This window comes from Brevibacterium sp. HMSC07C04 (assembly GCF_001815905.1).
Classification (GTDB): Bacteria; Actinomycetota; Actinomycetes; order Actinomycetales; family Brevibacteriaceae; genus Brevibacterium.
Window position 1 is genome coordinate 1 of record NZ_KV823255.1, and the last position, 57,671, is coordinate 57,671.

Consider the following 57,671-nt stretch of genomic DNA (forward strand, 5'->3'; position numbering starts at 1 on the left):
CAGCCTGTACAGGCTGGTGCCCTCCACTGTCGCTCACGCCGTGTCAGCGGCCGCAAGGCGACGGGCCGCTGTGACAACAGCCGCGCGTCGCCTGCAATGCTCCTCCTCGGTGGGCGGACCACACAGCATCCGGGCCACCTGAGGCACCGTGGACCACCAGCCCGCGATCGAGAGCACGAACAGAATCAGATGGGCGGCATCAATGTCGCGGGTGATCGTGCCCGCCTCCTGCCCCCCCACGACAGCAGCCGACTTGTAGCCGTAATACTCCCTCCGCTGGGCCTCGTCGGGCACTTCGTCGTCGAATGCCAGAGCCTCCCAACGCAACAGGCGGATCAGCTCGGGCCGCTCACGGTGATAGTCGTAGACCCGCCCGGCGTAGTCCCCGACGTCCTCCCTGGCGAACGAGGCCACGGGCACCGACTGAGCGACCTGCGCCAACTCGTCACGCAACACCGCAGCGAAGAGCTCCTTCTTGCCTCCGAAGTAGTTGTACACCCGCTCCTTGTTGACACCTGCCTTCTTCGCGATCTGCTCGATCGTCGTGCCATCCGGCCCGCGGTCGGCGAACTCCACCGTGGCCGCGTCCTTGATCTTGCGCTTGGTTCCCTCTGTGTCCCAGGCCACAGTCTGCGTCACACTCCTAAATTGCATCTCCAACGTTGAGGTTGCACCCCACGCCCGAGCATACTAGGGTAAATTCCAACGATTGCGTTGGAAGGAGACGTGCATGCCCTCGAACCTCCCACATCCCGAAACGACGGCTCCGGAGAGGTCGCCCTCACGTGACATCGCCAGCCCGGACTTCCCGGCTGGCGGGGTCGCCGTCGTCATCCTGGTAGTGACGGCCCTGTTCGTCCTGACACAGCTCTACGCGGCGATCCCGCTCTTGAGTCCAGTGGCTGCCGACCTCGGGGCTGATGCGACCTTCGCCCTGTCGACGAGCTTCAGCCTCACCTACGCCGTGGGCTTCCTCATCTGGGGGCCGATCTCCGACCGGTACGGTCGAAAGCGGGTCATGGCCGTCGCCATCGGGGTGCTCGCGGTTGCCACGCTTGTGTGCGCGACGGCTTCCTCCGTGCCGGTGATGGCGGCGCTGCGTGCTCTCCAGGGCCTCTCGGCAGCCGGGTTCGCCCCCGTTGCGCTGGCCTATCTGACCGAGGCTGTCGCACCCAACAGACGGGCTGGAGCGATCGGAGCGATGTCGACCGCGTTCCTGGTCGCGGGCATCTTCGGCCAGGTCGTAGCCTCCACGGTGGCGCTGCAAGCGGGCTGGTCGTGGTTCTTCGTGCTCTGCGGTGTCGTTCTCGCGATCACCTTCGTGCTGATCCTCACGCTCGTGACCGAGGCGCCCAAGCATGCCCCGTCGATGTCGCTCCTCAAACAGTTCGGCAACCTTGCGCGACTGCTGGTCATGCCAGCGATCGTGCTGCTCAGCATCGCGCACGTGACGCTTCTGCTGTCCTTTGTCGCCCTCTACACCGGCATCGGACAGCACCTGGAAAGCCTCGACGTGCCTGCCTCCGACATCATTCTCATCCGATTGGCCGCCCTGCCAGCGATGTTCGTCAGCCTCGGCGTTGGGGCTCTCGCGAAGCGTTTCGGCATCGTCCGGGTCGCCCAGACCGGCTTCACGCTCGCGGCTGTGGGCATGCTCGGAGAATTCTTCCTCTCCGGCACCTTGCCCGGCCTGATCGCCGCGAGCATCGTCTATGTCGCGGGCGTCGCCCTGGCTGTACCGTCCATGATCAACCTGTACGGAGAGACAGCCGCCCCGAATCGGGGCAGCGGGATGGCCATCAACGGATTCATCCTCTTCATCGGAGCCAGCATCGGCCCGATCGTAGGTGGTGCGATCACCAACCTCAGCACTCTGGCTATCGTTCTGGTCGCGCTTCTGGTCATTGCCGCAGTGTCCATCCTCTGTGTCTCCATGCTCAACCGAAAGGCGACCCGGTCATGACTGATGTCCTACTCCTGGGGGCTACTGGCCGCACCGGCAGTTTCCTGCTGAACCATCGCCCCGCGGGTATACTTCTGCATGCGGGAGTTCGACCCGGAGACGCCACGCGACCACTGCCGGTACCTGAGCACGCCGACGATGCGCGGGCCATCGACATCGATGACCCCACCCGTATGCGAGAAGCACTCACAGGCATCGACATCGTCGTCAACACCATCCGGCTGCGAGAGGAGATCGCGGCGACAGCACTGATCGATCTCCATGACCGGATCGTCGACGCTCAAGACGAGTCTAAGACTCCGTTGATTGTCCACGTTGGCGGAGCCGGGGCGCTCCATATGGGCAACGGCCGACGTTTCTGGCAAGACCCCGCCTTTCCCACCGTGACTCTCCCGCGCGGAGTCGCCCATGCCGCACTCCGAGACCACCTCGAATCCGAGACGGCGCCACACCGATGGGCTTACCTCATCCCGCCACCCAGCTACCAACCCGAGGGGCAGTTCACCGGCTCTTTCCGGAGACGGCCGCCCGCCGCCGACGAACGCACGTTTCTTCAGTCCAGCATTAGCTACGAGGACTTCGCCCTCGCCCTCGCCGACGCGATCCGCGACGCCTGGACTGGAACACATCTGATCTCAGCCTGACCGCACCAGCTGTTGGCGCATCGCCGAGCAACGATGGTCGACGCCAAATAGCAGCGCCCGCTGCAGGCCGGTGCGGAGCACGAATCCAGTCGCGTCTGTGCAGTCGGCAGGCTCTTGCGCAATACGTGACGCTACACCCAAGGTGGCACATCCCAACATGCCTGGCCGTTCAGGGAGACCCCTCGACCCCAGCTTCACCCCAGCACTTCGACAAGCCGCGGCCGAGATCCTCGCCGAGGGCAGCAAGCTCACGGTGCACGCCCTCTCGGAGCGCACAGGGGTGGGCAAACCGGCGATCTATCGCCGCTTTCCGAACACCGCTGCGCTCGCTCTCTCCGTCGTCGCCGATCGTCTCACCGGGGGACAGGGGCCAGACACAGGCAGTCTTCGTGGTGACCTCACCGCGACCCTCCGGCGACTACGCGACAGTCTCGCCGACCCCGCGATATCCGCTGGCCTGGCCCTAGTCGTCGCAGAACGGCGTCTGCCCGGGGTCGACTTCGGTCGAACCCTCATCGACCCCTGGTCGGACTCCATCGCGCTGATGATACGGCGCGCGGTCGAGCGCGACGAGATTCCTCCGGGAGTCGATACCGAGGCCGTGTTCCTTCTCCTGCTCGGGCCCCTTCTGCTACACGTGATGCTGCCCGAGCGTCCCGCGCTCGACGACGACTATCTCGAGTGGTTCGCCCAAGCCGTACTGTCCGGCCTGGGGCATCTCCCCGAACTCGCGCATCCCCGATGTGCCAGCCAGCGCATCCTTGATGCCGCAGGAGCCGAGTACGCTGCTCATGGCTTCTACGCGACCACTTTGGATCAGATCAGCGAGCGAGCAGAGGTCGGCCCCCGCGAGATTCGCGCCCGATTCGGCGATACGAAGCAGCTCGCTCGGGTGCTCCTGGACTACGAGCGCACCGCATGGGCGGCATGGGAGAAGACCATCCGCGGCCGATCACTGACTGGCGTCGCCGCCGTTCGCGAACTCCTCCTGCTGGCCGCCAACCATTACGCCACCGATCAACGCCTCCAAGGCGCAGCCAGGCTCGCCGTCGAGTCTCATCACATCGATCCACGCCGTCCTCACCCCTACAAGCGCCAGCTCCAGGTACTGCGCAGAGCGGTAGGCCGGGACCTATCGGGCCTACCCGACGGGACAACCGCAGACGGATTCACCGCCACTGTCCTGGCCACCTTCGCCGGCCTGACCACTGCGGTGAACGGCCAATGGGCCGACCTTCCTGAACGGATCGGACAGTTCTGGGATCTGCTCAAAACCACCATTTAGGTGAGGCATCTCGCCGGCTCCTTCCGCGCGTCCCCGATGCCAAAAACCGCTTCGCTTGGAGCGAACTTGCGTGCCTGCTCCGCCCAGTCCTCGTCTCTGGCGAAGGAGGTCTCGTACGGAGAGTCGGGCGGCAGCGACAAGCCCTCCTGGCCACGAAAAACACATCGCGGCCAGGAGGGCAGGGCGTTCGAGGAGATGCTGCAACGGCTGCTAGGCCGCGTTGGCGTCCGCATCCCCGCCGGAGGCGGTGGTGGCCGGGCGGTCGCTCTCCCCGTGGAGCTGTTCGAGGATGGTGTCCGAGAGGAGGTCTTCGGTGCCCTTGAGGGCGTCGGCGACTTCCTGGTCGGTGGGGAAGACCATCTCCGCGGCGACGTTGTCCTGCACGATGCGGGCGAGGTTGTCGAGGGCGACGAAGACGTAGTCCTCGGGGATCTCGGCGGCGGGCAGGTCGATCAGGTGCGTGTCGACGCGGGCGGGGTCCATGAGCTCGCGGATGATGATGGAGTTCTGGTTGAGTACCGAGGTCGTCCAGATCGAGATCACCACGACGTAGAGGTCCTTCCACTGCTGGTGGCCGATCTTCTTCTTCCACCGCTTCATGATCTTCTGGACCCCGGTGATCTGGGCATCGGAGGCGTACCACATGTTGGTGCGGATGCTGTCGTAGACGCTGCCGGAGAACGCCTCGAACGACCGGATGGAGAAGTAGCCGAGCTCGATCGACTTCTCGATGAACCGGATGCCGGAGTCGAGGATGTGCCGGCACGAGCGCTCCAGCTCGCCCGGCAGGTCCGCGTCCCGCAGCTGTTGGCGGGCGGCGCCGAGGGTGTCGGCGAACGCGGAGAGCGGGGCGACCCAGTCGCTGGTCTCGGACCCCTTGAGGTAGGGCGCGATGATCGAGAAGATCCCCAGCGGGACGTGCGCGATCGACTTGGCCAGCTCGAAGGTCTCCGGGATCGGGTGGAGGGTCTCGGTCTTCCCGTTGTGCACGAGCGTGTACTCCCCGCCCTGCGGATCGTTGTTCACGATGATCACCGGGGACAGGTGCTCGATGAGCTCGGCCTTGAGGGCGGCGTAGTTGCGCTGCATGTCGGTGTCGATCTGGAAGATCGCGTTCCGGGCGCGCACCGTCGGGCTGGACCAGTACGCGGTCATGTCCAGGTCGTGCGGGTCGATGTCCTCGGCGCGACGGTGCGGCGAGCGTGACGGACCCTGTGGGCGCGGCTGCTGGTGGTGGCTGGGGTTTCCGCCGTGGTCGTGGCGGACCGGGCATCCCTGGTTCTCGTAACCCATGGGTCTCTTCCTCCTTGAAGATGCAGTGTGATGTGACCTCTGGTGCCCGGCCCCCCGGGGTCGGGGGTCGGGCACCAGAGCCGTGGCGAGTTCGGGTTACCGTCTCGCCGGGTTCGGGGTGTTACCGGAGGTTGCCGGGGTCGGCAACGACGACGCCGTAGAGGTCGGCGATCGTGGCCAGCGCGCTGTTGTGCAGCTGGGTCGAGGGCACCTCGGCCACGGCGGTCTGCAGCGGGCGGGTCGCGCAGGCGCTGGCGACCACGGTGGGCTTCTTCCCGTGCAGGAAGGTGCCCTCGGCGGTGAAGGTGACGCACATGTTGGTCATGAAGCCGGCGATGATGACGTCGTCATGGCCGGCGGCGGCGACGAGCTCGCCGAGGTTGGTGCCCACGTAGGCGTTCGGCGCGGTCTTGGCGACCACGGCCTCGCCCTCGATTGGTGCGACCCTCGGGTGGATCTGGCCGATCTCGTCGTGGATGTCGTACGGGGTGCCGTCGCCACCGTCGTTGACGATGTGGATGACCGTCGCCCCGGCCTGGCGTGCGCGCGCCAGGAGATCGGCGCCCGCGTCCAGGGCCGGTTCCCAGCCCTCGAGTTCCATCACGCCGCGGGTGTAGGTGTTCTGGAAGTCGACCATGACCAGGGTCGAGTCGGCCAGGGTGGCCGGGGTGTCGTCGAAGCCGTTGAGCTGGCGGAGTGTCGTGCGTGCCATCGTTCTCCTCGTCCTAAGAGTTCCGGGTTCCTCCCGTGTCCGGGAGGGGGTACTTCGACGCTATGATCCGACCCAGCGCGTCGGCAATGTCATGTAACCTGCAAATACCGACATGTCGAGGAGTGGGTTCAGCTGAGAAGGGGTGAAGGGCGTGGTTGAACGTCTCGTGGTGGTGGTGCTGTTCGAGCGGGTCGATCTGCTCGACGTGACCGGCCCGCCGGAGGTGTTCGCGCTCCTGCAGCGCGAGATGGATGAGCCGACCGGCTACGAGGTCCTTCTGGTCGCACCGTCGATGGAGCCGGTGACGACATCGGCGGGTGTGCGTGTCCTGCCGGATGCGACCTTCACCGATCTCGAGGGCCGGTCCATCGACACCTTGGTCGTGCCCGGGGCGGTCGATGTCGATGAGGACCGGCGGGTCACCGCGCTGGTCGATCCCGAGATCGCCGCGCATGTCGCGGACCTGGCGCCGCGCACCCGCCGGGTCACCTCGGTGTGCGTCGGCGCACACGTGCTCGCCGCGACGGGATTGCTCGACGGCAAGCGGGCGACGACGCACTGGTCGACGGCCCAGCAACTCGCCGCCGAGCATCCCGCGATCACCGTGGACGCCGACCCGATCTTCATCCGTGACGGGGACGTGTGGACCGGTGCCGGTATCAGCTCTTGTCTCGATCTTGCCCTGGCCCTGGTCGCTGATGACTTCGGTGAAGCGCTCGCGCAGAAGGTCGCCCGCCAGTTGGTCGTCTACCTCAAGCGTCCCAGCGGGCAGAGCCAGTTCAGCGTGCCCTTGGAACCGGCCTCGACGACGCGGCGGGTGGACGAGCTGCGCCACTACATCCGGGAGCACCTGGCCGAACCGCTCACGGTCGCCGAGCTCGCCGAACGGCTCCACGTCAGCGACCGGCAGCTCACCCGGATCTTCAAGACCGAGCTGGGCATGACCCCGGCCGCCTACCTCGAATCGGCCCGCCTGGAAGTCGCGCGGAACCGGTTGGAGACCAGCGACGACACCCTCACCCGCATCGCAGCTGCCTGCGGATTCGGCACCGTCGACACCCTCACCCGCGCCTTCCGCCGCGCTCTCAACGTCACCCCGGCCGAATACCGCGCCCGCTTCCGCATCCACTGACCAACCCGACCCGGTCCCTTGCCGGTCCTCGCGTCGTCCGGCGCCTAGAGAGCTGCCGTCCCTACTACAGCCCCGCGCACCCCACACACTGTTGGCACCAGGGGTGCCCGGGGTGCGCTGACGCGCACCTAACCCCCGAGGCGGCCCCTCTCCGAGGCCTTCTCGGGGAGGGGGTACGTGATGGTGATGACGATCCGCGTGATGTCGTCTGGATCGGGCTACGAGTACCTCCTGAAGTCTGTCGCCACTGCCGACGTGCCCCGCGAGGCCGGTTCATCCCTGACTCGCTACTACACCGAGACGGGCTGCCCGCCCGGCACCTGGGCCGGCCGCGGACTCGACAGCCTCGACACCGGACAGGGCCCAGCGCTCGCGATCGGTGACACGGTGACCGAGGAGCATCTCGAGAAGCTCCTCGGCCGCGGCGTGCACCCCCTGACCGGTGCGAAACTGGGCCTGCCGTATCCGAAGATGCGTTCGGCGCAGGAACGCATCGCTGACCGCATTGCGCGCCTGTCCGACGAGCTGCCGGCCCAGGCGCGCGAGCGGGCGATCGAGGAGATCCGCAACGAGGAGATTGCACGCAAGCAGCCCAAGGCCGTTGCGGGATTCGATCTCACGTTCTCGCCGCCGAAGTCGGTGAGCGTGCTGTGGGGCGTTGCCGATGCCGCCACGCAATCCCGCATCGCCGAGGCCCACCATGCCGCCGTGCGCGACGTGCTGGCCCTGCTCGAGGAACGGGTCGCGGCAACCCGCGTCGGGCACGGTGGCGTGGCACGTATGCCCGTGACTGGCGTGATCGCTGCGGGTTTCGATCACTTCGACTCGCGGGCCGGGGATCCGCAGCTGCACACGCACCTGGTCGTGTCGAACAAGGTCCAGGGCATCGACGGCAGGTGGCGCAGCCTGGACTCTCGCACCCTGCACCGGGCCACCGTCGCCTTGTCGGCGACGTACAACGCGCTGCTGGCCGATCACACCACGCGCATGCTCGGCCTCGCCTGGACGGATGTCGACCGCGGCCAGGACCGCAACCCCGGATGGGAAATCGACGGGGTGCCCGCTGAGCTCATCGCCGTGTTCTCCCAGCGCACCACCGGCACTACCGACGGCGAGGGCATCGCACAGGCCACTCAGCGGCTGATCGAGGAGTACACCACCACGCACGGGCATGCACCGTCGAAGGCGGCGATCGCGCGGTTGCGCCAGCAGGCAACCCTGGAGACCCGTCCGAACAAGGAACTGCACTCCTTGGCCGAGCTGACTGCGCGGTGGCGTGCCCGCGCGACCGAGCTGCTGGGCGAAGACGCAACCGGCTGGGCGCACGGCGTGCTTGCACGCAATCCCCACACCGTGGTGCGCGCCGACAACATCACCCCGGAGCAGATCAGCAAGGTGGCGGAGAAGGTGCTGGCCGAGGTCGGCGACCGGCGCGCCACCTGGTCGCGGTGGAACCTCCACGCCGAGACCGCCCGCCAGCTCATGGGCGCACGGTTCGCTACCACCGAGGACCGCACCACGGTGCTCGACCGCATCGTGCACCAGGCCGAGGAGGCCTCGGTACGGCTGACTCCCGGCTACGACCGGCTCGTGCCTGATCACTATGTCGATGCGGAGGGGGCGAATCGGTTCCAGCCGGTCGACCAGATCGCCTATACCTCGCAGGAGATCCTCGACGCCGAACAGCGCCTGCTCGACCACTCCGACCGCACCAAGGCTCCTGCCGTAGACGAGCGGCGGATACGCCGCCATACCCGGCGGAAGATCGACCGGGTTCGGCTCGCCACTGACCAGGTGAGCGCGGTGACACGGATCGCGCGGTCCGGTCTCACGCTGGACCTGCTGGTCGGTCCCGCCGGGTCCGGCAAGACCACCGCGCTGAGGGCCTTGCGGCGGGCGTGGGTCGCCGAGCACGGCAGAGACTCGGTGATCGGGCTGGCGCCGTCAGCTGCGGCTGCCGAGGTCCTCGGTGACTCGTTGGGGGTGCGGGCGGAGAACTCGGCGAAGTTCCTCTACGAACACGACAAGGGCCGCTGGGACCTCGCCGCCGGGCAGCTCGTTCTCCTCGATGAAGCCTCGCTGGCCGGCACCCTGACCCTTGACCGGATTGTCACGCATGCCGCCGAGGTCGGTGCGAAGGTCGTGCTGATTGGGGACTGGGCGCAGCTGGCCAGCGTGGAGACCGGTGGGGCGTTCGGCATGATCGTGCGCCACCGCGGCGCCGTTCCCACGCTGACTGGTATCCACCGGTTCACCCACGACTGGGAGAAGAACGCCAGCATGGGCCTGCGTCTCGGGAAGACCGCGGCCCTCGACACCTACGAGGACGAGGGCCGCCTGCACGATGGCGAGCTCGAGAACATGCTCGATGCGCTCTACCAGGCCTGGCAGGCCGACCGCGAGACCGGACTGTCCACCCTCATGATCGCCGGCAACGCCGAGACCGTCGCCGAACTCAACCAGCGCGCCCGCGCCGACCTCATCGCCACCGGCGACGTCAAAGAGCAGGGCGTCGCGCTGCGGGACGGAACCGAGGCCGGCGTCGGCGATCTGATCGTCACCCGCCGCAACGAGCGCCGCCTGACGACCGGGAGCATGAACTGGGTGAAGAACGGCGACCGCTGGCAGGTCACCGGCCGCGGCAAAGACGGGTCGCTGACCGTCCGCCGCCTCGGCAAAGGCGACCGCCCCCACGGCAGGGCCCTCACGCTGCCGGCCAGCTACGTGGCCGAAGACGTAGAACTCGGCTACAGCACCACCGCACACCGCGCCCAGGGGGCGACGGTCGACACCGCGCACGCACTCATCGACCCCAACAGCGCCTCCAGGGAGCTGTTCTACGTCGCGATGACCCGCGGACGCGAGTCCAACCATGCCTACGTCGTGCAGCCAGATCCGCACGAGCTCGAACCCCACCTCGACCCGCCCGAAGAGCTGACCCGAGTCGAGCAGCTGGCCCGCGTGCTCGCGCGCAGCGACGCAGACCTCTCAGCCACCGAGACCCTGAAGGCCGAGATCGACAGGCACGCCTCCCTGAAGACTCTGATGGATGAGTACGACGTGCTCGCCCGCGAAGCCGACCACGACCGCTGGGAGGCCCTGCTCGACGTCGCCCCATTCACCCCCGAGGTGGCCGACGCCGTGTTCACCAGCGCCTACTACGAGCGCCTCGAAGCAGCACTGTCCCGCCACGAAGCCGACGGCCACTACCTCACCACGCTCCTCACATCCCTGGCCCCGACCATTACACCCGGGGACGATCAGAACGATCCTGCCGCGCAGCTGGCGTCCATCGTCGAGAAGGCAACCCGGTCGCTCCCGCGACGCCGCGACGCTCGGCCCCGCGTCGCCGGCCTCATCCCCACACCAGCCGGACCCCTCGACGACGACATGCAGGCAGCGCTAACCGCTCGCCAGGACCTCATCGAAGCAGGAGCACGCAGGCTTCTCCTGCATGCACTTGATACTGGGGAAGACTGGACGAAGGAACTGGGAACCCCACCGACGCGGGGGCGGGTCCGGACAGCGTGGATGGAGAACGCCGCTACCGTCATGCTGTATCGGTACCGCAACGACATCGAAGATGCGGCGCCGCTGGGTGAACCGAAGCAGATCCGCGGTACCGCGCAGGACGCCCAGTACCGGCACGCTGCGGCTGCTCTCCGCAACGTCAACGAGATCAACAGCGGATTCGAGGCGGACGCTCGCCGGAGCCCTATCCGACGAGACCAAGGACGCTCTCTGTGACCGTGAGCGCCGAGCTGCCTCACAAGAAGGCGCCCATGCTGACGAACGCGCCGGCCACGGCGCCGCGCTGAGCGAGCCCCGTGAGGATTTTCGGCTTGTGATGGCGACGTGGCGCTGCCATCCCTTACTGGTCTCGCTGGTTTTATAGACCGGCACATTCTTTTGGCGGACATCGCAGACTACGACAGCGCCATCCTCCTCGTTTCTCGACGGCAGAAAACCGCGCCGCGCAACACGATCGCCATATATCTCCACGAGTCACTGATATGTGGGTTTACTTGTCAAGAGGCAGATTAAGATTGTCCCGGATCGGTTCCCCTTCATCCCCGGGATCGGAGGAGTACCACCACGGTAGGGGTCGAGACTCAGACGCGTCGTTATCGACTCACATGGTCAGACTGATATTCGAGGGTTGGCTACCTCATGACGATTATTCGAACCGGAGCATCCCGTGGTCTAGAATCGAGCGTCACCCAACCGGGTAGCCGGGTTGCCCATAGCGACTTCTCGGATCAGCTCCTGATGCTGTCTCGAACCATCAGCCCCTACCGCAGGGCACGATCATCGTGGACTCACCCCATCCGGGCCTCCCGCCCCTTGGGATCGGCCATCTCCAGTTGCAGGGGCGCGGCCACTGACCAGCACCATCCTGCAAGTTCTCGGGCCACTGCCGTGTTCGCTTTGACTCGGCGCTTCTTCCGGGCGTCGAAATTCGTCCACACTCGGTGTAGTCGCTGATTGCCTTCAATCGCTCTGGCCCGAGTCGTAGTATCGACCTTGTCGAATTGCCGCAACAGGCGCGCCCCGGGTCGTGAGTACGGGCGGGCATGCGTCCAGGCAGCCTCGATGAGCAGTTTCCTCGCATACGTGTTCCCGGCCTTCGTGATCGACCCCTGCGACCTGGTCTGCCCACTCGAATGCTCCGAGGGAGTCAACCCCAGATACGACCCGATCGTCGCCCCAGTGAACCTCGTCCAGTCCCCGATTTCGACAGCCAACCCGAACCCAGTCGTGATCGAGATTCCCCGAAAACACATCAGGGCATCGATGATCGGCGCCTCCTCGGCTTCGGCGACCAGATCGGCGATCGTCGCATCGAGGCGTTTGACATGGGCCATCAGCAAAGTCTCGGTCTCCAACTCAGCCACCAATGCCTGCTGCGACGCGGCTGGTTCGAGCCGTTGCCGGGCCAACCAGTCATGATGGGCCTGCGTCCACCTCGTCTCCTTCGGGTACCGCAGCCCATGCCGGAGGATGATCGCGTTGATCCTCTGCCTGGCATGGGTGAGGTCGCCGACGGCGCGTTGCCTGGCCCGAGAGACATCGCGGAGTCCTTCCTGGCTGATCGGTGGGATTCGGACCTCGGTGATCTCGCCCAACGACAGCATCCTCGCCAATCCCAGGGCATCACGTTGATCGGTCTTGACTCGCTCGCCGGGGGCTCGCAGCAGTTTCGACGGGGCCGCGACCGTGCAGGTGATTCCCTGGTCTGTGAGGTCGCGGGCGAGTCCGTATCCGGTTGGGCCGGCTTCATATGTGACCGCGGTGTCGTCTCCGTGGGCTTTGATCCACGAGATGACCGTGGGGTTATCGGCCGGCATCGTTGCCTGGTCGATCTCTCCGGTGTCGGCATTGAGTGCTGCCGCGGTCACGGTTTTCGCGTGAACGTCTAATCCGATGAAGGTAGTCTTGAGCATGTCGGGACCTCCAAAAGCTCAAATGTGGCTCTACCAGTACACACCCGAATCCGGTGTTCCCGGTAGGACGGTGGTGGAGACTGGGTAACCCACGATTCCTTTGATGCACGGAGGCCCCGGCCCCACCTTTCCCTCATATTGTCTAGAGCCTGAGAAATCAGCCTAGAGAGCCGTTGAGGGCCCCGCGGATGTATGGGTGAAGGCGTTCTATCCTTGCAGGGAGTGATGCCCAGGAGTCAGCGAGACCCGCGAGCACCTGTTCTCCGATGAACATGGCATTGATGACTTCGGCAGCCTCAGCAGTCGCGACATGTGAGGGAATGGAACCGTCGCCTTTTCCGGTATCGATAACATCTTTCACGATATCGATCCACCGGAAGAACGGGTTGCTCGTATTCGTCGGAAAGTCGACGCTCGGCTGGTTTATGAGGCGAATGCCGCCTTGAACCAAGGAGTCATCGGCGATCAGGCGTGCCAGATCGTCGGCCAGCCGGAGGATCGTTTCGGGTGCCGGGAGGTCACTCTCGAGTGCTGCGTCGAGCACGCTGAGCATGCGTTCTTGCTGGGCTTCGATGACAGCGGCCGCGATGTCTTCCTTCTTTCCAAAGTGGAAGAAGAGAGCGCCTTCGCTACTGATGCCGGACTCTTTGCTTATGTCCTTAAGTCGCGCCTCGGCGAATGTGAGTCTCGCAAACACTCGGCCTGCGGCGTCCAGGAGCTTTGCTCTCGTTGCGATCGAGCGCTGCTGCCGGGGCCGGGCAGGGCCCTCGCGCAGCATTGCATCTTCTATTCGGTTGGTCATAGACACCTGCCGTTGCTCATCGTGTGAGCACCTCTCTTCGTTGCTTCGGGCTGACGCGACACGCACCCGCCCAACTCTACTTGGGGCGGCCGTTGGTGGCCTGGCTCCAGCTTGACCTGGGCTCCTGCATGCTTCGACGATGCCCGTCATCGGTCCCTCACGAACTGGTTCCTAGCAAGCCCCTGGTACAGGCTCGAGGTCCTGAGTAGCTCCTGGTGGTCCCCGACGGCGGCGACCGAGCCTTCGTCAAGGACGATGATCTGGTCTGCCTGCTGGACCGTTGCCAGCCTGTGGGCGACGACGATCATCGTACGAGTGCCGCCGAGTTGCTTAAGCGCGATTTGGATGGCTTCTTCGTTGCCGGAGTCCATTGCTGACGTCGGTTCGTCAAGGAGGAGGAGCTGGGCGGGGCTGAGCAGGGCTCGAGCGAGCGAGAGGCGCTGCTTCTCCCCGCCGGAGAGGTTGACTCCGCGCTCACCCAACACCGTGTCGAGGCCATCGTCGCGCTCGAATCTTTCGCGGAGGTTGACCATGTCGAGGACTTCCTGGCATGCCTCTTCGGTGACCGTCGGGAAGCCCAGCTGCAGGTTCTCGCGCACGGTGCCGGAGAGAACCACAGGATTCTGCTCGACGTAGGCGATACGGCCTCGGAGGTGATCACGATCGACGGTGCTGATGTCCTCGCCGCCTAGCTCAATCCGTCCGAAGTCTGGCTCGTAGAAGCGCTCAATCAGCGAGAGCAAGGTCGACTTGCCTGACCCCGAGGGGCCGACGATCGCGGTTGTGGCGCCTTCTTCCAGTCTGAAGGACACATCGTCGAGGACAGGAGCCCCATCGTCGTAGGAGAACGTGACGTGCTGAACCGAGAGGTGCGGCGTGCGTGTGTCTGCGCCGTCTGCTTCGACTGCACCACCACTGGGGCGCTCGCCCTCTCCTTCGATCGGGATCCCCATGAGCCTGTTGATCCGTTCCATCGCGCCCTGCGCGCCACGGATCGTGACCAGCGACGTGAAGACGCGCCCTAGGGGGTTGATGAGCATGAACAGGAACAGGACGAATGTGACCAGATCGGCGAGAGACAGCGCGCCGGAGGCCACACGCATCCCGCCGATTCCGATGACGATGAGTAGCGCGGCTTGTACGACGACGCCGCTTACGGGAGATAGCAGGGCCTCCGTGCGAGCGATCCTGAGACCTCGGTCGTACGCTTCTTCCGCGTCAGCGACGATGCCCTTCTCGAGCTGCGATTCTGCGCGGGTCGCCTTCACCGTGCGGATGGCGAAAAGGGCGCGTTCCATGCTTGCGGCGAGCCTGCCTACAGCGTCTTGGGCGGCTACCGTCGAGCTGCGGATACGGCGGGAGGCGAGGATGACGACGGCCACTCCGGTACCAGCGACGGCGAGGACCACGACGAGCATGGGCGGGTCGATGGTCGCCATGGCGATGATCGCACCGACGAACAGGAACACGCTTCCGACCGCGTCGACAGCGCCCCCGGTGAACACGGCGCGGACCATCGATGTGTCGGCGCTGAGACGGGTGGTCAGGTCGCCGCTGTGGCTGGTGTCGTAGACCCGCAGCGGCAGACGGATCATCCGACGGACGATCCGCTTGCGCAGGTCGAGAACGGTCTGCTCGGCAGTTCGGGTCAGGAGGTACTTCTGCAGGGCTGCCAAGATGGAGCCGAGCAGCAGCAAGGCGATGAGCAGTGCCACCCACCCTGCGAGGTGCCCGGACCCGAAGAGGGTAATGAGCCTGTTCACCACGAGTGGCTGAGCCAGGGTTGTGGCAGCTGTGAGAACGGAGAGCACCGCGACAGCGATAAGGGGCCGGGTGCGTGCCTTCACGAGCGGAAGTAGAGCGACGAGGGCAGCAGAATCCTGTGTCGTGCGGGTCATGTCCCCACCTCCTCCCGTGATGCTGGGCGCTGCTGTGCAGGGGATGGGCGGTGACCATGGTGGTTGCACCACGGTCACCGCCCATCGGATTGCCCGAACCACTGCCTGGATCAGGCATCGGAGCAGATGTCAGGGAGCAAGAGCTCGCGGGACCTTCCGTCCGATGATCGGCGGGACTGCTCACGCGGAGAAGTCCCGGATCGGGAGAACCGTCTCGATCTCCGGCGCCCAGGGGAACTCTCCCGTGCTGGCGTGGAAGTCGCCGAGCTCGACGAGCGCGGGGCTCTCGTATGCCTTCTTCACGATGCTCACCTCCTTTCCGTGATCGTGGGATGCCCTGGCGGTCGCCAGGGCAAGCTCAGGGACGGGCCGCGCTCCTTGAGGAACGACCGGCCTCGACTTTGTAGAACGTCCGGTAGTCGCCCACCAGCAGGATGTCCTCGACGACGCGGTCTTCCGCTTCCACCCACGCGTGTGCGGTGAACGGGGGCGTCAAGGACACCCCGACACACCAGGACGGCCATCTGCCGCGCAAACGGCAGAGCAGCGCGATCGTGATCGAACGGGTCAAACAGGCATCGTTCCCGCGGCACTCGGGGCTCGCCGTCAGGACCTGTTCCTTGATAGCGTTCGTCTCTTCGTAGGCAGCGGGGCGGGCTCGACACGCAATCGTGGTCAGCAGCTCGCGCAGACGGGCGGAGTCGCGCCTTTGGATGATCGAGGCGACACGGACAGTGAGCTGGATGAGCACCCTTCGAGGGAATCTCACCGGCACTACTTGGCGAGGGAGTACGTAGCTCATCGCAGCCCCTTCTCGTCCAGCGCGCGGCAGAAGGCCTCGACGTCGCGGCGAGCGGTGTCGGCGTCCACGTCGTACTCGTCGACCAGCGCACGAACGATCGCGTCCGTGTCATCACCAGCGTCGAGTCGAGACTTGATCAGCGCCGCGGTGGCATTGAGGTGCAGATAGGCGCCGTCCGCTTCGTTGAGGAGCACCTGACCGTACTCGGTGTCGACGACGTGGACCTTGGGAGAGGAATCGTTCTTCCGCGGCATGGCATTTACCTCGCTTCTTCACTGCTCTGTGGGACGGGGGAATGATGGACATCGCGGAGGAACAGTGCGAGATTGGTCAGGGTGATGACCATCGGCGAGGGGATCCGCGTGTCATTGGGCCGGCTGGCTTCGACCAGGGCCTGTCGGTCGATTAGGCCCTGGTCCAGGACACCGGACTCCTCCCAGATCGCAGCGAGCGTCGGGTAGTGCTTGGCGTAACCACGTACAGCCTGTGGTCCTCCACCGACCTTCGTCGCCCGGTGCAGGTAGTCATCCGGTAGCAGCCCCCGCATCGCCTCCTTCATCAGCGGCTTCCACTCCATCGGGGTGTCGCGCTCGTCGTACCTGACGGCGAAGACGGCTTCGATCACGTGGTCGTCGATGAGCGGAGAGTCGAACAAGACATCGTCGGGCTGGCCGAGATAGGACATGCCCCTGGCTACACGCCCGGCCTCGTGCATGGTGTAGAGGTCGAAATGCTCGGCCACGCTGCTGCTGAGACTGGATGCGTCGCTGGCCAGCTCGATCATCCTGGCGATGACGGCGTCGACCGCGTCGTCGGTCATCCATGCTGGGAAGGCCAGCGGCGCGCCCCAGTCGCTGAGCCCAGGAGGGGCGATCGTGTCCGACCGCTGACTGGCGTCACGGAGTGCGGTTCTCAGCCAGGTCGCATAGTCCTGCCGGTCGGTGAGCTGCCGCAGTGTCGTCCGGAAAGACACACGATTGGCTCGTGCCTCGGTTCGCGCTCGCCTCCATGCAGTCATGGGCTTGGACCTGGCGAGATCGTGATCCCACGCGGCGACGCTTCGGAAGAGATGGTCGCCCCCGATTCCGGTGAAATGGATGCCGACACCGCGTTCGACATCCCCGGCGACCATCGCGAGCAGACGCGGTGCGGCCATGAACGTCTGCGATGGCTCGTCCAGCCCGAGGTGCAAGTCCTCGAGCCCGCCGTAGAAGTCCGGCAGAGAGTCGACGGAGATGATCTCGTGCTCGGTGACACCCGGCATAGCCACGAGTGCCCGCTCAGCCCAGTGGAGATCCTCGCGACCGCCCGGGTCGTCGGTGTAGAACGTTCGCGCCAACACCCCGGAAGGACCCTGCGACGCGAAGTAGCACACCGGCGTCGAGTCCAGTCCGCCGGAAAGGTCGGCGGACACCGCCACGCCAGAACCCGTACGAGCCGCCAGCGCCGAGTCGAGCGCATCGCGGAGGAGACCAGCCCCTTCGTCCCTGGAGAGTTCAGGAGCGGGCCGTGTCCACCAGGTCCGCGTGGAGGTTCTGGTGCCACCCGAATCCACGTCGATGTAGGCGCCACCGGCGACCGGATGCACCTCATCCCACATCGCAAAGTCATTGTGCGGGTGCGGGAGGTTCGGCAACAGGCGCATGCCCACAGCCACTGGACTGATCGTGCGCTCACCCAGCTGGGCGAGAACATCAGCCCGATCACCGATCAGCGTCACACCGTTGACCGTCGAGTGGAAAAGCCTGCGGTTCTGGCTCACCGTCCCACAAGCGACGGTACGGCCGTCGACGCTCAGGTACATCGCGAAGTTCCCATGGAACCGATGAACCCTCTCGATGATCCCGGCGACGTCGCGTCCGAGACCAGTGAGGGAGACGAGATCGCGCTGAGTCGCCGAGGTCGGCCCGATGAGAACCAACCGCGTCGCACCCGAGTCCGAGACAACCACCGGATCAGCGCGAAGACGGGCGCGGATCCAGGGACGGCCCGACGCATGGTCAAGCACGAGGCTCGCTCGTTGATCGAGCCGCGCAGCGATCGGGCCGGATGCGTCGGCGTCCGGCAAGGCGACCGCGAAGGACTCCGGGAGTTCCATGACCGCTCCTTCCGTAGCAGCTGGTGCTTGATCCGAGTATTTAGTTGCGCGCCCAACTTGTCAACCATGATGACGGAGCCTAGCCTGGATGTCGAACCTGGGTCGCCCGGAAGCGCAGGCTGCATGGATCGATGTGCGCTGACGCCAGCGGCTCATCGAGCCAGCAGTGCCGGAGGGTCCCGATGGAGACGAAGCTGACGGCTTCTGGAGCGTGGCTCCAGCAGCATCGGTGGGTCACGGACTCGCTCGTGAGCATCCTCGTCCTCGGCTACGAGGCGATGTACATCGCCCTGGTCTCCTACCAGCGCGGCTTGGGACCGGGTGCCATCGCAGCCTTCATCGCCGCCGTCGCCATGTGCGCGGTATTCCCGCTGCGTCGTCGCTGGCCGTTGGTCACGTTTGGCATCGTGTCGGTCGCAGCCTGGGGGTTGCTCCTGCTGGGCCTTGGCCTCTCGCCGGGATCGATGACGATGTCCGCGCTGTTGTTGTTCACCCTCGCCACCAGGTTCGGGTGGACAGTGGTCGCCTCGGCGCTCGCCGCCGTGTGCGTGTGGGCGGTCGTTGGCGGTCTGGCCTTCATCGAGGCGGGCATGATGCGCATCGGTGAAGTCGGTGTCATCGTCCTGGCCGCTGTGTGCGTGGCGATGTTCGGGGTTGCTGCCCGTCATCGGCGCGGTCGCCTCGAGGCTCTCCGGGAGCGCGCGGACCAGCTCGCACGCGAACGGGACGCGCAGGCCGCGATTTCGGCGGCGGAAGAACGAGCCCGGATAGCCCGGGAGATCCATGACATCGTCTCGCACAGTCTGGGCACGATGGTCGTCATGGCCGACGGTGCAGCCCGAACCGCCGAGTCCGCACCCCAAGAGGCGAGTCGAGCAATGGCCAGGGTGCGCGATACCGGGCGAGAGGCGATGGCGGAGATGCGCCGGATGCTCGATGTTCTCCGTGACGACGAGGCCGCGCTGCGGGCTCCGCAGCCGGGGTTGGACTCGCTGGAGCGGCTCCTTGAGGAGAACCGTGCGACCGGCATGCGGGTGGACCTCACGGTGACAGGAAGCCCGGTCGAACTGCCTACGGGCGTTGACCTGGCGGCCTACCGCATCGTGCAGGAGGCGTTGACGAACGCCCGGAAGCACGGAGGCCCGCTGCTGAGCCTGGTCATGGTCGCGATCACCTATCGCGACGCTGTCATCGACCTCCGGATCGCTGACGACGGCGCCGGGGTGAACGCGGAAGCGCCCGCATCGAGGTCGGGACACGGCCTGGTGGGGATGCGAGAACGAGTCACAGCTTACGGCGGCTGGCTGAAGACCGGGCCACGGCCGCAGAGAGGCTTCGAGGTGCACGCCGTGCTACCGATCGGAGGGACGACATGAGCAACCATTCACCGATCCGCCTGCTGCTGGTCGACGACCAGGAGATGTACCGGGAGGGCTTCCGGATGGTGCTGAGCACCCGGCCGGAGTTCGAGGTCGTGGGCGACGCCGAGGACGGTATGGCGGCGATCAACCTCCTGCGCACCGTCAAGGCGGACGTCGTGCTCATGGACGTGAGGATGCCGCGGATGGACGGCGTCGAGGCGACTCGACGCATTCGGGAGGCCGGGGGCCCACCTGTGCTGGTGCTCACGACCTTCGACCTGGATGAACACGCCTACGACGCGATCCGGGCCGGTGCTTCGGGCTTCCTGCTCAAGGACGCGCCTCTGGACGAGCTGGTCACCGCGATTCGTCACGTCCATGACGGCGACGCCGTGGTGGCTCCCAGCACCACGCGCCGACTCCTGGATAGGTTTGCCGCTCTGCGCCCGGAGGAGGCCCCGCAGCGCGATGCGGGAGAGCTCGACGTACTCACGGACCGCGAGCGGGAGGTGCTCAGCCTCATCGCGCAGGGACTGTCCAATGGTGAGATCGCTGAGGAGCTGGTGATCGCCGAAAGCACGACGCGTGTGCACGTCGGCCGGATCCTCGCCAAGCTCCGTCTGCGCGACCGAGCGCAGGCGGTGGTCATGGCCTACCAGGTTGGATTGGTCGGCCATGACCGAACCTCGGAGGGCGAGCGTTCGCAAGCAAGCAGTTCGCCGTCCCAGTACCGATCAGACGAGAGGAGGTGAGACAGCGATGAAGACGTACCAGACTCCGCAGATCACGGACGTCGGGAGCTTCCACGAGGACACGGGTGGACTGCCGTTCCTCCCGTACCTGGAAGAGGCACTCCCGTTCTTCGACCGCGACAACCCGTGACCGAAGACGACCCTACGGTGACAGCCCTGGTGAGGGCTGAATTGCGAAGGCCGCATCGTGGCGTTGCCGCGTCATGAAATCAGGTCTCGTGCTGAGCACGTCGCAGTTGGCGGTGCTCGCCGCGGCGGGGAATCCTCTCCGTTCGCAGCGAGCACCGCCTCACCATCCGGTTGATTCTCTGAACTCTTGAAACCCGGGCGATGAAAGTAAGAGGCTCATTCAGGACCGAACAGATAAGCGTGGTGCTTACGGCTCACCGCGCGGTACTCAGAATGCTTAGCCAAAGATAGTCCTGCTGCGAGACGACATCGCACGCGGTGCGGACGAGAGTGGATGCATGTCCTACATCGTCGCCACTGAGAATCTCACAAAGACGTACGGCAGCCGCACCGTCGTCGACAAGCTCAACCTACGCATCCCCGAGGGTAGCGTCTACGGGTTCCTCGGCCCGAACGGGTCGGGCAAGTCCACGACCATGAAGATGCTGCTCTCGCTCATCCGGCCCACTAGCGGACAGGCCCACGTGCTGGGCCGTCCCATGGACCGCAGCACGCGCCGCGGCTTGCTCGGCCAGATTGGCTCGCTCATCGAGTCCCCGCCCGGTTACGCACACCTCACCGGCGCCGAGAACATGCGCATCGTCCAGCGCCTGCTCAATCTGGACGACAAGAACATCGACTTCGCCGTCCGGACCGTGCGCATGCAGGACCAGATGAACAAGAAGGTCCGCGAGTTTTCACTCGGGATGAAGCAGCGCCTGGGCATCGCGATGGCGCTGGCGCGACAGCCTAAGCTGTTGATTCTCGACGAACCTACCAACGGCCTGGACCCCGCGGGCATCGAAGAGATCCGCGACCTGCTCAGGCGGCTCGCCGCCGGCGGCGTTACGGTCATGGTCTCGTCCCATCTCCTCGGCGAAGTCGACAAGACCGCCACCGTGCTGGGGATCCTCAGCCAGGGAAAGATGATCTTCCAGGGCACGCGGGCTGAGCTGTTCTCCGCCGCGACGCCCGATCTGCTCATCGACTGCTCCGACCCGCGGCGGGCGCAGGCCATGCTCGCGCGGCCTCATGGGGCGCGGCTTGAGAACGGCACGGTCCGTCTCTCCGGGGTTGAGACCAACAACGCCGTCGCAGCAATCGTCACAGGACTGGTCGGCGAGGCGATCGGTGTGCACGGGGTGCGCCGCGACGAGCAGACCCTCGAGAGCGTGTTCATGGGCCTGACCGCCGGTGGTGGGCTGTGATGGGGCGGGCGCTGGTCAATGAGTTCGCGAAGATGCGGCACCTGCATGTGCTGCTCCTAGTCGCCGTTCTCTTCGTCGTCGTGGTCGTGATCGGCCTGTACGCCGGCGTGCTCACCCCCGACTTCGACGTGTCCACCGAGTCGGCGTGGAACACGCTGCTTCTGGGCATGGGTTCCGGAGTCAGTCTCGTCTCGCCGCTGCTGCTGGCCGTGATCGCCAGCCGGCTCGTCGACGCCGAGCACCAGGGCGGCGGCTGGCTCATGTCAGCGACCTCGGCGCTCGCGCCTGGACGGCTCTGCCGCGCGAAGTTCCTGGCGCTGGGGATCCTCATCACCGGTGTCACGGTCGGCTCCAGCCTCGTGCTCGCCGCGGCCGGCTTTGCCTTCGGGATCGCGGCACCGTGGCCGGCAGATCGATGGATCGGGCTGACGCTGTGCATCCTCGTGGTCAACCTCGCCCTCCTGGCACTGCACATCGTGCTCGCCGCCCGGGTCGAGAACCAGCTTGTCGGCATCGGCATCGGACTGCTCGGCGTCGTCCTGGCGATGTTCTCGACAGCGGTGCCCGTCTGGCTCGCACACCTGACTCCGTGGGGTTACTACGCGCTCTCCACCGCCGCCGGCTACGTCGACGGCGAACTCGCGCCGCTCACCCCCAGCTATCTCAGCGTTGCCGGTCTCGGCCTGGTCGCCGCTGTCGTGTTCGCACTGTTCGCCCGCTCGTTCGACCGTCAGGAGGTCTGAGATGAAGGTCTTCGCCGCAGAGCTCATCAAGCTCAAGCGTTCGCTCAGCTGGGGCGTCGCCGTCCTGCTGCCCATCATCATGGTCGCCTCCGGGTCGATCATCACCCTCATCGACGGCCGCGCCCTCGAAGACGGCTGGCACACGCTGTGGATGCGCTCGATCGTGTTCTACGGGCTGTTCCCGCTCTCCGTGGGCATCGCCATCCTCGCCTCCCTCGTCTGGCGCACAGAGCACCGCGGGAGCAACTGGAACGCCCTCATGGCAGGGCCCACCTCCTCGCTGAGGATCGTGCTGGCGAAAGCCGGAGTGGTCGCCGTGCTCGCCGCGATCATGCAGATCATTGCCACGGCCTCGACCGTCGTACTGGGCAAACTTGTCTTCGGCCTGCCAGGGTTCCTTCCCCCGCAATACTTGGCGGTCTCCGTCACCATCGTCATCGCCTCGATCCCGGTCGCCGTGCTGCAGTCGTGGCTGTCGATGCAGATGCGGTCGTTCGCCGCCCCCGTCGCCGTCGCCTTCCTCGGGGCCGGGTTCTCCACGTTCCTGCTCGTCGTCGGGATCGACCCTGCGATCTTCGTCAGCCCCTACGCCACCGTCAGCCGCGCCGCCCAGCTCGGCACCGGGAACTTCGCCGACACCGGCGAGATCACGGCCGCTGTGCTCGCAATCATCACTGCGGCGTCCCTTGTGCTCTCCGCCGTGCTCACCGCGGCCAACACCCTCGTCCTCGAGCGCACCGACGCACACACCTGACGCACTCTCGACCCTTCAAGTACCTACGATCCCAAGGAGAATCACCATGAATGACCCGAAGAACCAGCCCGACTTCTGGAACAGCCCCAAGCCCGAGCCCACACCGAGCGCTGCTGCCCCTGTCGACGCCGACCAGCGCCAGCACAACCGCGGCGGCCGCGGGTGGATCTGGTCCTCACTCATCATGAGCGGCCTGGCGGTCATCGGCGCAATCGTCATGCCGCACTTCGCTGCGATCCTCGCCATCTTCTCGGCAGGATCGGCCTGGAACGGTATCCGACTTAGCACGGGCACCCCGAAACTCGGTGTCGGAGCGCTGATCGCCGCCATCGTCGTCTTCGTCGCGGCCGTCATCTACACGATCGTGAGCTACTACATCTTCCTGCCCTCGGCCTGGGAGAATGTGCAATGACCACGCGCGCATACGCCCAGCCCGTGAACCACGCGGAAGGCCCCGATCCGATGACTCGCGTCACGCAGCACGAGACGCACAAGAGGAACCCATTCGCCGTGTGGACACGCACTGCACGCCTCGAGCCGCACGGGGGCCTCACCGCCGCCTACAGCATCCCGGGCACTGTCAGTACTTTTCACCTGTCCACCTTGATGGAGGTCCAGCGACAAGCCGGAATCGTTCACGTCCACCGTGGCCTCGGCATCCCATACGACCACGTGTTCGTCCTCGACCTCATCGAACTGCGGTTGCACGAACACGTCGAGAGGATCCCGGTATCCGGCATCGTCAACGTCACGGTGACGAACTCCGACCGGGGCGCGCGCAGGCGACTCGATCAGGAGTACACCATCGTCACGCAGGACGGCCGCGTTGCGAAGGGCCGGACACGGGCTCGATTCATTCCACGCCCGGTCTACGAACGGCTGCGCCAACGCAACCCGATCGGGACGCCAGATCACGGGGACCGGGACCTGGAATCACCGGAGATATGGCACGACCACCCGTTCGTTATAGATGACACCGACCCGATTCTCTCGGATCACGCCTCTGACCGACGTTCCGCAGAATTCGGGGGTTCTGGAGCCAGGGCGGGAGGGTCGTAGCCTTGCGACCTGCGCGGGGACGCTGGAGGGCTAGGGTCACGAGCCGTTTCGCCTAGATACACACTTTGCGTGTCGCTACGGCGTCGTACAGGGCTGCTTGCGTTAGTATCTAGGTGTGTACATTCGGACGGTGAAGCGGCGCACGCGGACCAGTGAGGTCAGCTATGTGCAGCTGGCGCACAACGAGTGGGATCCGGTCAAGGCCCGCTCGGTGCCCAAGGTGCTGCACTCCTTCGGCCGGGCTGGTCAGGTCGACGAGGAGGGACTACGCCGCCTGGTCGGTTCGGTGCAGCGGTATCTGGGCGAGCCCGACGACGACCGAGCGGCCACCTCGTCCCTGGAGCCGGTGGATTCTCGCCCGGCGGGCGGGGCGCTGCTGCTGGACGGGCTCTGGCGACAGCTGGGTCTGGACACGGTGATCACCAAGGCCGCGCAGACGGGTCGGGGGCGCAAGCGGGACCTGGGGGCGCTGGAGCGGACCCTGTTCGCGCTGGTGGCCTCGCGGGCGCTGGCTCCGTCCTCGAAGCTGGCCGCCGCCGAGTGGATGAACCACGACGTTGCGATCCCGGGCCTGGCCGAGGTCGCTGGGGAGATCGATGAGGATGCCTGCTACCGGGCGATGGACTGGCTCCACGCGGCTGGTGAGGGGTTCGAGAAGGCGGTGTTCGACCAGGTCGCGGACCTGCTGAACCTGGAGGTGGACCTGCTGTTCTTCGACACCACCTCCACCTACTTCGAGGCCGATTCCGACGAGCCCGTCGTCCGCGACCAGACCGGCCGGCCCACCGCCGAGGACTCCGAGGCCGCCGAGGCGGAGAGCACTGGTGCGTTCCGCACCCACGGCAAGTCGAAGGACCACCGCGATGACCTGCCCCAGATCGTGATCGGCATGGCCGTCACCCGCACCGGGATCCCGATCCGGGTGTGGTGCTGGCCGGGCAACACCTCCGATTCGGCGCTGATCCGCCAGGTCCGCAGCGAGCTGCGGGACTGGTCCTTGTCCCGGATCGTCTATGCCGCTGACCGCGGGTTCACCTCCGCGGCGAACCGGCGGGAGCTGATGGCCGGCGGGGACGGCTACATCCTCGGCGAGAAGCTCCGCTCCAACTCTCCCGAGGCGAGAGCGGCTCTGTCCCGGCCGGGGAAGTACCGGCAGATCCGGGCGAACCTGCACGTCAAAGAGGTCAACATCGCGAAGACGACCGGGGCGGCGGATCGGTTCGTGGTCTGCTCCAACCCCGAACAGGCCGACCGTGATGCCCACACCCGCGCCGAGATGCTCACCAAGCTGACGACGCTGATCGCAGGCACCGACCGGCTCTCCACGACGAAACGAGCCGAGATCCGAGGGAAGATCTCCACGATGCCCGGGCTGAACCGGTACCTGCGCACCACCAGTTCGGGACTGCTGAGGATCGACAAGAAGGCCATCGAGCGGGAAGCGAACCTGGATGGGAAGTACCTGCTGCGGACCTCGAACCCGCACCTGTCCGCGGAGGACATCGCGCTGGGCTACAAGCAGCTGCTCGAGGTCGAACGCGGCTGGCGCGACATGAAATCCACGCTCGACCTGCGGCCGGTGTTCCACCGCCGCGAGGACCGCATCCGCTCCCACGTCACCCTGTGCTGGCTCGGCCTGCTGATGATCCGACTGCTGGAGAACCGCACGGACCAGACCTGGAACCAGATCCGTCGCCAGGTCCAACGCATCCACCAGGTCACCCTCGCAGGCGACGACGGCACCGTTCAGACTCTGACCCGGCCCACCGCCGAGCAGAACCAGCTGTTCGCCACCGCCGGACTGCAGGCCCCGAAGCGTCTGACGGCGATGACCCCCGCGGCCTGACCCCCCCACCCTCTCGGACGCTAGATACACGCCCTGCACCTGCCGCAGAGGCTGTTACCGCAGGCCAAATCGCACATTCATGTCTCTAGACGCAACCAATTCTGCGGAACCCCGGTCTGACCACGTCTCCGCAATGAGCGTCGTGTGCGCCCTCGAGCGCATCCTCGGGGCAACCACAGGCGAACCTCAGCTGAGATCCCTGCAGCTTGAGTTCCTTCACTACACCGAACTCGAGCCGCGACCGATCATCCGGTTGCAGAAGACCGAAGGCGATAATGTCGCAGGACGGCTCATGCAAGACGGCGTAGGCAAGGCAGCGTTCGCGGGTACGCGTGTACCTGCACTAGCTGCCAAAGTGCAGGAGGGAGTGGCTGATGAGCACTGAAGGGAGAGTTGTCGTCGTGACCGGCGCCTCGGGAGGGATCGGGCAGGCGATTTGCAGCCGGCTCGTCGCGGAGGGCTACGCCATCATCGCGCAGTATCACCGCGGCGAAGAGAAGGCCAAACACCTCCGAGACCGGGTGAACGACGCGGGTGGACATCTCTCGCTCGTCCGGGCTGACCTCCGCGAGCAGGACGCGGTCGACCGCATCGCTGCGGAGGCTGCTCGTGCCGAAGAGGACGGTCTGGTGCTCCACGGACTCGTCAACAACGCGGCGAAGCTGCTCAGCCCCTCGTTCTTGGACACGACTCCCAAGGATTTCGACGAGTACTTCGCCATCAATGTGAAAGCGCCGCTGTTCCTATCCCAGGCGCTTATGCCGCGAATCCGCACGGGAGGGGCCATCGTGAACGTCTCCTCAGCGAGTGCTCATTTTTCTAGCTCGGGGGATCTGGTCTACGCGATGAGCAAGGCTGCCCTGGAGTCGTTGACGGTTAATATGGCCGAAGCTATCGCGCCCTCGGGTGTACGTGTCAACTACGTAATCCCCGGGTTCACGAACAACGGGCATCGAGCCTTCGGCGACGAGCGCGTTCGAGAGTACATGTCGTCCTTCTCAGTTCTTGGAAACGTGTCGCAGCCAGCGGATGTCGCCGCCGGAGTGCATTTCCTCCTCTCGGATGAGTCCTCTCGCACCACCGGTACTGGGCTGGACGTAAGTGGTGGCAGCACTCTAGGCGCGCGGGGAAGGCGTGAAAACTCGGTGTCTGCATTACTCGACCGTGAGGCTTGACACGCGGACGATGTCGACATTGAGCCGATTCTCGCGAGCAGGGCGAGTGGGCGGCTAGATCCTGACATCATGTGAGGTGTTAGCCCGGATCAATCACAAGTTACCAAATGTGGCTAATCCCACTTGCGCCCCGTCTACTGTGACGTGCGCGTCGGCAAGCGCGAGGCAACCAGGCGGTGTCCTCGAGCCCTGTGCCCTCAGTCACGGGCTTTTCGACCGCGACCCGCGCGGCGCGTGATCTTGTGCGAGCATCGAGTCGAGAACCGTGTCGCTGATCTTGTCGAGGGCCCTTCAGTAACTGCCTCGGGAGTGAGCTGGTGGTAGCTTGCTCTCTTTTCCTTCAGATTTTTGTCGACTGCCCGGTCGATTCATCGGCTGCAGTGAGGTTTGATAGTTCTAAAATAGAGTGTTGATCCTTGCGCGGGTGATGGTGGATCGCATATGTGTAGAACATAGCGAATACGTGGGCAGACTTCACCTTTCTTCCAGTCCATCGCTTGCCACCACAAGAGCCGCCGTTAGGAGATGTCGACGGCAGACTGTCCAGCGTCCTCGTATGCAACTCAAGTCGATGCCGTTAAATGCGGGAGCTGGAATACGTAGGTGTCCTGCGAATGTACTAGCCTCGATTGATACTTCGCATTGGGTGAAATCGAGCCATGACTCTGTCAGCGGAAACCAGGTCTTAAAGATGCTCTCCTTTATGCTGAAAAGGAGGCGGTCCCAGGCAACATACGGCTCGGACGATACGAGGTAACGGATTGCTTGTGCCTCGTTTTCGGACATTATCAAATCCGCCACCTCCACGGGGAGCGGCTCGTTGATCTCGGCGTCAATTCCAACCGCAGCCATGTCGGCTTTTGATGCAACTGCGGCGGCTCTGTATCCATCGCAGTGCGTCATGCTGCCGACAATCCCATCTGGCCAAATTGGTTCGCGCCGCCGGCCGGACAAGATGGGAACAGGAGGGTATCCGAGCTGTCCTAGGGCTTGGCGGGCGCAGAAACGTACGGTTGCGAATTCCCGGCGTCGCGACCGGACTGCATCTACCGCCTGTGCCTTCTCCTCGATAAAGAGCTCCGATTCGCTCACATCCTCGTCGGTCTCTTCGACAGCGATGGCAACAGGGAGAATTGCGCGAAAACTGTCAGGACTGTGTAGAGTCTCATGCATACGAAATCCGCGTATTTTCTATTTGGATATTGTTGAGCCCTCGTTCTATTCCTTCTTCAGGCCGAGGTTCTGGCGGATGGCGTTGGCATCAATTTTGCCGATGGTCGTGAGTGGAAGTGCGGGCATACATTCGACGACGTCAGGGAGCTTGTGCGCGGCGATCCCTTCGGCAAGCAAGAATTCCCGCAGTTGCTTAAGGGTCGGCGGGGTGCCTGAGGGGACAATGACCGCGCAGATCCGCTGATCCACACCGTCACCTGCGATCCCGACCACTGCACAGTCGCTGATAGCGGGGTGTTCTCGTAGGATGTCGGTGATGTCATCGGTGGCAATAGACTCCCCGCCCTTGCTGATTGTTTCGTTGACTCGACCCGAGACGACCAAGTTTCCGTCGCTCAAGCGTCGAACACGGTCGCCAGAACGATAGAAGCCCTCGCTCGAAAAGGCTCGTTGGTTGATCTCATCCTCGGCGACGTATCCGCGGATGGTGTAGGGACCTCGGGCCCAGAGTTCGCCGTCCTCACCGGAAGGCACGTCTTTCCCATTTTCGTCGACTATCCGGATTTCATCCAGGGAGGACAGAGGCCGTCCTTGGGTGTTATCGGTGATGTCGTCGGGGTCATCAAGGTGGGTAAAGTTGAGCAGTCCTTCGGCCATGCCGTAGACCTGTTGCACAGTCACCTGCCAGTCAGTTCGAACTCGACGGGCAAGGCTGGCGGGCAGCCGTGAGCCGCCGGCCTGCAACAGTTCCATGCTGGACAGATCGGGGTGCTCCCATTCGGCGGCGTCGAGCCAGACTTGCACGAGCGAGGGGACGAGTGCGGTATGCGTGACCCGGTGCTGCGCGATGAGGGTAAAGCACTCGTCTGGTGCGGGCGATGGCGCCAGAACCACGGTGCCACCGGACGCCCATGTACCGAGAATTCCGGGACATGCGAGTACGAAGTTGTGCGCTGTAGGAAGAGCGGCAAGATAGACGGTGTGGGAATCGAAGCAACAGAGCTCGGCGGAAGCGCGGGCGTTGAAGGCGTAGTCGTTGTGGGTGCGCGGAATGAGCTTCGGTACGCCGGTAGTGCCTCCGGACAGGAGCAGAAGCGCGATGTCGCCCGGGTCCGCACTCTCATCGCTTGGCACACTCGCAGGGTCCGCGTCGACGCGTGCCAACGATAGGTGGGGTCCCGGATTTCCGTCGACGAAGACCTGTCGAAGTTGAGGAGCTGCTGACTGTACTTCGGCAGCGAGATCCCGGTAGTCGAAGCCCCGCTCACGATCGACCGTCACGTAGGCAACGGCTCCAGAACGTCTCGCGAGGGCGGTGATTTCCCTGTGTCGATGCGCCGGCATAGTGAGGATCGGCACGGCACCGACACGGATGAGTGACAGCAATACGATCGGGAACTCGATACGATTGGGCACCTGCACCAGTACCCGGTCACCCGGACGGATACCTTGACCAGACCACCCTGCCGCCCGGCGGGCAACTCTGTCGGCGAGTTGCGTGTATGTGAGCTTCTCCACGCCTGCTATCACGGCAATCGCATCAGGGCTCCTGAGACACCAGTCGTTGAATTCCTCGGTGAGAAGTCGGTCTGCCCACGCTCCAGCTCGTCGGTAGGTCAGGGCGGCGTCGTTCGGCCACGTGGTCAGGCCGGATGGTCGGATAGGTGGTGTGAGGGTCATATGGAGGCTCCTGGTCTCGAACAGTGGGTTGCAGGCGCAATTACGGGGTGGACGGCCAGTTGGTGAGCTCGGGTGCTAACGCACTGGTGACTTCGCTGACGGCCGTTCGAGGATCCTCGGCGAGATAGAAGTGCCCGCCGCGCAGCACCCGGATCTCGAACAAGCCACGGGTGACGGCCGCCCATTGTCGTCCGTCGGCCGGGCTGGCTTCTGAGTCACGATCGCCGACGATTGCGGTAACCGGCGTCTCAATCATGGGAATGCATGCCTCGCTCGGAGCGGTGCCCGGTTCAAGCGCGCTGGGCTGGTAGGTCTCCGCGAGTTGGTAATCGGCCCGGATCGTGGGGAGTAGCAGCGAGCGGATCTCGGGATCGTCCAGGACTGGCGAAGCGGTCCCACCGAGCCGACGCAGATCTGCGACGAGCTGGTCATCGCTGGCCAAGTGCAGGGTGCTTGCCCTCCGGATGTGCGGTGCGTGCCGGGCAGACACGATCAGACGGTCAGGCTGGAGGTCTTGGTTCTCCAAGAGTCGGGTGACTTCGAAGGCAATGGCTGCTCCGAGGCTATGCCCGAAGAGTGCCCACTGTGGTCTAGGGCGCTCTCGAAGTTCACTGGCAACGGCGGCCGCGACCTCGTCAGCGAGTGCTGACACGGTCCCTGGCACAGGCTCGGATATCCGGTCCTCGCGGCCGGGATACTGGACGCCGAGGAGTTCGACCCGTTCGGGTGTGACAGGTATCCACCGTCGGAAATAGCTTGACGCTCCACCGGCGTGGGGTAGGCAGATCACGGTCAGGTCAGGTGTACGGGGGCTCGTCAGCGGACGTAACCAAGTGTCGTGAGCTCGAGTCAAAGCTCTCCTTCCTCCTCATGCGTGGAAGTCTGGGCCTGGGTGGGATCAATGAGTTCAAGGCTAGGACCGATCTCGATCACCGAGACACCCTGTAGGCCGTGGAGGGAGGTGATGATCGCGGATGGGTCGAGGATCTCTTCGGCCCTGTAGACGCCATTTGGGATCTGATCGGAGTGGACGAGCGCTGCCACGGTGGAAGTGACGAACGCGGTCACCTGGTACCCGTCTTCGCAGCTGAGGACGACGGTGCGGACGTCGCCGGCATCGGTGGCGGCTTGCATTACGATTCTGTGATACGGAGCCTGGCCCTGCATGTCGTGTGCGACGGCGCTTCGCAGTTGGGCGACGGCGTCGTCGAGGCCGGTATCAGGTATGGGTCCGAGCGTGGCGATGACCTGTTCGGCCTGACCGGCTGGGAAGATGTTGAACCATCGTGCCTTCGGCACCTTGTGCCGGTGACAGATTCGCTCGAGTTCAGCTGGCAGATACGGAAATGCCGATACGCTGCCGGGGAAGAACGGCAGATTGATTTGTCGGGTTGGGCGTAGAGCCGCGGTCCGGCGTTGATGATTGGACCAGTCGGCGAGCGGCTGGCCTATTCCCGCTTCCTCGCTGAGGAGGAAGTCTGCAGCGGCGGCATCGGACAAGGGTGCGATGCCGCCAGCGAGGCAGGAAAGGCGATGGATGGGCTCGTCGAATCGGGTGACGAGCCAGGACGGAATCATAGCGCTGACGCCGGGCAAGAGCCCGGCAGAGACGACCGCTGCCCTCTGTGGGCCGGGGGGCCGTTGGAGACGTGTGTAGACGGGGTCGTCGCCTGCGGGATCGACGTAGTGAGCTCCATTGCTGAGGGCAGCGCGAGCGACGGTGTCGAGGATCCTGTAGGACGGGCCAGCACAGTTGACAACGACCGAACATCTCCGACAGAAGGCGTCGAGGGAGACCGAATCGGTGATGTCTACGTGTGCGACCTCGATGTCGGCATGCGTTGGATGGTTGATTGCTGACCTCCGACGGGCGCTGAGCAGGACCGGGAGACCGGCTGAGTGGAGTCGCTCCGCAACAGCTGCGCCGACCATCCCAGTTGTGCCAATGACGCCGATCATGGTTCGCCCTGCTGATCTCGGTGCTCGATCCATGCCGCCACCGTGTCGACATGGGGCTCGTGCAAGCATGAGAAGTGGTCGCCGGGGATGTCATGGATGGTCAATGACGCGCCGCACAGTTCTCGCCAGAAGGCTGTGGGCTCGTCCACGACACCAGGGAGGAAAGGCACGTCGGAGGCATGGCTCAGGAACTCCACTGGCCCGTCGTAAGGATCCGGGCGCCATTGAACGACACCGGTGATGCTATGGGTGAACACGGTGAGTCCTTGTTCCAACTGCTCGGCTGTGTCTCCGGTCTGTGCGGCCAGTGCCGAGATGCGCTCAGCGCGGGCAGCGGCGAGATAAGATCCGAGCACTGTGTCGAGGCTGCCCTTGGGCACGAGTCCATGCCGGTCGAGCGCCGCCCGTACTTCGTGGCCGACAGCACCAGGATCGGCGGGCAGGCCCACGGAGGTCGGGTCAACGCCGCGTAGACGGGCATACCCGTACTCGACCAGCCCGGGTTCTTCGACCAAGTAGGGAACACGGTGACTGTCGATCACGGTGAGGCGTTGGACATGTGTCCCGCGATGGCGGAGCTCGCGCGCCAGTTCCAGTGCGGTCATGCCACCCATGCAATAGCCGATGAGTTCGACCGGAGGACCTCCCGCCAGTAGTTCTGCGTATTCGCGCGCGAGCCCGGTCACGAGCGTCTCGGTTGAACGCGCGAGGTAGTCATCGAGCCGTGGCGGGGCCAGGCCGAGTAGTGGAGCATCGGAATCGAGTGAAGCGATCAGGGACCGGTACGGCAGCAGGGTCGCGCTTCCGTCATGGACCAGCACCCGTCGACGATCCGACGTGGCGGATGCGCCATGCAATACACGCAGGGTCTGGGGGGAATCAGCACGGCGCAGCTGAGCGGCGAGGTCCATGATCGTCGGCCGTGACATCAGCTCCGGGATCAGTGCCTCCCACGTGATGCCTGAGGCCTCCGGGACCGAGGTCCGCAACTGTTCGGCGAGCCGGGCGATCAGCAGCGAGTCACCGCCGAGGGCGAAGAAGTCGTCATTTCGGCCCACGGTCTCGAGCCCCAGCAACTCCGCCCAGATGGTGGCCAGACGCCGCTCGAGGTCGTCACGCGGTGCAACGCTGGCTCCTATGGCGGCAGGCTGCGAGCGTGGCACACGTGCAGCGAGAGCAGTTCGATCGACCTTCCCGTTCACCGTGAGTGGAAGTGCATCTACCGGGATCAAGCGTGAGGGCACCATCGGTTCGGGCAACCGTTCGGAGAGCCACTCGGCGAGGCCATGATCCTGGATGCCGTCGACGTCGGAGCCGAACCGCACGCAGAATGCGGCCTGCCCGAACTCTTCCATGACCCGATCATCGGGGAGGCAGACCTCAATGGCCCCGCCTGCCCGGCGCAGAACATCTAGCCATTCATCGCGAGTCAGGAAGATGCGATCCTGCCCGTGTCGCGCATCGGCGAAGTCCGGGCGCGTGGTGTCATCAAAGGTCATCAAGAACTCCATCGACATCATCACCGATGTGTTCTCACGCACGGTTTCGATGAACACGAGTCGCCCTCCAGGAGCGAGGAGTGCACGAAGCCGGTCGATGACCACATCGGCCGACGTGGCGTTGTGCAGGACGTTCGCGCACAGGATCACGTCGTATCCGCCCGGTTCGACATCCTGTCCGGCGAGGTCGGCATTGATGTCGAAAAGCCCGTATCGCATTCCCGGAATGTTGGAGAACTGCCGCTGCGCGTCGGTGAGGAAGAACCGCGACAGATCAGTGAACAAGTAGTCGATTCGTGTGCCGGCGAGTGCCGTGACGACGTCAGCGGTCGTCCCTCCGACGCCAGCACCGACTTCGAGTACACGCAGAGTTCCCGTGTGCTGGTCGGCAAGTGTTCTCATCACGGCGGTTACGGCCTGATTGACGTATCTGCTGATGATGTTGTCCTTGTACGCCGCCTCGGCCGTTCCTATGTCGCCGTGCGGGAACAGCAGAGAGAGGGCAGAGTCCTCGCCGCGCACCAGATCGGCTAGCCTCTGTGCACACGAACGCAAGAACGTGATGAGCTCGGCACCATCGTCCAAGCCTTGATGCGCCTGCTCCACTGAGTCCCACGCATCCTGGACATCCTGGCCTGTCACAGGGGTCAATTTGGTCCAGTCGCCCTCGGGCGTGCGGGTGACGAGGCCATCGGCAGCGAGTGCCCGTAGCCAACGCCTCACCACCCGTCGGTTGGCAGGGGTAGCTCCGGACTGCGTGAGCAGCCCTTCCGTGCTGTACGCGGCCACCGGATCGGAGAACAGGCCGAGTTCACGAAGGGCGCAGGCCATGGACAGTCGAGCTGCCCGGTCCATCTGGTCCGCGAACTCTGCCAGCCGATCCGGGTCGGTTCCGGTCAGGATGCCAGCAGCGGCGTTCTTCGCGTCGGCTCCGAGCTGTTGATCGGGTACAGCAATTTCGCGCAGGTGGTCGCGAGTGTAGAATCCGACCAGCCGACGTTCCAGTGAGCGGTCGCCGTCGACGATGACCGCAGCGGCAGTGACCGGTGGGAAGGCTTGCATCGCCGTCTCCACTTCGGCCAGTTCGATCCGGTGTCCTCGAATCTTGACCTGTTGATCTTCGCGGCCGAGGAACTCGATGATCCCGCCGGGTAGATACCGTCCGATATCGCCGGTGCGGTACATGCGAGTCCCGGACAGCGGATCGGTGACAAACCGGGCAGCGGTCAGGTCGGGGTCACGGAAATAGCCGGTGGCAAGGGCGTCCCCGCCGATCCACAACTCACCGGGTACCCAATCGGGCTGATCATGGCCGTGTTCGTCACGGACGGCGAAGCTGTGGGCCAGCAGCGGCACTCCGTACGGAATACTGCGCCAGTGCGGCGGAACCTCGGCTATGGGATGGAATATCGACCAGATGGATGCCTCGGTTGCCCCGCCCAGGCTCACCTGATGTGCCTGTGGCAACACCTCGGAGAGCTCGCCGGGCAAGGAAGTGGGTATCCAGTCTCCGCTCATCATGATCAAGCGCACCGATTCGAGACGCGCACGCCCGCTTTCTGGCTGCGAGCGCAGGTACTGGACGAGCATCTGAGGCTGAGCCGGAACACTATTGACCACCGACACAGCGTGGTCATCGATGAGCTGGGCCCAGCGGGCGGGGTCGCCGCGCCGGTGCGGCTCCGGCAACACGACCGCGGCCCCTGCTGCAAAGGTGCCGAAGATATCGAACACGGACAGGTCGAAGCTCAATCCGGAGAGGCCGAGCACCCGGTCTTGATGGTGTAGCTGGAATCGGTCGACTATGTCGTCGAGCGTGGCCCGAACTGCGCGATGGGACACCGCGACGCCTTTCGGACGGCCCGTTGACCCTGATGTGTAGATCACATACGCGAGCTCGTCCGGGCCGGTGTTGCGTGCCGGGACCGAGGCGGCCATGTCCGGGGCAGGGATGTGGTCGATGGGGACCACAGTGAGGGCATCGGGCCATGTGTGAGGGCCGGCGCCGTCCGTGAGCAGCACGTCGACGCCGGCATCGTCGAGAATGCTCGTCTGCCGTGTAGCCGGCTGTCGTGGATCGAGAGGCAGGTAGGGTCGTCCGGCCAGCAGTACGGCGATCACGGCCGCGATCTGTGCGGCGCCCTTGTCGAGCGCCACTGCTACTGGAACCGGCGAGTCGTGGTCTGGGATAAGGGTTGCCAGTTGGGCGGCGGCGCTGACGAGTTCCTGGTACGTCAGGGTTGTATCCGGCGCAATGATCGCCGGTGCGTCCGGGGTGCGGTGCGCGGCGGCGAGGAGTGGACTATGTACGAGCCCGGCGTCCGGTCCGGGAGCTGCGGGTGTGGTGACGCGGTTGAGGTTTTCCCGGGTGCGTAGCTGGGATTCCGGCACCGGTATGGGGCAATGCAGTTCCCATGTTTGGAGTGAAGCGGGGTTCCGTTCACTGGGTGCCTCGGTGGACGCGGGCCGGCCGGCGAGGACGTGGAGAAGCGACTCAAACCCGGCGAACATGTCCTCGATGACGCCCGCTGGATAGACGCCGTCGCGGACATCCCAATTGACGACGAGGCCACCGCGGTCCTCGAGCACCTGGCAGTCCAAGTGAACCTGTGGAGTCTGGCTGATGCCGTAGCGGGAGGTCGCTTCCGTCATGAGACCGTCTGCAGTGCCCTCGGTGCGACCTGTGTCTGACTCGGTTGTGCGGGTGAGCCCGAGTGCGCTGGTGAACACGACGGGCATGAGCGCGGTCTCGGACCCGTGACGGCGACCGAGTTCACGCAGGACCTCGATGCCCGAGAACATTCGATGGTCGAGGTCGTCGGCGAGCTGATTCTGCACGGCCATGGCCCGCTCGACGTAGGTCGCAGCCGAATGATCCACGGCCAAGGGGATCACAGAGGTGAAATCGCCTACGACAGCATCGATATCAGGATGTAGGGGCAGGCGCCCCTGCAAGGTGACATTGAGGGAGAACCGGTCGTGTCGTGACCAGCGCCCGATCACTTCGGCGTAGGCGGACAGCAGTGTTCCCGAGGGAGTGAGCCCGTGGTTGCGGCCGGCTTCTCGCAGTGCAGCCCATGACTGCGGTGACAACCGCAGCGTTCGACGGGTGAAGCGAGGCTGGGAGTCCTCGACCGGGGCGGGGCCGGCGACGGGTGCGCCATCTCCAGCCGCGGGCAATTCCGGGGCCGAGGGGAGGGTATCGATGCGGTTGAGCCAGTAACTGCGGTCGCGCCTCCACTCTGGATGCTGAGGCAGTTGGCGATGAGCCAACACATAGTCGCGGAACGTGATTCTCGGCTCATCGGTGTCGACCCCGGAATAGCTTCGGTCGAGATCAGCCAGGAGCAGTTGGATGCTGACGAAGTCGGCGATGAGCATGTCGATCGACAGATGCAGGATGTCTTGATCCGGCAGCCTTGTGATCCGGAGTGTGAATAGGGGCCATTCATGCGTGACGTACACGGTGTGATCGATTTCGGCGCGCGTTCGCGTCAGATGCGACTGGCGCGCTTCCCGATCAGCGCCACGTAGGTCCGTGACCGCAATTCTGTAGCGCGGTACCTCTGGCAGCACACGCTGTTCGCCACGCTGCAAGATGACTGCACGCAGCATCGGGTGCCGATCGATGACTGCCTGCCATGCGCGTTCGAGGCGGTCCACGTCCAGGGAGCGGAAAGAGATCTCCATGTAGCTGTGGCCCCCCACCCCACCGAGCCTGTTCCCACGCACCCGCCCGAGCAGATATGCGGCCTGCACGTCGGTCAAGGGGAAGGGCGCATGACAGGCGTCCGGCTCGGGGATGGCCTCGGGCAATGCCTGCTGGCGCAACAGCTGAATGATCTCGTCACGTCGTGCGGAAACTTGCTCGCGTCGTTCCTGGCTCATGACACCGCGGGGCCCGCGGAACCGGAGCTTGTCGCCGTCAAGCCAGAGATGCACCCCGGCATGTTCAAGTTCGGTAATCAGTGCGTTGGCGTTCACAGCTCTCCTTCCTCGAAATCCTCAGTCCCGGCCTGCATCTGCCCACCATGTGGTCCCATCCCGGTCGCAGCCACCGCGGCGATCGTTGGGTCAGCGAAGAATTCGCGAAGGCTCAGTTCGATCCCCACCTCAGCGCGCACTCGGGCAACCATGCGGGTAGCGACGAGAGAATCGCCGCCCAGACCGAAGAAGTCAGCAACACGATCGATCCCGGTCGACCCGAGGAGCTCCTCCCAGATCCGGGCAACAGCCGACTCGACGCCGGGGCGGGGCTTGCCGGCCTCGGCGACTGGGGAACTCTCGCCTCGTATCGAGACGGGCCCCTGTGGAGACGATGCTGGTTGGGCGAGGTGGGACGCGGATGCTGCCGGTAGGCCTGGACGGGAGTCGGCCCAACCCGGATCGGCGATCGCTGAGACGAGCCGGGCATATTCGTCGAACATGGACTCGATGGTTTCGGCCGCAATCAACCCTTCTACGGCATCCCACTGGATAACCAGCTCTCCGTCGGGAGTCTGCGAAACCTGATGGTCGAGCCAGATTTGCGGGGTTTGCGAGATGCCCCAGATCCGGTCAGGAAAGCCAGGCCCCGGATCGAGGGACATCGCCGTACCCAGCCCGAGACCACTGGTGAAGACCACTGGGGCACCGGCCACGGCACCGCGTCGGCGGGCCATTTCGCGCTGCACCCAGATTGCTGAGACCGAGCGATGCTCTAGGTCGGAGGCCAGCTGATCGCGGAGGCGAATAGCCCGTACGCCGCGCGTGTCATCCGGGCTGGTTCTGATCTCGACGAGGAGCAGCGAGGTGAAGTCACCGAGGATGCGATCGATGTGCGGGTGAACTTCCTGCCGGTCGAACAGCGTCACGTTCACGCTGAACTCTGAACTGGTGCTCCATCGGCCGAGCACTTCCGCGTAGCTGGACAACAGGACCACCGCTGGGGTGAGCCCCAACTGGCGGGCGTTCTGCAGGGCCGACTTCCAGGTCTCCGCGGGGATCCGGCGCTGCCAGCGCCGGAAACGGGGTTGCGTCACTGTGTCGGGGTCGACCAGTGTTGGCAACTGCGGTCCTGGCGGGATGCTGTCCAGACGTTCCTGCCAGTACTCTCGATCGGCGCGCAGTTGTGTGTCCGATGGTTCAACCTGAACGCGGTAGTCGCGGAACGTCAGTTCCCTCTCGGGCAGTGAGGCACCGGGATCGCGGTAGAGTTCTTCGAGCTCGGAGAAGACGATCATCATCGACAGGCCGTCGAGGATGATGTTGTCCAGTCCTATGCCGACCCGTGTGCGCTGCTGACCGAGCTGATGGTAGGTGACCGCTTCGACCGTGAACAGCGGCCACCTGCCGGGGTCGAGCACGCGATGCGAGAGGCGATCGCGCAGTGTGTCCAGTTCCTGGTTCACGGCCTCGGGTGTAGTGGTGGCGTCCAGTTGCGTGTGTGGCACATGCAGAACCGTCTGGTCAGATGGCAGAAACTGTTGTCGGCCGTCGGGCGTGAACACGCTACGCAACTCGGCATGGCGGCGCACGAGAGTGTTCCACGCCTGCTCGAGGCGGCTGATGTCCACCTCGGCGCCGTCGAACTCGCTGTAGTAGTAGGCACCGACTCCGCCCAGGGCGAGGTCGCTATGACGGCCGACCCAGTACGCGCGTTGCACGTCGGTGGCCTCGAACGGCTCGGTCATCTCCGCCGGGTTCGGCACGACTCGCCGCCGTCGATCCTGACGTGGGGTCCGCGTAGCGAGGCCGATGTAGAAGTCCTCGAGCACGGGGCGGGTGAAGATATCGGCGACCTGCACTCCTGTCGCCCCGGCATCGAGCAGGCGTCCGATCAACCTGGTGGCCAGGAGGGAGTCGCCCCCGAGGGCAAAGAAGCTGTCGTGAGCGTTGACCTCAGCGACAGCGAGCACGTCAGCCCATATCGCGCCGACCTGGTCTTGTGAGAGGGCAGCATCCCCGTTCGGGGACGCGTCGATGGCCGCGACTTCCTCTGGGGTCGTGAGGCCGGGAGCGGATTCAGCCGTGCGGGTCCTGACGGCAGACAGGTCGGCGTTCGGAAGTTGTTCCAACAGGCGCCGATACTCTTCGAACATGTCGTCCAGGAGTCCGGGGGCGAACAGGTCTTCAACGGCATCCCAGTGATAGAGCAAGGCTCCGGATTGTTCCATGACCTGATGGTCGAGCCACACCTGTGGGGTCTGGGATGCGCCGCCGACGAATGTGGGAAATGGTGGACGGAGCCGGTCGAGAACGTGATCGGACAGGCCCAGCGTGCTGGTGAAGACGACCGGCATCGCGGCCTCGGTCGGGCTGGTTCTTCGGGCCAGCTCTCGCTGGACCCACAACGCCGAGACACCCCGGTGATCGAGGTCTGAGGCGAGCTGGCGTTGCAGCCGTTGTGCCGCATCGGCGAGGCTCTCCTCAGCGGTCGGGCGATGCTCCAAGAGCGTGAGACTCGTGAAATCCCCGAGCACGCGGTCGATGTGCGGATGAACGCGGGAACGGTCGAACAGGGTCAGATTGAGCGTAAGCTCGGGCCGCGCGCTGAACGCAGAGAGCACATGCGAATAGCAGGCCAAGAGCACCGAGGATGGCGTCACGCCGGCCTGCCGGCACCACTGCTTGACCTGGGTCCACTGCTCGGCCTCCAACCGTCCGGCACGCCGTTGGAAGACGGGCGTGTCGATCTGTGCCGGATCGACGGCAACCGGTAGGTGCGGGGCCTGTGGCAGGCTCTCCAGCCGGTCCGTCCAGTACGAGACGGATGCTTCTCGGTCTGCCGGGGAAGTGCCCGCTGCGAGGACGTAGTCACGGAAAGACACGTCAAGCTCGGGAAGCGACGTCTCCGGGTCGAGGTAGCACGCGGCGAGTTCTGTGAGGAGAAGTTGGACGCTGAACCCGTCCAGCAGCAGATAGTCGACCGCGATTCCCACACGCACTCCGTCGGGATGACGGATGAGCGCGGTCGCGAACGTCGGCCACGTCGACAGATCGAACGAGGAACGTGCAAGCAGCTCGTGGAGCCTGGCCGAGGCCGACTGCTCATCGTCGGCGTGGCCGATGGTCACCGGTGGAGCCGGTAGATCCTCTGGTGGGAGGATGCGCTGCTGTTCACCCTCGACGATCACCCGAAGCATGTCGTGTCGGTCGATCATGCGACGCCAGGCCTGCTGCCAGCGGTCGATGTCCACGCTCTCGGCGCTCAGTTCCAGATAGTAGGTCGTGCCGATGTTGCCCAGCGGCATCCCCGGAGCACGGCCCCGCAGATAGGCCAGCTGCACGTCGGTGAGCGGGAAAGGTTCGTGCCGCTGGGCCAGACCCGGTGCCAGCTGCAACGGGAGAGCATCTGAGACGGCCGGGCGTAGGCGCTCGGCGAAGTCGGCGAGCACCGGATGCTCGAAGAGCGCTCCGACTCCGACACCGCCGAGTGCCCTGCCCGTGCTCGGCGCGTCTCGTAGCCGAGCCACGACCCGGGTAGCGGCGAGGCTGTCGCCACCCAGGGCGAAGAAACTGTCAGATGGTGCGGGCAAGGTCGGCAGGCTGAGAACCTCCGCCCATACCGCGGCCACCTTGTCCACACGCTCGTCGGACCGACTGCTTGACTCGGGCGATGCCGGTGTCTCGGGTTCCGCGTTCGTGATCGCAAAGATCTTGGTGGCAACTGCTTCTCGGTCGAGTTTGCCATTGCCAGTCAGCGGGATGGCCGGAAGCTCGACGACAACGTCTGGGCGCATGGTGGGCGCGAGGAGACCCGCAGCATGCCGAGCGATCGCGTCCAGGTCGAGGCCGCCATCCGCGTCTCGCTCGTCATCGGCCGAGGGGGCAACAACCGCGGCGGCAATCCGGTCAGCTGTGCCCCGCAGCACCACGGCGGCGGCGCTGACAACATCGGGGTGGTCCCGCAAGGCCGCCTCGATCTCGCCGAGTTCGATACGATGCCCGCGCACCTTGACCTGGCCGTCGTCACGTCCGAGGAACTCGAGCAATCCCGCCGGCCGGTACCGGCCGAGGTCACCGGTCCGGTACCAGCGGTGGCCTCCCACGACAGGGAAGCGTTCTCGTGTTCGCTGCGGATCCCCGAAGTACCCGTCGGCAAGGCTGTCGCCTCCGATCCACAGTTCGCCGGGCACCCAGTCCGGACAGTCCCGTCCAACACCATCGACCACCCGGAACGTTTGCCCGCCGAGCGGAGTTCCGTAGGGCACGCTCGCCCATCCGGCGATGCCGTCGGCGACCGGGTAGAAGTTCGACCAGATACCTGCTTCGGTCGCGCCGCCCATCGCGATCAGCCGTGCGCTTGGGGCAGAGTGTGCGAGGCGATCGGCCAGGTCGAGTGGCACCCAATCCCCGGACACGAAAGCGATCCGCAGACTTGAGCTGGTGTCTGGGTGCCATGCCGCTGCGGTGACGTACATGTCGAGCAGCTGGGGCACGGTGTTCCAGACGGTCACGCCGTGGTGACGGACGAGGTCGTGCCATTCGTCAGGGTCACGCCGCTGGTGCTCCAGCGCGCAGATCACCTCCCCGCCAGCGGCGAGAAGCCCGAAGATGTCATACACCGACAGATCGAATTCGAGCGCAGAGATCGACAGAACTCGATCAGCCTTTGTGATCCCGAACCGCGCGTTGATGTCGGCGATCGTGTTCCAGGCGGCTCGATGGCTCATCTGCACGCCTTTGGGTTCGCCGGTGGAGCCCGAGGTGAAGATCGTGTATGCCGTCTCCGAAGCCTCTGTCGGGGCAGGTTCGGGGAGCGGGTCGAGGTCGTTCAGGTCGGGCAGGCTGTTGAGGACCAACCGAGGCTGCACGGTTCGCGTGATGCGCTCGATCCTGGCGGTGGGCTGATCGACTCCGATCGGTATGTAGCTGGCGCCGGTGGCGAGCGTTCCGAGCACCGCGATGACCTGGTCTGGGCCCTTCGGCATGCTCACGGCAACGGCGTCGCCGCGTCTCACTCCGTTCTGCTGAAGATGCCGGGCCAGGCGAAGCGCCCGCTCGGCGAGCTGACCGTAGGTGAGAGATCCCGACTCGGATGCGCCAGGCAGTCCCCAGCGCAACGCGACAGCCGCTGGTTGCTTGGCTGCCCTGGCGAAGAACTCGACATGCAAGGCATTCGCCTGTGGCGCGAGGCTGGGCACGGCATTGACGCGAGCACGGCTGTCCTGTTGCGCCGCTGGCAGTGCGACGTCTGCGGGGATCGCGTCAACGTCTGCGGAGTCGATGAACGCGTCCACGAGACCGAGGTAGGCCTCGAACATCGCCGAGACGAGTCCCTCCGGAAAGAGTCCTTCTACCGAGTCCCAGCTGAGTAGCAAGTCCCCAGCCTGCTCAACTACCTGATGATCGAGCCACACCTGCGAGGTCTGTGATGCGCCGTCGGCGTACGCTGGGAACCCGCCTGGCGCATCGTCGAGGAGCCCGCCGCCAATGCCGAGGGTGCTGGTGAACACGACCGGAAAGATGGCCTGGGTGATCCCCTCAGTCAGCGCGATCCGCTGTTGCACTTCCACTGCCGAGACACTGCGATGCTCAAGTGCCCGGGCGAGTTCATCCTGCACCTGACGCGCGAGGTTCACGAGATCGTCCTGCCCATCAGGACGATGTGCGAGCAGCAGCAGCGAACTGAAGTCGCCGATGACGGAATCGACATCGTCGTGCACGGGCTGGCGGTCGAACAAGGTGAGGTTCAGCGTCAGCTCCGGGCGGGCGCTCCACCGCGACAGCGTCTGTGCGTAGCACGTCAGGAGGAGCGCTGAAGGTGTGAGCCCGACCAAGGCCGCTCGTTCCCGCAGGAGCCGATAACGTGCACGGGGCACCCGGTGGGCGACGCGCGCAAAGCGGGGCCGCCCGAGGGCCGCAGGGGCCGAGGCCAGCGGCAGTAGAGGAGCTGGCGGCAATTCGGGACCCACACGGTCCCAGTACGCCTCAGCGCGGGCCTTGTCATCCGGATCGACGGCGACTCCGGTGAGATAGTCACGGAAGGTGAGACCCAACGGCGGCAGGTCGAAGTCAGGATCGTCGTACAGATGTGCCAGTTCAGACAGAAGTGTCTTCACACTGCGCCCATCGAACACGATCGGATCCACGACGATCCCGACCCTGACACGTGCAGACGGTCCGTACTCGACGGCCATGGCAGCATAGGGCGGCTCACTGGCCAGATCGAACGACCGCCGCCGCAAGGGTTCCAGCAGCGTTCGTGCGGCTTCAAGAGTGGGTGCGGTCAGTCGGGGAAGCTCGGTCACGGTCATCTGTTCGACCACTTGCTGGCGTCCGTCCCGAACCGTGACTCGCAGCATGTCGTGGCGCTCTGCCAGGCGCCGCCACGCGTTCTCCCAGCGCTCATGATCGAGACGGTCACCATCGAGCTCGAGATAGAAGTTCGCGCCGATTCCGCCCAGGACGAGCGTCTCGTCACGCCCGACGAGGTAGGCATGTTGCACGGGTGTCAACGCGAAGCGCTCGAAGCGGGCCTCAGGGTGGGCGCGAAGTACCGCGTTCTCAGAGCGCGGCCCGGCCTGCGTCGTGCGAAGAGTAGATGCGAACCCTCTCACCGTGCGGCCCCGCATCAGGCCGGATATGGTGCATTCAGCGATCGCTACGCCTCCCGGCAACGTGCAGGTGCGCAGTCGGGCCACAGAACGGGTCGCGGTGAGGCTGTCACCGCCGAGTCGGAAGAAGTCATCATCTCGTCCCGACACAGTGATACCCAACAGCTCGGACCACACCTGTGCGATTGCCTCCTCCACCGGCCCCTGCGGTGGTTCGCCGTCGACGTCCGCTGAAAGAGCGGCCTCCTGCAGGAGAGCGGCCACCCGCTGACGGTCCACTTTGCCGTTGCTGTTCAATGGCAGGCTGGTCACGCTCACGATGAGTTCCGGCACCATCGCCTCAGGGAGATACCTCCTGGCCCGTTCGCGAATGGCCGCGTCAAGGTCCGGCGCATGGTTTTCAGGGTCATCGACGACGGCAAGCACGCGGATCCGCGGTCTCTTCTCCGCGTCGATGACGGTCGCGACTGCCCGCCGAACGCCGGGATACTGCTCAACCGCGGATTCGACCTCGCCGAGGTCAATGCGATTACCGGCGATCTTGACTTGGAAGTCTGTACGCCCGAGAATCTCCAACTCGCCGCTGTCTCGCCAGCGCACGAGGTCACCGGTCCGATACCAGCGGTGCCCGTCCCGCTCAACGAACTTCTGCGCAGTCAGCTCGTCGTTGTCGCGGTAGCGGCCGTGGACACCCGCCCCGCCGATCCAGAGCTCGCCCGCGGCCCAGTCTGGGCGATCACGCTCCTGTCCATCGACGACCCGCACTTTCTGATTGCGCATCGGATGCCCATATGGAATCGACCGCCACAAAGGATCGATGTCGTTGACGTCGAAGAGTACCGACTGGATCGATGCTTCGGTCGCGCCTCCGAGCACAACGCACCGACAGCCGGGGGCCAAACGCGCCAGTCGGCGGGGAAGATCCAACGCCACCCAGTCACCACCCAACATCACCAGCCGCAAGCGGGCGACCAGTCGGGCGGCGGGCGGGGACGACTCGGCGACCGTGAGCAGCATATCGAGGAGCACGGGCACGGTGTTCCAGACGGTGATCGGCGTGTCGGTCATCAGCTGCATCCACGCATCAGGGTCGGCGCGGCGGGCCTCATCTGGGAGGACGACGGTTCCACGGACGCTGAGCAATCCGAAGATGTCGACGACAGACAGGTCGAATTTCAACGCGGACACGGCAAGCACAGCATCGGTGGGGCCGACCCCATAGCGGTCATTGAGATCCTCGATGGTGTTGCTTGCCCCACGATGGGTGATCTCCACTCCCTTCGGAGTGCCTGTAGAACCGGAGGTGAACAGCACATAGGCTGGCCCATCGGGATCAGAACGACGGGCTGCCGACAGCGGGGTGGCTTCCAGAGCATCAGCGATTCGTACGATGGCCGGGCTACCGGGCAGATCCTCTGGAAGATGGGCGTTGGCGTCGGTGATGACGGCTACCATCGGAGTGGCGCGGTATATCGCCGTCTGTCGGGCAGGCGGCTCATCGACGCCGATCGGTACATAGGCGCCGCCGGCGGCGAGCACACCGAGAACGGCTGCCACTTGTGCGGGACCCTTCGGCAGGTTCACTGCGACCAGGTCGCCGGCTCTGATCCCGGAGGCGTCCAAAGCACCGGCCACACGCAGGGCCTGCTCACACAGACCGCCATAGCTGAGGGAGGCTGGCCCCTCGGCGGTTTCCCATGCAAGCGCAGTCGCCTCAGGACACTCGGCGGCCACCCGGAAGAAGGGCTCGTGCAGGATGTTGGCCCGTTGCGGTGCGCCGGTGTCGTTGACAGCGGAATGCCGGGCTGCCTGCGCAGGGGGCCGTAGGTCGTCAATGGGGCGTTGCCAGGCGGCGTCGTCTGCGACGAGCTGGGACAGCACATCCCGGTACGCACCGAACATCGACTCAGCCACACCGGGGGCGAAGAAGCCCTCACGGACGTCCCAGTTCACCAGGTAGCCACCATCGAGTTCCGTGGCCTGCGCGTCGAGCCATACCTGCGGCCCCTGTGAAACGAGCCAGACCGGATCACCGAAGACCTCCCGCACGTTCGGTGCGAACAGTTCTCCCAGGTTGAGCGCACTCGTGTACACGACGGGCGCCAAGACTCGTTCTCCTCCGGCGAGGCGGGACAGATCGCGCAGCACTTCGATGCCGGGATAGGCGCGGTGATCGATCGCCGCTCGCAACTCCTGTTGTAGACGAACAGCTCTTTCGGCAAACGGCATACGGTCCGTGACGTCCGCGGCCAACAGCACTGAGCTGCTGAAATCTCCGACCAACTGTGGCACCTGGGCGTGTAACTCTGCGCGGTCGAAAAGTGGCAGGTTGAGCAGGAACTGCGGATCGGTGGCCCACCCGCCGATGGCCTCGGCAAAGGCAGTCGCCAATGCCATTGCCGGCGTCACGCCGTGCTTTCGCGCGGCGTGTTCCAGTCGTTGGCGCTCCGCTGGATTCAACCAGTGGTGCAACCGCTGCACGCGCGTCGACGTCCGCCCGGGTGCCTGCCTCAGGCGCGGCAGGTCAGGAGCACCAGGCAGTGTGCGCAACCGTGCCTGCCACCAGTCGCGAGCTTCGGCATACTCCCGTGTGTGAGTCTCGGACTGTTCCGCCTGACGGCGGTCAGCAAGATACTGAGGGAAGCTGTACGTCAGGCTCGGCAGCACGGAGTCCGGGTCGCGATAGTAGGTAGCGAGATCGGCCATGAGGACCCTGAAGCTGGCTGCATCGGCGGCAATCATGTCGAGATTGATGTGCAATCGCGTTCTGGTCTCACTCATCAGCGACACCGCGACATCGAATACTTGTCCGGAGGCGATATCGAGTTGTCGATGTGAGGCCTCGTGACGAACACGTTCTAACGCGGCGGCCTGCTCCGCGTCATCGAGGTCACGTAGATCATGAATGGTGAGGCCCGGCCACGCCGGCTGCGGGAGAATACGCTGCCGCCCGTCGTCGCCGATCGCGACTCGGAGCATCCCATGGCGTTCTAAGATCAGCCGCACGGCTCTGTCGAGTTGGCCCGTGTCGATGCCGGGGGCATCGAACTCGTTGTACAGATGTGTTGCCACACCTCCGAACTCCATGTCCGCGTCTCGTCCGGCCCAATATGCATGCTGCATGAGCGCGAGGTCGAACGGCTCGCCAGGACTCACTGGTGGGGCCGGGTCCACAGCCTCGGGCTCGGTGCGCGGGGCATCGAGCAGTCGCCGCCAGGCGCCGAAAGTTGGGCGTTCCGCGAGCTGTTCGAAGGTGGCCGATATTCCGAGTCGGCGGGCTTGGTTGATGACGGACATCATCCCGAGCGAGTCGAGGCCGAGCTTCAACGGCTCGGCGTCATCGCTGAGGGCTCTGACATCGCAGCCGAGCCGCGCGGCAATCAATTCCGCGATGATGTCCGACGGACGCGCGTCGGCGTCGGACGATGACCCTAAGGGGACAGCTCGATCAACGTTGGACGACATGGATCTCCTTGCTGCGTATGGGTGTTCAGGGCAGGCTGGTTGTGGCATAGAGCGGATACTGGTTGGCCAGTGCCGAGACGCGGCTCGCCAGGCCGGGAACGTTCTCCGCTCGGGCCAGGGCGTCGGCCAGGATCTCGGCGACCTCGGCGAAGGCGGAGCCGTCGAAACCGCGAGTCGCAAGGGCCGAAGTGGCCAGCCGAAGCCCAGAAGGTCGACGGGATGTGCGTGCCTCGTTCGGAACCGTATTGCGATTGACTGTCACGCCAATACTCTCCAGATGCCGTTCTGCGTCTGCACCGTCGGTGAACTGGCCTTGTTCTATTGCTTCGGACAAATCAAGCAACACGAGATGACAGTCAGTGCCACCGGTCACCACCTGGATCCCCGATGATCTGATGTCGGGCTGACAGAGCCGCTCGGCGATCATCTTCGCGCCTTGGAGTGTTCGCCGTTGGCGCTCGACAAACCCAGGTCGGCCGGCGAGATGGAAGGTGGCAGCCTTGGCGGCGATGCTCTGATTGAGCGCTCCGCCTTGGTGCCCAGGGAAAACAGCCGCGTCGATTCGGTCGGCCAGTGAGCCCCGGCAGAGGATCAGCCCACCGCGCGCACCTCCGAGAGTCTTGTGGGTCGTGCTGGTGACGACATCGGCATACGGCACGGGCGAGGGGTACACACCGGCTGCGATCAGGCCAGCAAGGTGCGCCATATCCGCGACGAGAAAGGCGCCGACCTCGTCGGCGATGTGTCGGAATCCGGCCCAGTCAACCGTCCTCGGATAGGCTGTCCAACCTGCAACGATGACTCGCGGTCGATGCTGGCGCGCGAGACGGGCCACGGTCTCCAAGTTCACCAGCCCGGTATCGGCATCTAGGTGATACCGGACAGCTTTGTAGAAGGTTCCTGAAGCATTCATTGTCGTGCCGTGTGAGAGGTGCCCGCCGTGGGAAAGGGCCAAACCCATCACCGTGTCACCAGGTTCCATCAGGGCGCCGAACGCAGCGGCGTTCGCCTGAGCTCCAGAGTGCGGCTGCACATTTGCGTGGTCGGCGGAGAACAGCTTCCGAGCCCGATCAATCGCGAGACACTCAATCTCATCGATATGGGCACATCCGCCATAGTAGCGACGGCCCGGATATCCCTCGGAATACTTGTTTGTCAGCACCGAACCCTGCGCCTGAAGCACGGAGATCGGCGCGAAGTTTTCCGATGCGATCATCTCCAACGTCTGCCGCTGACGTGACATTTCCTCCGACACGAGGGTGTGCAGCTGGGGGTCTGCGTCCATCAGTGACACGTCGAGATCGTTGTGCGCTGGCGGCGACGCTCTGCGAGTTGACCGGAGGGACTCATCGGAGTCCGGCGGCCAGGCGTCAGTGCTGTCTGTCGCGGACAAGGCAATCACCTCCGATGGGCTCGGCAAGCGCGGGTGACCGGAGATCCGCCTCGGAAGGGTGTCCGCGCCGGGAAGGACCGACAATCCGATGCCAGGTGTGCAGTGCACAAATTATCGATCGGTGCCAGTGTACCCGATGCTCTTAGGCGAGGCTACCCTAATGAGATGTTGCCTATGGTTTCATCGGCTGTCTCGTCGCGATGCGGGCTGCGACGCCGTCGAGTGCACGTTCGACTGCGTAGTTGTAGAGCCTGTCGAGGTCAAAGGCATGGGCGAGCGTGTCCGCGAACATTGCCGCCCCTGGATGCTGACTGTCCTCGGACAAGACGCCGAGGCTTGCGAGGATCGCGTCCTGAAGCTTGGGGTCGACATCTCGCTCGTCTTCGGAGGCGATCAGGTGCACGGCGGTGTTCAATAGCATGATGTGTGCGGCGGGCGCCTCGTCGCCCAAGCCGGCTTCAGCGAGCTTGCTGACCCCGGTATCGATCATCAGTACCGCCGCAGGGACGGTCGTGGCGGCCATGCCGAGCCAGCGGGCGACGCCGGGGTGTGCGGACAGTGTGTCGTGCAGCGAGGTGAGGAGCTGCTGATACCACGGTCGCCACGAGAGTTCTGGTGACGGTAAGTCGACTGAGCGCATGACGGCGTCGACGATGACGCGGTCGACCTCGTGGCGTGGGCCGACGCGGTGCACGATCGCCGTCGGCCAGCAGCCGACCTCTTTCGCGAGGTCCCGAGTGGACCACCCGGCTAGGCCGCGGGCGGCTGTGAGGCGGACTCCGGCTTCGATGATCTGCTCTGTAGTCAAGGGGGCTTCGTCCGCGGCGGTGCGCGGTCCGCGCTGGCGTTTGCTCTTCTTTGCCTTCGGCTTTGTCATGCTCGGCTCCCATCCGCGGAGTGTCGTGCCACCACGATACCCGGCGTGGTTGTCCGTTGAACAAACGCGCCGGGTAAGGGTACACTCACTTCAAAGATTTGTGCACTGCACAGGGCTCGCGATCGGGGACCGTGCAGATCGCCGATGAGTGGATGCTTGAAAGGATGGCTCATGCCCGATGATGCGACCGCTACTCAGGCTGTGTTGCCCGACGCTGAATCCGAGTCGGCCCCGGACACGCTTGAGCCCGAGACGAGAGCCGCTGGTAGTGGCAAGAGCCTCGGCTCGCTGCTCGCTCCGGTGCGTGGGCGGCTGATCCTGGCGGGGGCGTTCCAAGCGCTTGGCGCGCTGACGTCCCTGGTGCCGTATGTCGCGATCTATCGGATCGTCGAGGAGCTGTTGCAGCCGGCAGCCGCGAGCGGGAACGTGGTGTGGGCGTGGGCGGTCATCGCCGTGATCGGCGTGTTGGTGCGCACTGCCGCGACAGGGGCGGCATACACCATCACTCACGGAGCGGACGGAACGGTTGGCCAGGCGCTTCGGCGGCGATTGACCGATCGGCTGTGGCGGGTGCCGCTGGGCTGGTTCGGAGAACGCTCCTCTGGTCAGGTGAAGCGCCGCCTGCAAGATGACGTGCACGACGTGCATCATCTGGTGGCACACGCGATCAACGACCTGGTGGGAGCGATAGTGGCCCCGCTCGCGGGATTCGTACTGCTGTTCGTCGTCAACTGGCGATTGGGCCTGGTGTGCCTGGTGCCGGTACTGCTGTACTTCGTCGGACTGAGCGTGATGATGCGCGGAAATACGGAGAACGCGGCACGCTGGGACGAGGCATTGGGCCGGGTGAACTCCCGGATCGTGGAGTTCGTGCAGGGCATCGCGGTCGTGAAGACGTTCGGCCGGACACGCAGCACGCAGGAGCGCTACCACGCAGTCGGTGACGAGCTGGCCGTGTTCTTCGAACGCTGGATGGGACCACTGCTACGCGTCAACGCGCTGGCGAGTGCGGTACTGGCACCGCCGACGGTGATCGCCCTGGTGCTCGCGACAGGGGCCTGGTTCGTCCATTCAGAGTGGGCGGCTCCGGCCGAGGTGCTGCTGGCGTTGATGATCGGGGTTGGACTGGGTGCACCGGTGCTGAACATGGGGATCGGGGCGCAGGCAATGCGCACCGCCACCGCGGCAGCGGCGCGGCTGGGCGCCCTGCTCCGCACCCCGGTACTACCGCAGGTCGCGCATCCACGCACCCCGGAGGGTGCCGTGGTGGAGTACGACGGCGTGCGATTCTCCTACGATGGGCAGACCGACGTGCTCTCGGACATCGACCTCGTACTGCGACCCGGCACCGTCACAGCACTGGTGGGCCCATCGGGCTCCGGCAAGTCCACGCTGGCGCGGCTGCTGCCCCGGTTCTGGGACGTCACCGACGGTGCGATCCGGATCGGCGGAGTCGACCTGCGGCACGCGGCTCCCGAAGAGATCTACCGGCGAGTCGCATTCGTGTTCCAGGACAACGTGCTGCTGCGCATGAGCGTGCGCGACAACCTGCGCCTAGCGGCCCCGGACGCCGACGACGAGACCGTGGAGGCGGCAGCGCGAGCGGCACAGATCCACGATGTGATCATCTCTATGCCGCAGGGCTACGACACGATCGTGCACGAGCAAGTGACGCCGTCCGGCGGTGAGACCCAGCGGCTGTGCATCGCACGGGCCATGCTCGCCGACGCTCCCATCGTGGTGCTGGACGAAGCCACCGCCTTCGCAGATCCCGAATCAGAAGCAGCCGTCCAGGACGCCCTGTCAACCCTGATCGCTGGCCGTGCGGTCCTCGTCATCGCGCACCGGCTGCGCACGATCACCGACGCGGACCAGATCGTGGTTCTCGAGGGCGGTCGGATCGTCGAGAACGGCCGCCATGACGAACTGCTGGACCATGGCCGGCTCTACGCCGCCCTGTGGAACGCCCAGGAAGGAGCGACCGCATGATCCGGAAGCTGCTGCCGATCCTCGCATCGGACGACCGGGCGAGGATGCGCGTCTTCCTCACCGTCTGCGTCGCCTACGGGATCCTCCAGGGCGTCGCGCTGCTGCTGGCAATCCCCGCACTACGCCACCTGCTCGCCGGTGAAGCTTCTGCGAGCTGGCCGTGGATCCTCTCGGTGATCGGTGCCGCTGTCATCGCGGGCATCGCGTTCTCGATCCAGAGCGTGCTGGGATCCCGGATCGGGCTCGCCCTGATGCGCGGCCTGCACCGCAGCATCATCGACCACCTCGGCGTGCTGCCGGTGGGCTGGTTCTCCTCCGATCGCACCGGAAGACTCTCGCAATCAGTCTCCCAGGGCACGACCGCCGTGTGGACGGCCGCCTCGACCCTGATCCAGCCGCTGGTGACCGCCGTCGTCACGCCCATGACCATCGCGATAGGACTGCTGTTCATCGACTGGCCGGTGGCGCTGACGATGCTGATCGCCGCCCCGCTCCTGTACCTGGTGTACCGGTGGGCGGCTGCGCTCGCGGAGCGCTCCGCCGATCAGATCGACCAGGCGGCGGTTGAGGCGGCCGGACGCGTCGTGGAGTTCACTCGCGCCCAGCCGGTGCTGAGGGCCTTCCGGGCCGATCAGGCCGGCAACGGCATGCTGGAGAGAGCACACCGCGCCCAACAGGAGGCCTCCCGCCGCTCGCTGCGCACCAGCCTGCCCGGCCTGATCGGCTTCGCGACCGCCGTGCAGTTGGTGTTCGCCGCCGTCATCGTCATCGGCGTGTGGCAGTCCCTCACCGGCGCGGCGAGCGCGGCGACCGCCGCCGTGGTGCTGTTCGCCGCCGCGCGCTTCACCGGTCCGCTCATCGACGCCGCCGACCTCGGCTCCGCGCTCCGGCTCGCCGGTCACGACCTGGATCGCATCGCCGATGTCCTCGACGAACCCGCGCAGCCCGAGGGCACAGACAGCATCGACCAGGCCGGAGAACTCGCCTTCGACCACGTCGACTTCGCATATCCCGGGGGCCGGCAAGTGCTGCACGAGGTGACTTTCTCGGCGCACCCGGGAACCACTACCGCTCTGGTAGGGCCGTCAGGATCGGGCAAGAGCACGATCCTGCAGCTGGCTGCCAGGTTCTTCGACCCCGACGCAGGCACTGTGCGCATTGGCGGTGTCGATGCCAGGCTGCTGCCGGTACAGACCGTGATGGAGCAGCTCTCGGTGGTCCAGCAGAACGTCTATCTGCTCGACGACACGATCGAGGCCAACATCCGCTTCGGAAACCCGGAGGCCACCGACGACGAACTGCGCGAGGCGATCCGTCTGTCCCGCGTCGACGAGATCATCGACCGGATGCCCCACGGCCTCGACACGCAAGTCGGCGAGGCTGGAGTCGCGCTCTCCGGCGGTGAGCGTCAGCGCGTATCCATCGCACGAGCCTTCCTCAAGGACTCGCCCATCGTGCTTCTCGACGAGATCACCGCATCGCTCGATCCCGAGAACGCGATCGCCGTCCACGCCGGGCTGGCGGCACTGTCCGAAGGCCGAACCATGCTGATCGTCAGCCACGACCTGACCACGATCGCCGGAGCCGACCAGATCCTCGTCCTCGGCGACGGCGCGATCGTAGAGCACGGCACCCACACCGATCTCATCGCCGGCACAGGTCTGTACGCCGACTTCTGGGTCGAACGCGAACGCGCCCGGGGCTGGCGCGTCACCGACCCCACCGATGCCTCATGAAACCACACGCGAAAACAGCGCGGTGTGCGCACACATGCGACGCCGCCGTCGTGACCGACCCGGACGCACTGAAGGGCCCCCAAGGATGACGACAAGCAACCCCGCGCCCACCGCGCAGATCAAGCTGGTGCTGACGGCGGTGTTCCTGGCCTACCTGGCGCAGATGACGCTGAACCCGATCATTGCCCCGCTCTCACGCGAGGTCGGGCTGGCCGAATGGCAGGTCGGGGTGACCATCAGCACGGCAGCGATCATGGTGGTGCTCACGGCTCAGATGTGGGGGCGGCGGTCGCAGTCGCTGGGACGCAAACGTGTTCTCGTCGCGGCGCTGACCCTCGGTGCGATCGCGACGGCAGCTTTCGCGCTGATCTCCCAGCTCGGCATGATCGGCGTTCTCAGCGGCACCGTTCTGTTCGCGCTGTTCGTCGTGCTGCGCGGTATCGGGTTCGGCACCGCCATCGCCGCTATTCAACCGACCGCGCAGGCCTACATCGCTGACGTCACCACCGATGAGACCACACGGATCAAGGGCATGGCCGGTGTGGGTGCGGTCCAGGGCGTGGCTCAGATCGCCGGTTCCGTTGTCGGTGGTCTACTCGCCGCGTTCGGGCTGATGGCCCCGATCCTCTCCGTCCCGGTGCTCCTCGCCCTCGGCCTCGTGCTGGTCGCCCTTCGGTTGCGCCCCGAGGCACGCGCCACCTTGATCGAGAAGCCAGTGAGCGTCCGGCCGACAGACTCGCGGGTGTGGCCGTTCCTGCTCGCCGGGTTCGGCATGTTCACCGCCCTGGGGTTCATCCAGATCATCACGGGCTTCATTGTCCAAGACCGACTCCACCTGGACGCGAAGACAGCCGGAGTGCTCACCGGCGCGGCCCTCCTGGCCGCAGGTATCGGCATGATCCTCGCCCAGACAGTCGTTGTTCCCAAGACCGGGTGGAGCCCAGCCACCCTGCTGCGTGTGGGCGGCGTGGTTGCGCTGCTCGGATTCCTCGTGCTGATCCCCGATGCCGGGCCGGTCGCCCTCTTCGGATCGATCACCCTCATCGGCCTCGGATTGGGTACCGCCATGCCTGGTTACACCGCCGGGCCAACACTGCTGGTCTCCCGAGAGGAACAAGGAGGCCTGGCCGGCCTCATCGCCGCCAACATGGGTCTCACCTTCGTTGTCGCACCCACCGCCGGAACCGTCCTATACGGGGCTTGGACCCCTCTGCCGATCATCATCGGCGCGGCCATCATGGCGATCGTGACCCTGTTCGTTCTGCTCCACCCCCGATTCCGACGCATCCCGATGCCGCCCGAAGGCGACGCGACGAACTCGGACGTGCCAACGCAGGACGCCGGCCATGACTGTTGAGACAAACGTCGTGAGCGGCCTCACCAGGGGCCTCGAGCCTGCGTCGACGCGTGTCCGAACCAGGAACACTGGGGGCACGATCGGAGCAGATCACCGCTTTCGACTCCACCTTCCATATGAGCCTGACTCCTCACGGCTCTCGAAGATCGCGAGCGGATACGCACCATCTCGATGGCGCAGTCTCGCGCGCAAGGCCCACTGGTGACTTCCTACATAAACACTGCTTGAAAGGACCGCTATGAACACTCCAACCCAGGACAATCCCTCCTTGTCGCGAAGGCGTCTGGGGGTCAAAGACCTCGTCACCATTGGCATCTGCGGCGTCCTCGCGATGGTGATCAACACAGTGATCGGCATGATCCTCACCCCGATCTATGGTTTCGCTTACCCCGTCGTCGGAGGCGTGTGCGCGCTATTCTCAGCCCCGGTGTACGTGCTGATGAGCTATCGGGTCGCCAAGCGCGGAACCGCTGTGCTGTTCTACCTGATCATCGCGATCATCTCCGCGCTGCCTGGCTTCTTCTACATGATCCCCTTCTACCTGGCCGCCGGCCTGATCTGCGAGGCGATCTTGTGGCGCCCGGGAGCGTACCGCAACGGCATGCTCAACGCTGTGACCTACATGATCTTCGGAATCATGTTCTCGATCGGCTCCTACCTGCCCATCTACCTCTTCGGCGACACCTACTATGACCAGTTCGAGAGCATGGGCGCCTCGGCCGAACTGTTCCTACGTTTCGCGACCTCCCCGGGTGCAGTGGCAGTGTCCGTGATCGCCGGTGCCGTCCTTGCCCTGCTCGGGCACTGGATGGGGCGGAAACTGCTGTCGAAGCACTTCGTCAAGGCCGGGATCATCACCGCCGCATGAGACCAGGCTGGCTGCGGTTCGACCCGCGCACAACGATGCTCCTGCTCCCGTTGTGCAGCATGCTCACGCTCCTCGTAGACCAAACGGGCCTGCTCTGTCTCGTCGCCGGAGCATCGGCCTATCTACTGCTCACGGGCATGTGGCGGCAGGCCGTGACTGGCGTCTGCGTGTTCCTACTGCTGTATCTGGTGCAGTACGCAATCGTTAAGTATGCGACCGGGACTGTGCTGATGCTCGGCTTCATGGTGTTCTTCGCAGCACGTATCATGCCCGTCGCGATGCTGGTGCAATGCCTTGCCGGGACACCACCAGGTGAGCTCATCGCGGCGTTGCAGCGACTCCGGGCGCCTCGTGCGCTCGTGCTTCCCTGCGCGGTCATTCTGCGCTTCCTGCCGACCATCGGGTCGGAGTTCGCATCGATCCGCGACGGGATGAAACTGCGAGGCCTGTCCGCGCTGTCGTGGCGGACTGCGGTACACCCGGTGATGGTCATCGAATCGATCTACGTGCCCCTGCTGATGCGGAGCATGAAGGTATCCGACGACCTGTCGGTCTCCGCGGCCACCCGCGGGGCCGACAACCCCGGCCCCCGAACATCTCTGCGGCAGCTTCGCTTCCGACCAGTCGACGTGATCGCCGCGGCATGCGCGATCATGGCGCTCGGATGGGTGCTGGCCGACCAGCTCGTGACAGGCACAGCGATATGATCCACCTCAACGACGTCACCTTCTCGTACACGGCCGGGACAACGCAACTGCGTCACGTGTCCTTCCAAGTCAACTCCGGCGAGTTCGTCGTCCTCACCGGGCCCAGCGGCTGCGGCAAGACCACCCTCACCCGAGTCCTCAACGGGCTCGCCCCCGGGTTCTACGGTGGGGAACTCGAAGGCAACGTGCAGATCGACGGGACGAACGCCCACGAACTGCAACCGTGGGAGTACGGGCGGCTCGTCGGCAGCGTGTTCCAAGATCCGAAAACCCAGTTCTTCGCACCAGTCGTGCGCGACGAACTGGCATTCGGATGTGAAAACTACGGCATCCCACCCGAGGACATCCAGACACGCATCGAGGACCTCTCACACCGGCTGGGCGTCAGCCATCTCCTCGACCGGGCACTCCTCACCCTCTCAAGCGGCGAAAAGCAGAAGGTCGCGGTCGCCGCTGCGGCAGGCACAAGGCCTCCCATCTACGTAATGGACGAACCCTCCGCCAACCTCGATCTCGACGCCACCCGAGAACTCGCAGGAGTGCTGACGACGCTCAAGGAGTCCGGCAGCACCATCGTGATCGCCGAGCACCGCCTCACCTACCTCATGGACCTCGCCGACCGGATCGTCTACATGGACGACGGGGCCGTCCGACAAGAATTCACCCCTGCACAGCTGCAGAACCTGTCGCAGGGCACACTCGATGAACTCGGCCTGCGTGACCCGGCTCTCCGCACCATAGAACCAGGAGCACAACATGCCTCCCGTACCACAATCGGCGGCGCCCCTGCCGTCGAAGTCGCAAACCTCACTGTCCGCAGGAAACGACGCGGCGCATCACTGTTGACGAGCCTGGCGTTCACCTTGCAACCGGGTGAAGTCGTCGCACTCGCCGGACCTAACGGCGCCGGGAAGACCACGCTCGCCCGCACCCTGTGCGGCCTCGAGCGCGCAGGCAGAGGCACAATCTCCCTGCGCGGCGCCCCAACGCGCCGAGCCAAACGGTCCCTGAACACGTGGTTCGTCATGCAGGACGCCGACAGCCAGTTGTTCTCCGACAGCGTGCTCGGAGAAATGACGCACGGCACCAAGTCCACCCCCGACTCGATGGCCCAAGCGCAACGCGTTCTCACCCAGCTCGGGCTGTGGGCGCACCGGGACCGTCACCCGGGCTCGCTGTCCGGTGGGCAAAAGCAGCGTCTGAGCATTGCTGTCGCACTCATGCAAGACCGACCGCTCATCATGCTCGATGAGCCGACTTCGGGACTCGACGGAAGAAATCTCCGCCGCGT

At 65.0% G+C, this 57,671-nt stretch carries 40 protein-coding genes (1 of these 40 running past the window's edge); 22 read left to right on the forward strand and 18 right to left on the reverse strand.

From position 1 onward, the window contains the following. Nucleotides 1-33: 33 nt before the first annotated feature. Complete coding sequence (locus HMPREF3162_RS05030; RefSeq protein ID WP_256278275.1) at nucleotides 34-639, reverse strand: TetR/AcrR family transcriptional regulator; 606 nt, start codon at nucleotides 637-639, stop codon at nucleotides 34-36. A 91-nt stretch (nucleotides 640-730) separates the two neighbouring features. Between HMPREF3162_RS05030 and HMPREF3162_RS05035 the strand changes: the two genes are divergently transcribed. The 3 genes from HMPREF3162_RS05035 to HMPREF3162_RS05045 all read left to right on the forward strand — a co-directional run bounded on the left by HMPREF3162_RS05035 (nucleotide 731) and on the right by HMPREF3162_RS05045 (nucleotide 3,892). Then, nucleotides 731-1,963 carry an MFS transporter gene (locus tag HMPREF3162_RS05035; protein ID WP_070574201.1) on the forward strand — a complete coding sequence of 411 codons (1,233 nt, stop codon included), beginning with the start codon at nucleotides 731-733 and terminating at the stop codon, nucleotides 1,961-1,963. After that, entirely contained in the window at nucleotides 1,960-2,607 is a 648-nt protein-coding gene (locus HMPREF3162_RS05040; protein WP_070574202.1) for an NAD(P)-dependent oxidoreductase, read from the forward strand. The genes HMPREF3162_RS05035 and HMPREF3162_RS05040 overlap by 4 nt, the downstream gene beginning before the upstream one ends. Before the next feature lie 157 nt (nucleotides 2,608-2,764). After that, entirely contained in the window at nucleotides 2,765-3,892 is a 1,128-nt protein-coding gene (locus HMPREF3162_RS05045; protein WP_070574204.1) for a TetR/AcrR family transcriptional regulator C-terminal ligand-binding domain-containing protein, read from the forward strand. 210 nt (nucleotides 3,893-4,102) lie between these two features. Here the strand turns inward: HMPREF3162_RS05045 and HMPREF3162_RS05050 are convergent, their stop codons facing one another. Together HMPREF3162_RS05050 and HMPREF3162_RS05055 are read right to left on the reverse strand one after the other, a co-directional pair. Continuing rightward, the gene (locus HMPREF3162_RS05050; RefSeq protein WP_218079076.1) at nucleotides 4,103-5,185 is read right to left on the reverse strand and encodes a hypothetical protein; all 1,083 of its coding nucleotides are present in this window, start codon (nucleotides 5,183-5,185) and stop codon (nucleotides 4,103-4,105) included. A gap of 121 nt (nucleotides 5,186-5,306) precedes the next feature. Beyond that, nucleotides 5,307-5,897: an isochorismatase family protein gene (locus HMPREF3162_RS05055; RefSeq protein WP_070574206.1), complete on the reverse strand. Its 591-nt coding sequence runs from the start codon at nucleotides 5,895-5,897 to the stop codon at nucleotides 5,307-5,309. A gap of 151 nt (nucleotides 5,898-6,048) precedes the next feature. On the opposite strand from HMPREF3162_RS05055, the gene HMPREF3162_RS05060 reads away from it, so the two are divergent. Together HMPREF3162_RS05060 and mobF are read left to right on the forward strand one after the other, a co-directional pair. Next, nucleotides 6,049-7,029 (forward strand): GlxA family transcriptional regulator, encoded by a 981-nt coding sequence (locus HMPREF3162_RS05060; protein WP_070574436.1) that lies wholly within the window; start codon nucleotides 6,049-6,051, stop codon nucleotides 7,027-7,029. 180 nt (nucleotides 7,030-7,209) lie between these two features. Further along, on the forward strand, nucleotides 7,210-10,776 hold the full coding sequence (gene mobF / locus HMPREF3162_RS05065; RefSeq protein ID WP_083304129.1) for a MobF family relaxase: 3,567 nt from the start codon (nucleotides 7,210-7,212) through the stop codon (nucleotides 10,774-10,776). Nucleotides 10,777-11,348: 572 nt separating this feature from the next. On the opposite strand, the gene HMPREF3162_RS05075 is transcribed toward mobF, so the two are convergent. The 7 genes from HMPREF3162_RS05075 to HMPREF3162_RS05100 form a co-directional block, all read right to left on the reverse strand. After that, nucleotides 11,349-12,473, reverse strand: coding sequence for an IS110 family RNA-guided transposase (locus HMPREF3162_RS05075; RefSeq protein ID WP_070777117.1), 1,125 nt, complete (start codon nucleotides 12,471-12,473; stop codon nucleotides 11,349-11,351). 157 nt (nucleotides 12,474-12,630) lie between these two features. After that, nucleotides 12,631-13,275 (reverse strand): TetR/AcrR family transcriptional regulator, encoded by a 645-nt coding sequence (locus HMPREF3162_RS05080; RefSeq protein WP_176747338.1) that lies wholly within the window; start codon nucleotides 13,273-13,275, stop codon nucleotides 12,631-12,633. Nucleotides 13,276-13,421: 146 nt separating this feature from the next. Continuing rightward, complete coding sequence (locus HMPREF3162_RS05085; RefSeq protein ID WP_070777118.1) at nucleotides 13,422-15,173, reverse strand: ABC transporter ATP-binding protein; 1,752 nt, start codon at nucleotides 15,171-15,173, stop codon at nucleotides 13,422-13,424. A gap of 180 nt (nucleotides 15,174-15,353) precedes the next feature. Further along, the gene (locus HMPREF3162_RS11645; RefSeq protein ID WP_176747339.1) at nucleotides 15,354-15,476 is read right to left on the reverse strand and encodes a keywimysin-related RiPP; all 123 of its coding nucleotides are present in this window, start codon (nucleotides 15,474-15,476) and stop codon (nucleotides 15,354-15,356) included. 55 nt (nucleotides 15,477-15,531) lie between these two features. Continuing rightward, a complete protein-coding gene (locus tag HMPREF3162_RS05090) occupies nucleotides 15,532-15,975 on the reverse strand; it encodes a lasso peptide biosynthesis B2 protein (protein ID WP_070574212.1) in 444 nt (147 codons plus the stop codon). After that, entirely contained in the window at nucleotides 15,972-16,229 is a 258-nt protein-coding gene (locus tag HMPREF3162_RS05095; RefSeq protein WP_070777119.1) for a lasso peptide biosynthesis PqqD family chaperone, read from the reverse strand. The genes HMPREF3162_RS05090 and HMPREF3162_RS05095 overlap by 4 nt, the downstream gene beginning before the upstream one ends. Nucleotides 16,230-16,234: 5 nt before the next feature. Beyond that, nucleotides 16,235-18,073, reverse strand: a complete 1,839-nt coding sequence (locus HMPREF3162_RS05100) for an asparagine synthase-related protein (protein WP_070574215.1) — start codon at nucleotides 18,071-18,073, stop codon at nucleotides 16,235-16,237. Between the two features lie 248 nt (nucleotides 18,074-18,321). On the opposite strand from HMPREF3162_RS05100, the gene HMPREF3162_RS05105 reads away from it, so the two are divergent. From HMPREF3162_RS05105 to HMPREF3162_RS05150, 11 genes are all read left to right on the forward strand, one after another. Beyond that, nucleotides 18,322-19,449, forward strand: coding sequence for a sensor histidine kinase (locus tag HMPREF3162_RS05105; RefSeq protein WP_176745898.1), 1,128 nt, complete (start codon nucleotides 18,322-18,324; stop codon nucleotides 19,447-19,449). Next, nucleotides 19,446-20,186, forward strand: a complete 741-nt coding sequence (locus tag HMPREF3162_RS05110; RefSeq protein ID WP_083304132.1) for a response regulator — start codon at nucleotides 19,446-19,448, stop codon at nucleotides 20,184-20,186. The genes HMPREF3162_RS05105 and HMPREF3162_RS05110 overlap by 4 nt, the downstream gene beginning before the upstream one ends. A 7-nt stretch (nucleotides 20,187-20,193) precedes the next feature. Continuing rightward, nucleotides 20,194-20,316: a keywimysin-related RiPP gene (locus HMPREF3162_RS11780; protein WP_176745899.1), complete on the forward strand. Its 123-nt coding sequence runs from the start codon at nucleotides 20,194-20,196 to the stop codon at nucleotides 20,314-20,316. Between the two features lie 337 nt (nucleotides 20,317-20,653). Further along, entirely contained in the window at nucleotides 20,654-21,562 is a 909-nt protein-coding gene (locus HMPREF3162_RS05115; RefSeq protein WP_070777120.1) for an ABC transporter ATP-binding protein, read from the forward strand. Then, on the forward strand, nucleotides 21,562-22,305 hold the full coding sequence (locus HMPREF3162_RS05120; RefSeq protein WP_083304133.1) for an ABC transporter permease: 744 nt from the start codon (nucleotides 21,562-21,564) through the stop codon (nucleotides 22,303-22,305). Before HMPREF3162_RS05115 ends, HMPREF3162_RS05120 begins: the two co-directional genes overlap by 1 nt. Nucleotide 22,306: 1 nt before the next feature. Further along, entirely contained in the window at nucleotides 22,307-23,059 is a 753-nt protein-coding gene (locus HMPREF3162_RS05125) for an ABC transporter permease (RefSeq protein ID WP_070574219.1), read from the forward strand. 46 nt (nucleotides 23,060-23,105) lie between these two features. After that, nucleotides 23,106-23,471 (forward strand): hypothetical protein, encoded by a 366-nt coding sequence (locus tag HMPREF3162_RS05130; RefSeq protein WP_070574221.1) that lies wholly within the window; start codon nucleotides 23,106-23,108, stop codon nucleotides 23,469-23,471. Next, the gene (locus HMPREF3162_RS05135; protein ID WP_070777121.1) at nucleotides 23,468-24,118 is read left to right on the forward strand and encodes an AfsA-related hotdog domain-containing protein; all 651 of its coding nucleotides are present in this window, start codon (nucleotides 23,468-23,470) and stop codon (nucleotides 24,116-24,118) included. The genes HMPREF3162_RS05130 and HMPREF3162_RS05135 overlap by 4 nt, the downstream gene beginning before the upstream one ends. A 130-nt stretch (nucleotides 24,119-24,248) precedes the next feature. Next, on the forward strand, nucleotides 24,249-25,964 hold the full coding sequence (locus HMPREF3162_RS05140) for an IS1634 family transposase (RefSeq protein WP_218079172.1): 1,716 nt from the start codon (nucleotides 24,249-24,251) through the stop codon (nucleotides 25,962-25,964). A gap of 133 nt (nucleotides 25,965-26,097) precedes the next feature. Continuing rightward, the gene (locus HMPREF3162_RS05145) at nucleotides 26,098-26,349 is read left to right on the forward strand and encodes a hypothetical protein (protein ID WP_070777123.1); all 252 of its coding nucleotides are present in this window, start codon (nucleotides 26,098-26,100) and stop codon (nucleotides 26,347-26,349) included. Continuing rightward, a complete protein-coding gene (locus HMPREF3162_RS05150; protein WP_070574224.1) occupies nucleotides 26,339-27,139 on the forward strand; it encodes an SDR family NAD(P)-dependent oxidoreductase in 801 nt (266 codons plus the stop codon). Before HMPREF3162_RS05145 ends, HMPREF3162_RS05150 begins: the two co-directional genes overlap by 11 nt. A gap of 474 nt (nucleotides 27,140-27,613) precedes the next feature. Here the strand turns inward: HMPREF3162_RS05150 and HMPREF3162_RS05155 are convergent, their stop codons facing one another. The 8 genes from HMPREF3162_RS05155 to HMPREF3162_RS05190 all read right to left on the reverse strand — a co-directional run bounded on the left by HMPREF3162_RS05155 (nucleotide 27,614) and on the right by HMPREF3162_RS05190 (nucleotide 49,723). Next, the gene (locus HMPREF3162_RS05155; protein ID WP_070574226.1) at nucleotides 27,614-28,312 is read right to left on the reverse strand and encodes a 4'-phosphopantetheinyl transferase family protein; all 699 of its coding nucleotides are present in this window, start codon (nucleotides 28,310-28,312) and stop codon (nucleotides 27,614-27,616) included. A 45-nt stretch (nucleotides 28,313-28,357) separates the two neighbouring features. Then, nucleotides 28,358-29,992 carry a (2,3-dihydroxybenzoyl)adenylate synthase gene (locus HMPREF3162_RS05160; protein ID WP_070574228.1) on the reverse strand — a complete coding sequence of 545 codons (1,635 nt, stop codon included), beginning with the start codon at nucleotides 29,990-29,992 and terminating at the stop codon, nucleotides 28,358-28,360. A 40-nt stretch (nucleotides 29,993-30,032) separates the two neighbouring features. Then, nucleotides 30,033-30,782 carry a thioesterase II family protein gene (locus HMPREF3162_RS05165; protein WP_256278280.1) on the reverse strand — a complete coding sequence of 250 codons (750 nt, stop codon included), beginning with the start codon at nucleotides 30,780-30,782 and terminating at the stop codon, nucleotides 30,033-30,035. Nucleotides 30,783-30,841: 59 nt separating this feature from the next. Beyond that, nucleotides 30,842-31,951: an NAD-dependent epimerase/dehydratase family protein gene (locus tag HMPREF3162_RS05170; protein ID WP_070574232.1), complete on the reverse strand. Its 1,110-nt coding sequence runs from the start codon at nucleotides 31,949-31,951 to the stop codon at nucleotides 30,842-30,844. Beyond that, nucleotides 31,948-37,434: a non-ribosomal peptide synthetase gene (locus HMPREF3162_RS05175; RefSeq protein ID WP_070777124.1), complete on the reverse strand. Its 5,487-nt coding sequence runs from the start codon at nucleotides 37,432-37,434 to the stop codon at nucleotides 31,948-31,950. Before HMPREF3162_RS05175 ends, HMPREF3162_RS05170 begins: the two co-directional genes overlap by 4 nt. Beyond that, nucleotides 37,431-47,453 carry a non-ribosomal peptide synthetase gene (locus HMPREF3162_RS05180; protein ID WP_070777125.1) on the reverse strand — a complete coding sequence of 3,341 codons (10,023 nt, stop codon included), beginning with the start codon at nucleotides 47,451-47,453 and terminating at the stop codon, nucleotides 37,431-37,433. Before HMPREF3162_RS05180 ends, HMPREF3162_RS05175 begins: the two co-directional genes overlap by 4 nt. A 25-nt stretch (nucleotides 47,454-47,478) precedes the next feature. Next, the gene (gene glyA / locus HMPREF3162_RS05185; protein ID WP_070574443.1) at nucleotides 47,479-48,738 is read right to left on the reverse strand and encodes a serine hydroxymethyltransferase; all 1,260 of its coding nucleotides are present in this window, start codon (nucleotides 48,736-48,738) and stop codon (nucleotides 47,479-47,481) included. 280 nt (nucleotides 48,739-49,018) lie between these two features. Continuing rightward, the gene (locus HMPREF3162_RS05190) at nucleotides 49,019-49,723 is read right to left on the reverse strand and encodes a TetR/AcrR family transcriptional regulator (protein WP_070524518.1); all 705 of its coding nucleotides are present in this window, start codon (nucleotides 49,721-49,723) and stop codon (nucleotides 49,019-49,021) included. Nucleotides 49,724-49,894: 171 nt separating this feature from the next. Between HMPREF3162_RS05190 and HMPREF3162_RS05195 the strand changes: the two genes are divergently transcribed. The 6 genes from HMPREF3162_RS05195 to HMPREF3162_RS05220 all read left to right on the forward strand — a co-directional run. Beyond that, entirely contained in the window at nucleotides 49,895-51,712 is a 1,818-nt protein-coding gene (locus tag HMPREF3162_RS05195) for an ABC transporter ATP-binding protein (RefSeq protein ID WP_070574237.1), read from the forward strand. Then, a complete protein-coding gene (locus HMPREF3162_RS05200) occupies nucleotides 51,709-53,448 on the forward strand; it encodes an ABC transporter ATP-binding protein (RefSeq protein ID WP_070777126.1) in 1,740 nt (579 codons plus the stop codon). The genes HMPREF3162_RS05195 and HMPREF3162_RS05200 overlap by 4 nt, the downstream gene beginning before the upstream one ends. A gap of 85 nt (nucleotides 53,449-53,533) precedes the next feature. Then, the gene (locus HMPREF3162_RS05205) at nucleotides 53,534-54,805 is read left to right on the forward strand and encodes an MFS transporter (RefSeq protein ID WP_070524524.1); all 1,272 of its coding nucleotides are present in this window, start codon (nucleotides 53,534-53,536) and stop codon (nucleotides 54,803-54,805) included. A gap of 238 nt (nucleotides 54,806-55,043) precedes the next feature. Then, nucleotides 55,044-55,673: an MptD family putative ECF transporter S component gene (locus HMPREF3162_RS05210; RefSeq protein WP_070574239.1), complete on the forward strand. Its 630-nt coding sequence runs from the start codon at nucleotides 55,044-55,046 to the stop codon at nucleotides 55,671-55,673. Then, on the forward strand, nucleotides 55,670-56,380 hold the full coding sequence (locus HMPREF3162_RS05215; protein ID WP_070777127.1) for an energy-coupling factor transporter transmembrane component T family protein: 711 nt from the start codon (nucleotides 55,670-55,672) through the stop codon (nucleotides 56,378-56,380). Before HMPREF3162_RS05210 ends, HMPREF3162_RS05215 begins: the two co-directional genes overlap by 4 nt. After that, nucleotides 56,377-57,671: the 5' portion of an ABC transporter ATP-binding protein gene (locus tag HMPREF3162_RS05220; protein ID WP_070777128.1), read on the forward strand. 202 nt of this gene lie beyond the right edge of the window; the window shows 1,295 of its 1,497 coding nt (coding positions 1-1,295); the start codon lies at nucleotides 56,377-56,379; the stop codon falls past the right edge of the window. The genes HMPREF3162_RS05215 and HMPREF3162_RS05220 overlap by 4 nt, the downstream gene beginning before the upstream one ends.

What these genes read in the sequence shown, in the direction of transcription:
- HMPREF3162_RS05120 (WP_083304133.1), top strand. Translation starts at nt 21,562, where the DNA reads ATGGGGCGGGCGCTGGTCAATGAGTTCGCGAAGATGCGGCACCTGCAT.
- HMPREF3162_RS11780 (WP_176745899.1), top strand. Translation starts at nt 20,194, where the DNA reads ATGAAGACGTACCAGACTCCGCAGATCACGGACGTCGGGAGCTTCCAC.
- HMPREF3162_RS05080 (WP_176747338.1), bottom strand. Translation starts at nt 13,275, where the DNA reads ATGACCAACCGAATAGAAGATGCAATGCTGCGCGAGGGCCCTGCCCGG.
- HMPREF3162_RS05135 (WP_070777121.1), top strand. Translation starts at nt 23,468, where the DNA reads ATGACCACGCGCGCATACGCCCAGCCCGTGAACCACGCGGAAGGCCCC.
- HMPREF3162_RS05215 (WP_070777127.1), top strand. Translation starts at nt 55,670, where the DNA reads ATGAGACCAGGCTGGCTGCGGTTCGACCCGCGCACAACGATGCTCCTG.
- HMPREF3162_RS05100 (WP_070574215.1), bottom strand. Translation starts at nt 18,073, where the DNA reads ATGGAACTCCCGGAGTCCTTCGCGGTCGCCTTGCCGGACGCCGACGCA.
- glyA (WP_070574443.1), bottom strand. Translation starts at nt 48,738, where the DNA reads ATGGACGCAGACCCCCAGCTGCACACCCTCGTGTCGGAGGAAATGTCA.
- HMPREF3162_RS05145 (WP_070777123.1), top strand. Translation starts at nt 26,098, where the DNA reads ATGAGCGTCGTGTGCGCCCTCGAGCGCATCCTCGGGGCAACCACAGGC.
- HMPREF3162_RS05055 (WP_070574206.1), bottom strand. Translation starts at nt 5,897, where the DNA reads ATGGCACGCACGACACTCCGCCAGCTCAACGGCTTCGACGACACCCCG.
- HMPREF3162_RS05200 (WP_070777126.1), top strand. Translation starts at nt 51,709, where the DNA reads ATGATCCGGAAGCTGCTGCCGATCCTCGCATCGGACGACCGGGCGAGG.
- HMPREF3162_RS05110 (WP_083304132.1), top strand. Translation starts at nt 19,446, where the DNA reads ATGAGCAACCATTCACCGATCCGCCTGCTGCTGGTCGACGACCAGGAG.
- HMPREF3162_RS05035 (WP_070574201.1), top strand. Translation starts at nt 731, where the DNA reads ATGCCCTCGAACCTCCCACATCCCGAAACGACGGCTCCGGAGAGGTCG.
- HMPREF3162_RS05095 (WP_070777119.1), bottom strand. Translation starts at nt 16,229, where the DNA reads ATGCCGCGGAAGAACGATTCCTCTCCCAAGGTCCACGTCGTCGACACC.
- HMPREF3162_RS05090 (WP_070574212.1), bottom strand. Translation starts at nt 15,975, where the DNA reads ATGAGCTACGTACTCCCTCGCCAAGTAGTGCCGGTGAGATTCCCTCGA.
- HMPREF3162_RS05170 (WP_070574232.1), bottom strand. Translation starts at nt 31,951, where the DNA reads ATGATCGGCGTCATTGGCACAACTGGGATGGTCGGCGCAGCTGTTGCG.
- HMPREF3162_RS05190 (WP_070524518.1), bottom strand. Translation starts at nt 49,723, where the DNA reads ATGACAAAGCCGAAGGCAAAGAAGAGCAAACGCCAGCGCGGACCGCGC.
- HMPREF3162_RS05045 (WP_070574204.1), top strand. Translation starts at nt 2,765, where the DNA reads ATGCCTGGCCGTTCAGGGAGACCCCTCGACCCCAGCTTCACCCCAGCA.
- HMPREF3162_RS05180 (WP_070777125.1), bottom strand. Translation starts at nt 47,453, where the DNA reads ATGTCGTCCAACGTTGATCGAGCTGTCCCCTTAGGGTCATCGTCCGAC.
- mobF (WP_083304129.1), top strand. Translation starts at nt 7,210, where the DNA reads ATGGTGATGACGATCCGCGTGATGTCGTCTGGATCGGGCTACGAGTAC.
- HMPREF3162_RS05075 (WP_070777117.1), bottom strand. Translation starts at nt 12,473, where the DNA reads ATGCTCAAGACTACCTTCATCGGATTAGACGTTCACGCGAAAACCGTG.
- HMPREF3162_RS05040 (WP_070574202.1), top strand. Translation starts at nt 1,960, where the DNA reads ATGACTGATGTCCTACTCCTGGGGGCTACTGGCCGCACCGGCAGTTTC.
- HMPREF3162_RS05085 (WP_070777118.1), bottom strand. Translation starts at nt 15,173, where the DNA reads ATGACCCGCACGACACAGGATTCTGCTGCCCTCGTCGCTCTACTTCCG.
- HMPREF3162_RS05195 (WP_070574237.1), top strand. Translation starts at nt 49,895, where the DNA reads ATGCCCGATGATGCGACCGCTACTCAGGCTGTGTTGCCCGACGCTGAA.
- HMPREF3162_RS05150 (WP_070574224.1), top strand. Translation starts at nt 26,339, where the DNA reads ATGAGCACTGAAGGGAGAGTTGTCGTCGTGACCGGCGCCTCGGGAGGG.
- HMPREF3162_RS05205 (WP_070524524.1), top strand. Translation starts at nt 53,534, where the DNA reads ATGACGACAAGCAACCCCGCGCCCACCGCGCAGATCAAGCTGGTGCTG.
- HMPREF3162_RS05160 (WP_070574228.1), bottom strand. Translation starts at nt 29,992, where the DNA reads ATGACCCTCACACCACCTATCCGACCATCCGGCCTGACCACGTGGCCG.
- HMPREF3162_RS05125 (WP_070574219.1), top strand. Translation starts at nt 22,307, where the DNA reads ATGAAGGTCTTCGCCGCAGAGCTCATCAAGCTCAAGCGTTCGCTCAGC.
- HMPREF3162_RS05155 (WP_070574226.1), bottom strand. Translation starts at nt 28,312, where the DNA reads ATGCATGAGACTCTACACAGTCCTGACAGTTTTCGCGCAATTCTCCCT.
- HMPREF3162_RS05050 (WP_218079076.1), bottom strand. Translation starts at nt 5,185, where the DNA reads ATGGGTTACGAGAACCAGGGATGCCCGGTCCGCCACGACCACGGCGGA.
- HMPREF3162_RS05130 (WP_070574221.1), top strand. Translation starts at nt 23,106, where the DNA reads ATGAATGACCCGAAGAACCAGCCCGACTTCTGGAACAGCCCCAAGCCC.
- HMPREF3162_RS05210 (WP_070574239.1), top strand. Translation starts at nt 55,044, where the DNA reads ATGAACACTCCAACCCAGGACAATCCCTCCTTGTCGCGAAGGCGTCTG.
- HMPREF3162_RS05115 (WP_070777120.1), top strand. Translation starts at nt 20,654, where the DNA reads ATGTCCTACATCGTCGCCACTGAGAATCTCACAAAGACGTACGGCAGC.